Source organism: Vibrio sinensis (genome assembly GCF_003605645.1).
In the GTDB taxonomy this organism is placed as follows: Bacteria; Pseudomonadota; Gammaproteobacteria; order Enterobacterales; family Vibrionaceae; genus Vibrio; species Vibrio sinensis.
This window is the reverse complement of the sequence record NZ_QVMU01000001.1, coordinates 288358-346028: the sequence shown is the minus strand read 5'-3', so window position 1 is coordinate 346028 and position 57671 is coordinate 288358. Positions and strand designations below refer to the sequence as shown.

Here is a 57671-nt window from a genome sequence, read left to right as displayed (position 1 = left end):
TAAGGTTTCACTATTTGAAACTCTGGTTAACGATCCCCATATGAAGTTTATTCCGGCGTCGATTGAGCTTTCAATCTGTCACCAGAACCTAGAGGTTTACTGACATAACCCTAACTAAGTTATTGTTGTGGGTTTTATAATACCTCGGTATCCCCATCCTACTGAGGTTGCAGCCTTGTTGGCGAGGTTATTCATCCCAATCACATAGTTCATCTATGCTCAGGGAATTTCCTACTTGTCACCGTTGCGCATCTTTAGGTGTCTTGGGGATCGTGCTTAATATTAGCCAATAAAGAAGTACAGCAGTGCAAAACTCAACATTGAGTGTTTTTTCGTCATATAGACTAAGAACCACCAATAATAATGAACTTTTTCACAGCTTTGCTCACTAAGAAAAAAACTAGGAGTAAGCGAATTATGAAGTCCGAAGCACTTCAACGCCTTCAAGCGTATTTGAATTCACAAATCATTGGTCAAGACGAACTGGTTAAGCAACTGCTTGTCGCATTGCTGGCTGATGGACATATTCTTGTCGAAGGACCTCCTGGTCTTGCTAAAACTCGAGCAGTTAAGAGCCTAGCTAACTGTATTGAGGGTGACTTTCATCGTATTCAATTCACACCAGACCTGTTACCAGCCGACTTAACTGGTACTGATATTTTCCGTGCTGAGAGTGGCGAATTCACGTTCCAACCAGGTCCGATTTTCAATTCGCTCATTTTGGCGGATGAAATCAACCGCGCACCAGCAAAAGTTCAAGCCGCTATGCTGGAAGCTATGGCTGAGAAACAAATAACCGCAGGCCGAAAAACCTACCCGTTACCTGAGTTATTTTTAGTTATGGCAACTCAAAACCCGATTGAGCAAGAAGGGACTTACCCACTGCCAGAAGCGCAACTTGACCGCTTCCTGTTGCATCTTGATGTGGATTACCCTGATGCTCAAAGCGAATTAGAGATCCTTAGACTTAACCGTGGTGAAGCAAAAGGTGAAGAACAAGCAACGCCTCCACGCCTTTCTCAAGCGGATATTTTTGCTGCACGACAAGATGTACTTAATATCCACATGGCAGAAAGTATCGAGCAATATATCATTCGACTCATTATGGCGACTCGTCAGCCTGAGCAATATGATCAAACCCTCGCTAATTGGATAGAGCTGGGCGTCAGCCCTCGTGCAACCATCGCACTTGACCGTTGTGCTCGTGCCCATGCATGGTTATCTGGTCGTGACTTTGTTTCACCTGAAGATGTACAAATTATGGCATTCCCTGTACTACGACACCGCATCTTAATGAGTTACCAAGCTCAAGCTGAGGGAATCAAGCCAAATCAAGTTGTCGAACATTTACTTTCGTTAGTCGGTAGCGCTTAAGGCAAGAGTTATGGATTTAAGCACCTCTAAACACTTTGATGGGGTTCATCTGTCACTAGATGAGCTGATTTATTACAAGCAACAAAGTGTCAGTTGGCTACCGCCAGCTAAGAGTTTGTGGTCACAAATGTTAGGGCAACATCAAAGCCGCCAGCTTGGCCGAGGAATGGACTTTACTGAAGTTCGTCAATACCAAGCTGGTGATGATGTGCGCAGCATAGACTGGCGCGTCACCGCGCGTACCGGTAAACCACATACTAAATTGTTTACTGAAGAACGGGAAAAACCCGTGATCCTATATCTCGATATGGGCAGAAGCATGTACTTTGGTTCAACTCTCATGTTGAAGTCCGTCTTAATGGCCCATATGGCAAGTCTTATTGCTTGGCTTTCTGTCGCCCAACAAGACCGCATTGGAGCCGTGATTGACACAGGGCATGAATTAATCGAACTCAAACCGACCAGTCGTAACAAAGGGCCTTTGAGCCTGATACAAACACTGGTACATCGGCATGAGATAAACATTTCACAGCCTCAGAATAGTCAGTTCCACACCGGTCAACCCTCGGACATCAGTACCGCTCTTTTGGCACTGAATCGTTTGTGCCCTAAAGGCAGTGAAATTGTAATGCTTAGTGACTTTGTTCGATTTACGCCAGAGCACCAAACATTACTAACACGGTTACGCCAGCACAATCGCGTAAGAATGATTCATATCTCAGACCCACTTGAACAAGGCCAGACTCACTATCGTGGCGTAGAACAAGTGTCTAACCATCACCAAACTCAGTGGCTAAACTTCGCATCGCGAAAAGCCCGTAATGAAATCGAACATGCGTTTGCAGTGAAGCAAAATGCGTTACAAGAGCTTGCCCATTCACTTGGCATTAGCTTTGCGTCACTCTCCAGTGGCCAACCATTATTACAACAATTACATGGATATAAGCATGACCACAACTTCTGATTCTTCGTTACTGCCTCTAAAAGCGATGCAACTACCTGATGCGCCATCTTGGTTACCTCTAGCATGGGGCTGGTGGGCTTCTGCGGGTGTCATTCTCGTCGTGATTCTTAGTGTGATACTGATTATCAAACTGCGTAAAAAGCGTATGGCTCCTAAAAAAGCCGCGCTTCGACTGATTCAAAACGAAAATCGTCCAGCCGCTGCCATCGAATTGGTTCGTCAAGCTGCTTTATGTTATTTCCCTCGAGAAGAAATTGCACAATTGACTGGCGCTGGATGGTATCAATTTTTAGATCAACAAATAGCGTCGCCATTATTTGTTAACAATGCCGACGAATGGCAAGCCGTCTTATATTCAAAAACACCCGTTTCAAATTCACAGCAGTTGATTGAACACTGTTATCAATGGGTTGACGAAGCATTGCCACCTAAAAAACGGAGCAAGAACATTGGCTAATATTGAGTTTGTTTGGTGGTGGATGTGGCTACTTAGCCCATTGCCACTTTTGGTGCGTTTTCTACTTCCACCAGCGAAACAATCCTCCCCTATTTATCTGCCTTATCTACCCAATACTGGCGTACAAAGTGCACCTAAAAACATCGTATCCAAAATATTGGCTACGTTACTTTGGCTTTCTCTTATTTGTGCTGCTGCTCGACCAGTCTGGTTTGGTGAACCGGTAACAACTCAGCCAAAACATCGTGATTTGATGTTGGTTGTCGATTTATCGTATTCAATGAGTAAAGAAGACATGGCGGTCAATGATGACTACACAGATCGCTTAACTGCAGTAAAAAAAGTATTAAGTGACTTTATAGAGCGTCGTGAGGGGGACCGTCTTGGTTTAGTTTTGTTTGCCGATCACGCTTACCTACAAACACCGCTCACACTGGATAGAAAAACTATTTCACAGCAGCTAAACCAAGCCGTATTGCGCTTAATTGGTACAAATACTGCCATTGGTGAGGGTATTGGCCTTGCGACAAAAACATTTGTCGATAGTGATGCGCCTCAGCGAGTCATGATTCTGTTGAGTGACGGCAGTAATACTTCCGGTGTGCTTGACCCGATTGAAGCAGCAAAAATAGCCAAAAAATACAATGCAACAATTTATACCGTTGGCGTTGGTGCTGGTGAAATGATGGTTAAAGAGTTCTTCATGACTCGTAAAGTTAATACCGCCCAAGACCTTGATGAGAAAACCCTCATGGAGATAGCCAAGATCACAGGTGGACAATATTTTCGAGCTCGCGATAGTAAAGAACTGGCTACCATCTACGATACGATCAATCAACTAGAACCCATTAGCACGGCAACGCAAACTTGGCGTCCTCAAATAGAATGGTTTGGTTATCCATTATCACTCATGTTAATCAGCGGCGTGTTACTTGTGATTATTCGGAGAAATTATGTCTGAATTTATGTTCCTAAAACCGCTATGGTTGCTTGCAATAGTCCCATTGTCTTTGATGCTACTGTGGCTTCAACGCCGCACACATCATCAAACACTCATTGCGCCTCATCTGGCCAAGATCATGGGCATGCAACAGAAGAAAAGTAGCAATATGCGTCTAGCCTTGATTGGAGTTTGTGCCACGATCGCGATTGTTGCATTAGCTGGGCCTAGTTTTGAAAAAAGTGAGCGTCCTGCTTTTAGCGAAGCGAGTGCAAGAGTGGTCGTGATGGATATGTCCCTCTCTATGTACGCGACTGATCTTTCACCAAACCGCTTAACTCAAGCGAAATACAAAGTCACTGATCTACTCAAAGGCTGGAAAGAGGGTGAAACGGGAATGGTGGCCTACGCTGGCGACGCTTACACCATTAGTCCGATGACTAGTGATACCAACACTATCCTTAACCTGTTACCAAGCTTATCTCCAGAGATAATGCCCTACCCCGGCGCAAATGCGGCAAAAGGGGTCGAGCTTGCAGTGAAAATGATGCAAAACACTGGACTCGCAAGTGGCAATATCATTTTAATCAGTGATGATATCGATCAACAAGAGATGGATGATATTGAACAGGCTCTAGCAGGTACGTCATGGCATCTTGATATCTTAGGTGTTGGGACGCGTGCTGGCGCGCCAATTCAGCTCAACGATGGCTCATTATTGAAAACCGCAAATGGACAAACCGTTGTCGCGAAAGCGAATTTCAATAACATGGAAACGTTGGCGAAAAAAGTTGATGGCTTTTTTACCCCAATCCAAATCAATAATAGTGATGTCGCCGCTCTACTAGCTCAAACTCAAAGCGAGCAGAAGACAACGAAAGGAACGTCAAAACAAACTCTTTCTGAGCCAGTTAATAACGGTTATTGGTTAGTGTTGCTATTAATTATTCCGGCTCTACTGATGTTTCGTAAAGGCATCTTATTTAGTCTGTTTTTTGCAACACTTCCGGTGCTCCACTCACCTGATGCACAGGCAAACCCTTGGCTGACTGACGATCAACAGGCTTACGAAAATTTTCAGGCTAAAAAGTTTTCTGAAGCAAGCGCTCAATTCAAAAATCCAGAATGGAAAGGGATAGCCCAGTACCAAAACGGACAATTTGAACAAGCTATCAGCAGCCTAAGTGGTATTGAAACTGCCAGTGGAAAATACAACCTTGCCAATGCTTATGCTCAAGCAGGTGAATTGGAAAAAGCTGTCGAGCTTTATAAGCAGTCTCTGAGCATGAACCCAAACAATACAGATGCTCAAACTAACTTAGATCTAGTCAATGAAGCGCTCAAGCAACAGCAACAGCAACAAAAGCCTGCTGCAAAGCAAAACTCACAACAATCAAATTCTGACTCGCAAAAAAATGACAGCGATTCGAATGATAAAAACGCGGATAACAAGCAACAAGGCTCTGGCGGTGAGCAAAATCAACAGAATTCTTCCAAATCTCAATCGCAGCAGCAAGCGCAAGACGGAGAGTCTAAAGGTTCTACATCTCAAGATGAGTCCTCTCCACCATCTCCTCAGCAGTCGCAAACTGACCAAGACAAAAATGGTGAGGTTAAACGAGGAGAAGAACAGCAAAATAATGAGCAGCAAACACAAGCTGATTTAGATAAGCAAGTATCAAAGGACTCAAAACCTCAAGATAGCCATACGCAATCCGGCCAAGAGGAGTCAGGCCAAACTGAATCAGTTCAAGCAAAGTCATCACAGCAGAAACAACGCGATGATAAAACAGAGAAAGGCATAAATGGGCATGAACAAGCTGACAATCAACAAACGATTGATCCACAGCTGCGTAAACTTGAGCAAGTTGAAAGTGCTCGCGATCCTAGCCGACTTCTCAGAGCCCAATTAGTATTGCAAGCTCAACAAAAGCAAGCGCCAGAAAACAATGGCAAGCAGTGGTAACGTGAATAGTCGTCAACAACAAAGTGTTCGTTTGAGCCAGACGTCATCATAAGACAATCACCATAAACAGACCATCATAAAACAGTGTAGAAATAGGCATTAAAATGGTAACGAAAATGCGCCGAATGATTAATTTATACAGTGTACTCACGCTGACGTTAGCCCTCATTAGCCCTGCGGTGATGGCAACGACGATTTTAGCCAGTGTAAGTAAAAACAAAGTCGCAAAAAATGAAGTTTTCCAACTACGAATTGTCGCGGATGAAAAAGCATCATCTGATGATATTGATTTTAGCGTATTACAAAAAGACTTCTATCTCGGTAGACCGAGCTTTGGTAGTTCTATCAATATCATCAATGGTGATCGCTCTGTGCGCAGTGAATGGAATATTTCGCTTGCGGCGCAGTCTCTTGGGCAAGTCACGATCCCTGCATTTAAGCTAAATGGTGCGAGTTCTCAGCCGATATCAATACAAGTTACAGCAGATAAGAACCAGCCGAAATCGGATGACTTAGTACAAGTGTACAACGAGCTCAGCCGCACGAACCTTTATCCGAACGAAAGCGCCTATCTGAAGACTCGACTTATCATTAAAGCCGATCCTCGCCGCCTACAAGATCCAAAAGTGATCCCGCCACATGTTGAGGGGATATCCATTGCTCAACAAGGTGAACCTAAACAATATCAAAGTGTTCTTGATGGTATGGAAGTCACTGTTTTAGACCAAACATACTTAATCACTGCTGATGCTCCAGGGAATTACACATTAACGGGATCGGCTTTCAAAGGCAGCGTTGTCTATGCCGACAACCAAACTGGTGTAACCAGCCTCATTCCTGTCAATACGACACCTGAAAAATTCACGATTACTGTAAACAAAAAACCAGAGGACTATCAAGGAGCTTGGCTTCCAACTGACAAACTGACACTAACCCAAGAATGGCGTGATAGTAGCGGTCATATCGTTGAAACGAAGAGCTTAAAAACTAAGGTCGGCGACTCATTAACACGTGAGTTGAGCTTAGAAATTAATGGCCTAAATGCTGAACGTTATCCAAATATCACCATCAACTACCCCGATAGTGTGCGTGTCTACGCTGAAAAACCTCAGTTTACACAATTGGAGAACGGCAACACCCTGATGAAAGTGAAACAGGTGCTGATCCCTCAAAAAGAGGGAACATTCGAGTTAAACTCCGTCAAGCTAAATTGGTGGAACAGTAAACTGAAGAAACAGCAAAGCTCACAACTCACTGGGCTCACGATTGAGGTTGGCCCAGGTGATGTCATTAATGCGCCAAGCAATATTGCACCTCCAGCACCAACAGAAACCGTCGTAGTTAAAGATGCGGGGTATTGGCCTTATTTGACTGGCGGTTTTGCCCTATTATGGGTACTTACGCTCATTTATGCAGTGCGCAAACCGAATGTGAATCAAGCTAGTACACCGACTTCAAATACAAAATTGAGTTCACACGCACAGCAACTTCACCAAGCGATCACGCATGGGGATATCATTCAGACTCAGTATTGCGCTGCACAATGGTTACGTAATCGCCAAATTAGCGAAGAAATGCGAACTGAAATCGAATCAGAACTGAACAAAATGCAAGAAAATCACTATTCTATAAAAGAAAGTGAGTGGAGTTCGACAAAACTGCTTAAACTTATTAAAAAAGCGGATAGAATATCGCGTTCGAAAATGAGTGATACACCAACACTACCCAAATTGTAGTTGGTAAGCACAATGGCCTTTCACCTTCGGTAGTTTTGACCGTGATAACCAGCGTTGGAGGTATGATGTCTGCCATAAAAAAAATTGAACAGAGCGCACTGTATGTCATTCTCTACTTTAATGGTGAACGGATTGTTCCATTAGAGGTATGGGCTGATAGTCGCCAAGAAGCGATTGAAGCTCTTCGTGAGATCGGATTTAACTCTCGAGATATTTTTTCAATTACGCCATAACATAAAAAAAGTAGCCTAAGGCTACTTTTTTTGTATCGTCACGTTGTCAATATGAGTTCCGGATCGGTGTTGACGCAGTAACTCATTACCTGATTGCGACCTTGATGTTTAGCTTTATACAATGCCTTATCTGCATAGTTATAAAGTAAGTCGAAGTTAAAATCTGTCGGCAGCAATTCTAATAACGTATAACCGACAGATACGGTAACAACCGATGCTGTATCACTTTCAGCATGCTCTATCGCTTCATCTTCAATGCTGGTGCGAATACGTTCTGAGAGGGTCAACATTTGTTCCGACGAATGATTGATGATTAATAACGCAAATTCTTCGCCACCAATTCGACAGAAAGCATCATTTACGCTTTTTGCATGAAAACTTAAGAGCTTTCCAATACGCTTTAAGACCTGATCCCCTTGCATATGGCCGTAGTGGTTATTGTAAAAACCAAAATGATCAATATCGACGAGAATCAAACCGTAATTCGTGGCTATCGGCTTAGGGTTCATTTGGATATCAGCCAATAACGATTCAAGCATACGTCGGTTCCCTAGCCGGGTTAATGGATCAATTTTAGACATCACTTCAAGTTGTTCATTGGCTTTTTGTAGATCGCGTGTACGAGCTTTAACGTCTTCCTCTAAAGTTTCATTCATTGTGAGAACGGCCTCTTGCGCTCGTGTGCGAAGCAACACTTCAGTTAGGTTTGACGCAAACATTTTTATCACTTCACGCAATTGCTGCGTTAAGGGAGAACGGCGAATCAGGTTATCTGCTGCAATAAATGCTATGGGATTACCACGACTGCTCGTTAGCATGGTCATTGCTGTCCAGCCAAACCCGACAATATGACAATCATGATAGATCGGCACTGATTCTTCAAAGACCACTTCATTTGGGTTAGCACGAGCCGCATTTACAATAGGACGGTCATGGGTTTCAGAACGATAATAAGATTCATCCACAACATTACCTTGTATATCCGTCCCCCACGAACCTTGCATATATGAACACTCTTCGTCGGTTAAAAAGACCGCTAATCTGTCAATACCGAGATGATTGATAGCAAAGGTAACCGCTGATTTACAGACATCTCGTACGGTTATACAGCGTGATAATTCAACCATGCTAGCATGCAGCATTCTCACGTTTTGTTCCTGACGTTTGCGGATATAAATTTGAGAAAGTAATGACCCAAATGACTCCAGCATCTGTTGTTCATAAAAAGTGATTTTTGCGCGATTAATGTAATTATCTATTGCTATCCAACCTATGATTTCATCACCATCACGCAAAATGAGCATGCCATTCCAACCTTGACCGATCACTTTTCCGGCAGTATAGAGTGGCGCATCTTCAACAATGATTAATCCCTCTTTACCATCAAAAAGTGCATCAATGTAAGTTTCTTCTAGCTGGTGTAAATCATACTGTGTGTGATGTTCACTGATCGTGGTCCCCTTTTCATCTGTCCCATATGTCCCACTAAAACAACGTTTTTTAAGATCAAGTAACATAAAAACAGCGCGATCAAATCTGAGCCGATCTCGAATCGCTTCTACCGCCATTTTGTGTAACTCATCTAGGTTGCTAGGGTTTGATATTTCAATCGCCACTTTATGGACTAACTTCATGTTATCTATAAAACGTTCACGCTGTTGAATAACGTCTAAGTACTTTGCTTCTTTAATATCTCTTTGCTTAAACTCTTTGGACGCATCACTTTCAGCCCGAACGCACTGCCAACGCGCTGCAAATATTTGCAAGATATCTAATGTTTTATCCTGACTCACTGTTTGTAGCCGCTCAGAATTCACATTTTCAAACACGATGTAGGTTCGTTTTTCAGGATGATTATCGATCATAAATACGTAGGTATTGGTATCAATGACCAAATCATAGTCCCATTGAAAATTGTTCATTGCGAGAGGAATTAGGCCGTCAGAAGTATCAAACTGGGCAACCCACGTCCAGAACGTTTGAGGATAATGGGCTAACTCTGTTGGCACTCCGCTATGGAACAAAGCAGTTTGACCTTGATGGCGAGACTGCGAAAAAAACACCATAGCCTCAGGTTCAATTAATTCGTAAGCGCATTTAAATAGCAAGTCCGCAAGAAAACCATGATTTCTCGCAGCCATGATATTTTTAAGTAATTCACGCGAAAACATTCAACCTAGACCTTATATTATAATTTTGCGTTATAAAATTATCAGCTCACCTCAGGCAATCAAACAAAAGATAGATGGCACGTTAACCCACTCGCATATCAGGTTAAATAACACTCAATTACATGAAACAAACAGCATTTTATTGATCCCATTTCCAAAATGACTTTAAGCGTATTGGCATTTACCCCACAAAAGTCTTCAAGATTATGAAACTTAGGCCATACTTAAATTCACACTGTAGTTGTATTAGAATCCACAAAAAAAAGAACAGAGAACACCGTGATAAGAATACTTGTTTTGGCTATGGGCGTTATATTTACCAATCAGTGTGTGGCTGATATTGATATTATTAAGGTAGATAAATCTAAACGTCGAATGTATCTAATGGATGATAATCGAGTGGTTCGCGAGTTTCGCATTGCCTTAGGTAAGCAACCTCGTGGGCACAAAGTTCGAGAAGGGGATCAGCGAACTCCTGAAGGACGTTACTATCTCGATTTTATTATGGATGATTCTGAATTTTACCGATCAATACATATCAGTTACCCAAATGAATTAGATAAAAGCTATGCTCAGCGTCTCAATGTTAGCCCAGGCGGCAATATAAAGATCCATGGGATTCGTTTAGACGAAAAACTATCGCAATCCTATATTCAGAGTTTTGATTGGACGGATGGGTGTATCGCGATCACCAATGCTGAAATGGATGAACTACTTCAACTGGTTAAAGTAGGCACTCCCATTGACATCCATTGGTGATTTTCTACCTAATGACTTTAGGTATTAACTTTTGAGACTTTCTGTTGAAAATCATCGTTCGCTTTGTTGAATAGCATCATCATTTTGAGTGGGGCCTTTCTCTCGAGTGACCCACCAACAAAGCAATGATCCAATGGTGACAAGTACCACTCCTTGAATAAAGCTTTGAGTTAACACAACCCCCAAAATCAACGAAGAGATAAACGTTGAGAGAATAGGTGTAAAATAAGACAGAGTGGCTAATAACATCATGTTTCCACCGATAATTGCGTAGTTCCACAGTGCGTAACCACTGCCCATAAAAATACCCGCAATCAGTAACATTCCGCTCGCTTGCCAAGTTAACGTCATCGGTGGCTCATGGCTCAATGCATACTTAATCCATAGAGAAATAGCGGTCATAATAAAAAACAAGGTTATTGCATTTTGTCCACCAGACATGCGCTTGGTTAAATTGCAATATATTGCCCATAATATTGCGCCAAACGCCGCCATAAAATAAGTCACGGGGTTGGTGGCGACATTCGCAGAGATCTGCTCAATCGAAAGCCCTGAATCACCAGTGATGCTCCATGTCACGCCAAAAAATGCGATAGCGATACTTGGATAGACCAATAAATTGGTTTTTTTCTTACTCAAAAGTACGGCAAACAGAACCGTCAACGCTGGCCATAAATAGTTGATAACCAGCATTTCTAACATTTGTTGACGATCATTCGCCATAGCTAGCGCCAAGGCAAAACACATTTCATAAGCCACAAACAACCCACCACCAATAACAACATAACGTAATGAGTAATTTTTTAGCTTAGGTACCCCCATGACCAACACAAGAAACAGTGCCGCTACACTATAGATTGCAGCAACACCACCAACCGGCCCTAACATTTCAGCCACGCTGCGAGTAAATCCAGCGACACAACTCCAAAGCAAGATAGCCGCAACACCAGCAATGGTAAAACGATGACTTATAAACACGCGAGTCTCTCTCGAAAATAATTTAAAATGAGTTAACACCAAAAGAAGTTATAAAAAAACCGGGCCATAGCCCGGTTACATCACATTCAGTTAGTGTCCAGACTAAACAATTGCCCAACTGTGCGTCATTTCAACGCCTTTACCCAGCATTAAGCACACTGAGCAATATTTTTCTAAAGAGTCTGCTGTCACTTTTTCAACCGCACTCTCATCAAGGTTGATCCCCGACACTTCAAAATGAATATTCACATGAGTGAAAATTCGAGGGGCGGTTTCACGACGCTCGGTTGTTAACTTCGCAACACAACCCGTGACTTGTTGGCCGGCTTCTTTTAATCCATCAACCACATCAACAGAGCTGCAACCACCAGCCGCCATCAATACCATCTCCATTGGGCTCGGAGCCGTCGCACCACCACTGCCATCCATCACAATAGAATGACCTGATTGGGACTGACCTAAAAACTTAAAACCATCGACCCATTTCACTTCAGCTTGCATTACTTTCTCTCTATCTTTCGTCGCTAGGGAAAATAACCCCTGTCTGACGACGTATTTCTGTTAATAACTCTGCAACGATTAACGAGCGTTGCATATACACACCATCAATTCGCTGCTGTTTAAACTGTTGTGCAAAAAACTCAGCTTCATAGAACATTGGGTTGGTATTCTGTGCAACGGTCAAATCAACACGCTTTCCGCTACGAGTGACTTTTGTCAGCGTTTTTCCCGTGGCGATCATATCCATGAGCAATGCGCCCTCTTCACCTTGAAATTCACTGGCAAGATACGAGTTGCTGGTTTTTGAATGCTGCAATACGACATCAAACCCATCATAACCCAGTAGTACACTACCACAACCATCCACACCTGAATCAAGCAGCTGAGCTTGCGCTCTCACAGTCTGCGGCTTGCCAAATAACTCGACCGCAGCACCTAGACAATAAAAACCTATGTCCATAATAGATCCATTGGCAAACTCAGGATTAAACGTATTCGGATTCTCCCCCGCTAAATATTTAGGATAGCGTGAAGAATATTGGCAGTAAGAGATAAATGCTGCTCGCATTGGCCCTATTTGTTCCATCTGCGATTTGAGCATTCGAAAATTTGGCGAATGTGGTGACATAAATGCTTCAAACAAGATGACATTGTTTTGCTCAGCGACGGCAAACATTTGTTTTGCCAGCGCGTAATTAGCCGCCATCGGTTTTTCACAAATGACATGTTTCCCTGCCTGCATCATTTGAATCGCTTGTGGTGCATGTAAAGAGTTCGGGCTGGCGATATACACAACGTCAACATCTTCACATTTGGCCAGCGCTTCTAAATCATCAAATAGTTGTGGTGAGTCATATTTGTCAGCAAAGACTCTCGCACTTTCAATATGTCGAGAGTACACCGCCACTAACTGATATTCTTCACTTTGCAAAGCTGCATCAATGAACTGATCGGTAATCCAGTTGGTACCAATTACTGCTAATCTAATCATTCTTTACACCGTCATCACTACACGTAAAGCCAACAGGATCAATACAGCTCCAGATAGCCTATCTATAAGCTGAGCTCGGCTGCGTATTTTATCAATCAACCGAGGACTCGATAATAAAAACGTAATTAATGAGTACCATAACCCATCCACCACTAAAGGAGTAAGGACTATAATAGATTTACTGGCAAATGTATCACCTACGGCAACAAACTGGCTAAATAGAGCAATAAAAAACAGAGAGATTTTTGGACTCAATAACGAGATAAACAAGCCTTCTTTCGCTGATTGCCAAATGCTGGTTTCTTCGCCGGATTCTAATTTAGCTGCCACCCCTCCTTTTGAACGCAATGCGTTGTAACCAAGGTAGGCGAGATAAGCAGCACCTGCATAACTAATGCTTTTAAATAGCAGTGGTGATTGTTGTAAAACTACCGCTAATCCTATTAGGGTAATAAAAGCATAGACCCCAATACCAAATGCGTGCGCCCATGCGGTCGCTAGGCCATGTTTTCGCCCACTAGCAAGACTATGTTTCGCGATTATCGCGAGGCTTGGCCCCGGTGACATGGCACCGAGTAAGCATACAGCAAAAAGAGAGAGCCAAATTGTGAACGTCATTATTTAGGGATCCATTACTTAAATTTTGAGAGTATCAAAATAAACTGCTATAGCCATGAAATGAAATTGAAGTTTATCATACCCATTATGATTTCAAATCATACCAATTGAATAACTCGAGGTCTGCAGTGCATAGAGGAGTTGAGAACGCATCCATTGATGAGCTTTATCGTTGTCGTATTTCGGATGCCAGAGCAGCCAATACTGTTGGAATGGCGTATCAAACGGCAGCGAATAATGAATCAAATCAGCGTTTTTTGCTAAGTTAATTGCGATATGTTCAGGAACGACCATTAAGTAATCGCCGGACAATAATGCATTCACTGCGGCAGAAAAAAACGGCACTTTTAGTCCAATCCGACGGGTAAACCCCTCAGATCGCAACGCGAGGTCAACATTAGTGTCTTTATCACCTCCGCCAGTCACTTTCACGTGAGGATATCGCACCAAATCTTCGCAGCTTAACGAACGCTTTTGATTAAGTGGATGATCCTTGCGCATCAAGCAAAATGACTTATCTTGTCCAATCTTAATACTCGTTACATTGGCGGGCTTATCGGCCAGCATAGTCGATGCTAGATGAATTCCAGATTCATGAAATTGATCTAAAAACTCAGGCTGCCAGAGCCGATATGCGAGGTTCACTAAAGGAGCCTGCTGGGTAATCACACACGCAACATCTGGAATAATATACTGCGCAACATAGTCGCTTGATGAAATGACAAACTCCTGCTGCCAAGTTTGAGGATCGAACGGTTTTTCATTCAATATCTGATCAAATTCGCCTAAAAGAATATTGAGTTTCGTTTGAATAGCGATGGCTCTAGGCGTTGGCACCAGTCGGTTTCCCGCCCTAACTAACAAAGGGTCTGCACATAGTTCTCGTAATTGAGCAAGTTGACGGCTGACCGCAGACTGTGTCAGATGTAGACGCTCCGCCGCACGACTAACATGGCATTCTTCAAGCAATACATGCAATGAACGTAATAGGTTTAAATTAAGATTATTTAACATCATTAAGCGTATTAAAAAACTCCGTCAAAACAGTGTGCGTCATTAACTGGTGCAACTCAGGAATCAATTGCAGTTCATCTCGAATCTGGTTTAGCCGATTCATACTAGGAGCTTCAACATACAGCATCATATCCGTTTCGCCACTGATGGCGTGGCACCATTTTACTCCATCGATCTTATATATAGCCTGTGCGTAAGACTCACAATGTTGTGTTGAACTAGATGTATCAAATTTCAGTGCCAAATACGCTTTAATCGGATCTTTATTCTCCGGTTTAGCCAAACTCGCGTGATAACCCAAAATGATACGTTCCTGCTCAAGTTTTTGAATTCTTGCTGTCACGGCTGAGCGTGATAAATTGACTTGGCGTGCGATCTCGCTTACCGAGGATCGCGCATTATGTTTGAGTATTTCGACAATTTCACAATCAAACTTATCCATGTAACTTCCCTCTATCTCTGGATAATCCGTTATTTATGTAACTTGTTTCTACAACTATTCTTTCTGCGCCACTTGTTTTTTACGTAAAGTCGTCCATTGAAAACCATCTAAATCGCTGCAGACGCTTGAGGATAACTCAATGAACATATTATTAAGTAAATTGAATAGTAATCCATGTTACCTCAATTTTTGCGTATATACCCATGTCACGTAATTAGTTGTTACTTAAGCCTTATTTATTTTTCCCGTAGTAAATACGATGTCACTTTGCCGGGAAATTAATGAGATTACCGTCATAGTGTCGTCAAACTTAGACGAATTACGGGCTGATTGCTGCAGCTCATTTCTGTAAGCTATCAAAACGGTCCGGTCAATCAATTGGCTGTATTCATTATGGAGCTTAAGGAATGAGCCAGTTAAAACAAGAAATCACTTTGCAGTCCGGAATAGGTCAACTTTCAACGACATTATTAGGAACTGGATTGTTCATGGTACCCGCTATTGTTGCAGGTATTGCCGGCCAATATTCTCTTTGGGCGTGGTTGCTACTTTTCGTCGCTATTTGTCCCATCGCACTCACCTTTGCCAAATTGGGTAAGTCCTATCCCAATGCCGGCGGAACCGCATTCTTTGTTCGCCAAGCTTTTAATCAAAAGCTCGAAAAAAGTGTCGCATGGCTATTTATGAGTATTATTCCTGTCGGTGTACCCGCTGCGATTGCGCTTACCGGCGGTTTTTTACAGCAATTATTACCCTCAGGGCTCGACTCACCACTGATAGCGCAGGTATTAACTATCGCATTGCTCATGCTTGTCAGCTTAGCCGGAAGCAAATCCTCAGGTCGATTACAAATGGGGATCGCTCTGAGTATTTTTGCTTTGGTCATCAGTTTTTGGATTCGTGGAGATATCACGCCTCAAGATATCACTATGCCCACTTTAAGCTTTGATGAGGGGGCAAAAATTGGTGCAGCCCTTGCTGTCATGTTTTGGTGCTTTGTCGGCATTGAAGCATTTGCCCACATGGGAGAAGAGTTTAAAAACCCACAACGAGATTTTCCTATCGCAATCATTATTGGAAGCTTCGTCGCAGGAGCTGTGTATTGGGCATGCTCTGTTGTCATTTTAAAATTTGGTGCTTATGGGACACCGGAATTCGATACGGCATCCATTCCCTGGCTTTCAGAGCAATTATTTGGTCCTGAGTTTAAGCTACTCATTAGCGTCTTAGGCTTCTCTGCTTGCTTTGCTAGCATCAACTTATACACACAAAGCCTTGCTCGTATGCTTTGGGCACAAGCACGAGACTACCGTCCCGGTAGTGGTATGGCGCGATTATCATCTCGAGGGGTACCAGCAAACGCCACTTTTGCAATCGGAGCTGTATTAACCTTTTCCTGTGTAGCAGGCGCACTTTCAAATTTAGATCTCGAATTTTTTGTCAAACTCGCCAACAGCGTTTTCGTATTGATTTATCTACTCGCAATGGTTGCCGCGGTGAAACTACTCACAGGCTTAAGTCGAGCACTCGCTGTCATCGCCTTGATATTATGTACGATCGTCTTTTTATGTCTTGGTTGGTCGATGCTCTATGCACTCAGTATTTTCGGTATTCTGTTACTCCCATGGGGAAAATGGCGCTCAACTTACATGACTCCAACCACTGATTCTTAATGCGAAAATAATCGAGCCAATGTTTTAATTATTGGCTCGATTTGTTCAAGTGCGACATTTCCAAAGCCTAATATGACTGCCTGCCAAGTTCGTTTTTCTGGCGCTGCACTCTCATAATAACTCAGCGGTCTTATCGTTATCCCCTGCGCTAATGCGCTTTCAACAAAATCCTGTTCCCTTGGCCCCTGAGTCCAGCGAAAAGTGATATGAAGCCCCGCTGGTTGGCTAATAATTTCAACCTGATCCGCAAAATGTTTTGTGATCGCCCTTTCCATTGCGAGATACTTTTCTTTGTACACACGACGCATTTTTCGCACATGCCTAATTAACTCCCCACTTGCAATGAAATCAGCCAAGGCTGCTTGTGTATGTGTCGGTGAATCTCCAGTTAATGCATCTTTTATCTCGATACAAGGCTCCACTAAATGCTCAGGAACAATCATGTACCCTAACCGTAACCCATTGAACATAACCTTGCTCAAAGACCCAATGTAGATAACACGGTCATTTGCACTGACCTGAGCTGCGAGTCCTTGTAGACTCGGATAAGGTCGATGAGAAAACTGAAATTCACTGTCATAATCATCCTCGATAATCCAGCCGTTACGCGCTTTTGCCCACTCAATCAACTGTAATCTCTGGGGCAAATCTAAATGCGTTCCCATTGGATATTGATTGCTCGGGGTAATGTATAGCGCCGACGCGGATGATTGACTTAACATATCAATATCAAGTCCATGGCGAGGATGAACCGCAATGGTTTCAAACGAATGTCCAAACAAAGAGAGCACCTTAACCATTTGCGTATAACCAGGTTGTTCCATAGCAAAATGACGCTGGGTAGCCCCTATCGCCAATGTTGTTATAGTCAGTGCCTGTTGCGCACCTGAGGTAATAATGATTTGTTGCGGGCTGCATTGGACTGAACGGCTTGTAGAAAGGTATTCGCAAAGAGCAACCCTCAATTCTTCAAGACCTTGTATCGACTGATTTCCTAACAATAAACGTCGTGAATGATGCCTTGCGACCAAACGTTGCCATTTTTGAATCGGAAATTGTGCTAAGTCCGGAACACCCGGTGAAAACGGTTGATTAAAACTCAACGTTTCATCGTTCGGTGTCGGACTAGGCGGCGTATTTTTCGCGGGGAGGAATGTCTCAGGCAGCTCTACTGCAACAAAAAAACCAGAGCCTTTTTGGCTATTTATGTACCCCTCAGCACACAGTTGCTCGTAAGCAAAAATTACCGTATTTCGACTAATCCCCAGCTCTGTCGCAAGCCTTCTTGTGGCAGGAAGACGGGCCCCTTTAGGCCACAACTGCGCCACGATCTTTTGCCGAATAGCATCAAACAAAGCCTGCTGCTTATTTTTTCCTGAATCTGAAAGAGTTAAATCACTGGCATCAATTAACGACAAAATTGGATCCACGTATTATTTGAAATTGGCACTTATTTTGATACCAAAATATCGATATTTTACCGCCATAGCAAACAAATAAAAGGGAACCTACGATGCTTTCAAATACAAAACGAACTGAAATTAAAAAAGGGGCACATAAGGCCATTTATGAACAAGAAGCTCTTTATAGCATCATAGATGAATCACTCATTGCTCATATTGGGGTTATGACGAATAACACCCCTACTGTCATTCCTATGCTTGCGTGGCGCGTTGATAACCATGTTTATGTTCATGGCGCTAATAACAGTCGCCTAATGCGATTATTAAAAAATGAAGCATCTTGCTGTCTTACATTTACCCTATTTGATGGCTGGGTACTTGCTCGTTCGGCGTTTCATCATAGTGCGCACTTTCGTTCTGCCGTTATTTATGGCCAATTTGCCACGATTGATGACAATAAAGAGAAAGATCGGCTGCTCAATATATTTTTAGAACAGATCGCCCCAGGTCGAATTGAACACGTTCGTTTAGGAAATAAAAAAGAGCTCAGCGCAACGACGCTATTAGCCATTCAACTTAACGAGGCGTCAGTAAAAATTGGCGCCTCTGGAGTGAATGATGAAGCAAAAGATCTAGACATTCCGGTATGGGCCGGCATTTTGCCCTATCGAACAGTTGTGGGGCCACTAGAACCTGTATCTGATCTTGCTGATGGTATTGAGACCCCAGACTACAGCACAGCCTATCCTGAACGTTGGTTCGAATAACAATTTACGGGACATAAAATCTTTGTAAAAACTGTTGAGGGGTTACTCCTCTTTGCTTTTTAAACATCCGGTTGAAACTAGCAAGTGAGTGGTAGCCCAACCGCCGAGCAATCTCTTCTATCGGCACTGCTTTCGCCATTAAGGCAACGGCTGCATTGCTCAGCACATAGGCGGAAACTTGGGTAAAACTCATGCCTAAGCTGTGCAATCGGCGTTGAAACTGCTGATTAGACATTCCAAGTAGACTCGATGCTCGTTCCACGGTTGGTAGCCCATAGTGACAACTATAATTAACAATCTCGTAGATCGTTTTTATCTCATCTTCCGGCTCTGGCATATTAAATAAATCATCAAGATCAGCGAAGTTAAGCGATAGCCTACGCTGATCTTGAGTCTTCGTCAGACGAGTCGTTAATCGCAAATCAGAATGAAACCAAACTTCGGTATTGGTATGGTTCCATTCAACATCACAGCCAAAAAATTGCGTGTATTTTTCTCTGTTTTGGCGAATACCCGGTAGCATAATTCGCATAGGTGAGAAGCTATCCCCTACGTACTCTCGCAATACTTTAGTTAAAAACACCGCTAAGCGAACGCCATCATGTACTTTGCAGTGGGGTTCTATAAATGGATTATGGTAGGTCCATTTTATGATATTGCCACTTTGCGAACCGGATAAAAAGGCACCGGATTGCAGTACATTTAACCCATAATTTACGCGCCGAATGGTCGATGCGAGATCGACACTCGACATCATCCAACGTGATAAAGATCCAAATTGGTTCGGGTTGATGCTCTGAGTCGAATCCAAAATTATATCTGGATTATTCGTATGCTGTTCAAGTGCGTTAAGCCAAACATTAATTTCCGATAAGGGTATTAATGTCATGGGTTGTTCAAAGATAGAGTCAGGCACACCCAAGCTATTCGGTTCTAGTTGGTAACGTCGTTTCGTGTATAGGTGAGTATCCCTTACTCCCAACGCACGAATAAATCGAATCTTTTGCATAACAGATTAAATCGTTTAATAGCAGTATTTGACTAAATCTGTCACATAAAACGACATCGAGCAAATTTTATCGACAATAGTCAGTTCCTATTTTATAAACAGGTTTTTTTCTTAATGAGTCTATTGAGTGTCCCCTTTGTTGGAACGGGTGTAGATACCACACTACACGTGATTGCTGCGGTTGTTATGATCGCGACCATCGCAGCCGTCATCATCGGTTTCTGGAAGTTTCACGAATTACCCATCCATAAAGCACACAGCAAAAATCATCATCAGCTTAGTTTAATAACCGCACTCACTTGGATTGGTTTTCTCTGGCATTGGGTTTGGGTTCTGGCGGTCATTGTAGCATTTGTTGACCTTGATAAAGCCATCATCCATTTGCGTGACACATGGCGACAAGATAGTCCCCCTCCTCAAAAAAACCAACCGCAAGTGGAGGAACAATAATGTTAGAAGGTTTAGCTGTATGGGCTCTATTCATATATTTATTGCGTTTAGTAGGCATGCCGTGGAATAAATTTTCTCAATTATTTGCTTATTTGGGGGGCGTATCATGGCTAATGTTTGTCTGGGTTGGGTTAATAAATTACACACCAATGGACCTTTCTGGAGGCTCCGTGGTCCAATCGCCGCATATTCAACTTAGACCCGATTCCCCTAACGTTACTGGGAAAGTGGACAAAATCCATATTTCGCCTAATCAGGATGTCAAAGCTGGTCAGCTAATCTATGAGATCGATGATACTCAATATCAAATTGCGTTAAATCAGGCTGCTGCTGCGGAACAATCTGCTCACGTTGCTCTAGATGTCTCATATCAAGATGTTGAAATTGCAACCGCAAATTATCAATCTCTCTTGCAAGACATCAACACAACCCGAAGTCAACTTAAGACAGCCAAAGCAGACTATGAGCTACAGCATAAAATGCTACAGCGCTATGAAGAGCAAAATCGCGTTGTTGATAACACCATCACAGCCAGCGATATCGATCGCCAAAAAACAACCGTCATTAAGGCGATGCACAATATCGATACGATTGAATCACAACTAGAAACTAAGCGTGTTGATGCGACTAAAGCAAACCTTGCTATCAACAAAGCAAAGCTATCGATTAAAACAAGAGAGAGCGAACTGCAAACCGCGCAGGAAAAGCGAGCGAAAGCCCAATGGGATCTCACCAGCACTAAGGTTTATGCACCCACCGACGGTTTTGTCACCAACTTTATTTTAAGAGAAGGTCAGCGTGTCTCTTACGTGCCACGTATACAGATGTATACCAATGAAAAATATGTGCTTATGCGGGTAAATCACCAAGCAATACGCAACATTAAGCCTGGGCAAACTGCGGAGTTTTCCTCTTCTGTCTATCCTGGGAAAATATTCTCAGCGCAGGTAGAGGGAATCGTTGAGGCGACGGGAGAATCACAAGGTAACTTATTAGGTATCGATCCCTCTGTACGCACGACAACTGGTAAAAACTTACAAAACAAACACCACTTTGTCCGTTTGAAAATAGAAGAGACCGACAATTATGATATTCCTGTGGGCTCGGTTGGACTGGCGTGGGTAAGTGGTGAAAAGCCAATCAGTTTCCTTAACTTCTTGGATGTGATCCGCGGCATCATTATCCGAATGAAGTCACAACTCTATTACTTCTATTCAATTTAAGGGGAATGATTGGGGCTTAGGGGACTTTCATTACATAACGTCTACTTATATTTTCAAGTTCACTGAGGATGAGAAATGAGCCCTTACTGTCTTATATATCATTAGCAAATATATTAATTTCGCATTTTGCATTTGTAATTTGCAAATCATTGTACAAAAAAACGACAAAATTTCGACGTTTAGCCCATTTTTCTGACTATAAAATTTGGCACATAACATGCTAGTATAAATACGACCCTTATTAAGCCGAGGGTCACCTAGCCAACTGACGTTGTTAGTGAACCTATCTTGTTCACGAATAAATAAGCCAATCGCAAACATTGTGGTTGGCTCTTTTTTTATCTATTCATTTCTACCTGGCAATAACACTGTTCATCGATATCCGTTCAACAGCATCAACATATCTATCTATCTAATAGCCTGATGTAGTGGAAACCTTTATGCCCATCTTGTAGGATCTCGTATTTGGCAAATGGTGCCAATGACTTAACATTGCAGCAATGCTAGCTACGTCAGAGCACTCAAGGCCATAGCAATATTTTGCACATGAGATTCTGCTTGTCGTTAAGGCCCCCACTTTGGTTCACCTCGTGATATTGAAATCCAATTTATCTATTAATTTCGAGGTGTAACCCATCGACTTAACACAGAATTATGCGCGCTTAACATCAAACTCCATATAAAACCAACAAAAACCACAACAAACCCGTAGACAACCACCGTAGCTCTCTATTTAACTTAACCAATATCTTTTAAGCTCGAACGACAACGTTTGCCAAAAAGATCAAACACGACAATCTCGCTATCAACGTTCTATTATTGGCACTTCATAACAAAACGCACCCTTAGGAACATTTACACCAAGATTTGTTATCGAATTAGCTAGAGCAAACGAATGCGCATTGAAAAAATATAACTAGCACAATAAACCTAACCAACTGTTTTTAAATGATTAGTTTTTATAAAGCAAAAATTAACCATTTTACTGACAAAAAACTCATTGACTATGAGATTTACATCACCATAATACGCGCCGTTTACCCATAATTTGCGAACTATATTCAATTTTCTTTGTGGAGGTATAAATGGCGTCGGACAATAACTACAGCCTTGGCCCAGTTCCAATGGCAGCCAGAAAAGGTGTCACTTCTCTAACCATGGTTATGTTGGGGCTCACTTTTTTCTCTGCAAGTATGTGGACAGGTGGTTCACTTGGTACCGGACTTTCTTATAACGATTTCTTCCTCGCGGTTCTCATTGGTAACCTCATTCTCGGTATTTACACTTCTTTCCTCGGCTACATCGGCGCTTCAACTGGTCTCTCTACTCATCTTCTTGCTCGTTTCTCTTTTGGCTCTAAAGGCTCATGGCTTCCCTCTGCATTACTTGGTGGTACCCAAGTTGGTTGGTTCGGTGTTGGCGTCGCTATGTTCGCCATCCCTGTTCATAAGGCAACTGGCATCGACACCAATATTCTGATTGTACTATCTGGTCTTTTGATGACGGCGACCGTTTACTTTGGTATTTCTGCGTTGATGATTCTTTCCGCGATCGCCGTCCCAGCGATTGCTATTCTAGGTGGCTATTCTGTTGTCGAAGCCATCAATAGCATTGGTGGCGTTGAACAGCTAAAAACCATTGAACCAGAACAACCTATTGATTTTTCAGTCGCCCTTGCCATGGTAGTCGGCTCATTTGTGAGTGCAGGTACATTAACCGCTGATTTCGTCCGATTTGGCAAAAAACCTATGAACGCTGTAATGATTACTATGGTCGCGTTCTTTATCGGTAACTCTCTCATGTTTATTTTTGGTGCTGCTGGCGCATCGGTAACAGGCCAATCAGACATTTCAGAAGTGATGATTGCACAAGGTCTACTTATTCCCGCCATCATCGTTTTAGGTTTGAACATCTGGACAACTAACGACAATGCTCTTTATGCGTCAGGCCTAGGCTTTTCGAACATCACAGGGCTTCCAAGTAAGCATTTGTCGATGGCGAATGGCGTTATTGGTACACTTTGCGCACTTTGGTTGTACAATAACTTTGTTGGCTGGTTGACTTTCCTTTCTGTCGCTATTCCGCCAATTGGTGGTGTCATCATCGCCGACTTCTTAATGAACCGTAAACGTTACAAAGATTTTGCCAATGCACAGTTTCAAACCGTAAACTGGGCAGGTATCGCTGCGGTCGCGATTGGCGTCGCTGCGGGACATTTTATTCCTGGCATCGTACCTCTCAATGCCGTCCTAGGTGGCGCTATTAGCTACTTAGCTCTCAACCCAATTATTAATAAAAAAACTCTGGCTCAGCAACCAGCGTAAGGAACCATCATGACAACATTACTCATCAAAAACGCAACGCTTCAAGGCCAAGAGGGCCTCAAGCAAATTTTGATTGAAGATGGTCAATTCAAACGTATTGAAGAAAACCATGTCGAATTGAGCTACACCGGCAACGTATTGGATGCTGAAGGTGGATTAGCTGTCGCTCCATTTTGTGAACCACACATTCACCTCGATACCACTCAAACAGCTGGTGAGCCTAGTTGGAACATCTCTGGTACACTTTTCGAGGGTATTGAACGTTGGGCTGAACGTAAACAAACACTTTCTATTGAAGATGTTAAGTCTCGAGCGAAACAAACACTAAAATGGCAAATCGCTAACGGCGTTCAGCATGTTCGTACTCACGTTGATGTGTCTGACCCAACGTTGATTGCACTAAAAGCGATGGTTGAAGTCCGTGAAGAGATGAAGGAGTGGGTAGATATTCAGATCGTAGCATTCCCACAAGAAGGTATTCTTTCTTACCCGAACGGCAAGGAACTACTTGAAGAAGCGGTGAAAATTGGCGCAGACGTTATCGGCGCTATCCCACACTTTGAATTTACTCGTGAATATGGCATCGAATCTCTACATTATGTATTTGAGCTTGCACAAAAATATGACTGTTTGATCGACGTTCACTGTGATGAAATTGATGATGAACAATCACGTTTTGTCGAAACACTAGCGGCTTTGGCGCACAAGTTTGAGATGGGCCATAAAGTAACAGCAAGCCATACAACAGCGATGGGCTCTTACAATGGTGCTTACGCATCACGTCTATTCCGCCTATTGCGTATGTCCGGCATCAACTTTGTCGCTAACCCTTTGGTCAACATTCACTTACAAGGACGCTTTGATGATTATCCTAAGCGTCGTGGTGTGACTCGAGTGAAAGAGATGCTCAATGCTAACATTAACGTCTGCTTTGGCCATGACGATGTGTTCGACCCTTGGTACCCGCTAGGCACTGCGAACATGTTGCAAGTATTACACATGGGTCTGCATGTTTGTCAGGTGATGGGTTACGACCAAATCAATAACGGTCTAGATTTGATCAGTACTAATTCAGCACGCACACTTAACATCCAAGACAAACATGGTGTTGAGGAAGGTAAACCGGGTAGCTTGCTAATTTTGCCTGCTGAAAATGGTTTTGATGCTGTTCGTCGCCAGGTCCCTGTTCGTTACTCAATCCGACACGGTAAAGTGATTGTTGAAACGCAACCTGCAACAACTCAAATTCATTTAGCTCAAACTGAACAGGTCACTTTTCAGCGATAGTCTAGACAATAGAAGCTAAATCGAAACACTAACACCGCTCTCCATTGAGCGGTGTTTTTTCATCCCTAAGTATAACTTTGCTCTGGGTATAACTTTGCTCTGGGCATAACTTTGCTCTGGGCATAACTAGGTTCTTGTAAAAGACTGCTCTATGTATAAAGACCAGTCTATGTATAAACACTGGCTTAAGGCGTAGCTATACACGTTCAAATTACCACTCAATAATAAGCCTATCGCTGACCTACAATTTCAAGCATGACGGGTATACTAACCCGGTATAAAGTGCGATATTATGACCAAATACTAAATTTAAATTCGCTTTGAGGAAGCACCAATGATTTCAAAATGGGCACAACGTTTTTACCAAATGGCTGAACTAGTTGGTTCTTGGAGCAAAGACCCGTCAACGCAAGTTGGCGCAGTCATAACGAAACAGAACCGTATTGTCTCCGTTGGTTTCAATGGTTACCCTCATGGTATTTCTGACAGCGCTTCAACCGATGAACGAGAAATGAAGTATCTAAAAACACTTCATGCAGAAGAAAATGCCATTTTATTTGCCAAAAGAGATCTTGATGGTTGTGAAATTTGGGTAACACACTTCCCTTGCCCAAACTGTGCTGCGAAAATTATTCAAACCGGTATATCTGCGGTTAACTGCCCGGAGCAGACTCCAGACTTTCTTTCTCGCTGGGGAGACAAAATCAAAGTTAGCCAAGAGATGTTTATGCAAGCGAATGTCGCGATCAACTGGCTTCCACTCGATCAATTAGACAATCAAGACTAAGCGTTCAGCGGTGTTATAGACATAAGAGAATGGCAGTGTTGCAAATAAATTGGACCTGCCATTCATCAGCAATTCATGCCTTTATCATCTGTAACTATCTCAAACAGAGCGTTAGCTTTAAAAGTAAATCATCAATATTCCCATTAAAACAATGAGACGTTAAGCGCAGTTTTATAATGCTGTAACGCTGCAATGTTTGTAGAAAAGCGCATTAAAACGCTGATTTAGTACCATTAGAAGAGTTCCATCCCAAAATACTCATTTCTCTATCAGAAACTTAAGTAACCTCACCTTTCAAGGCCAAATAATACACATAACATGTGATCTCAGTATTTTCTAGCGAAAAAAAAGTCGCTTAGTTTTCATTTGTCAATAATCAAAACGAACCTAATATAACCCCGTATATCCCCACAATTCAGCAAGTTAAGCGCTAAACTGCACTGCATTATTTTTACTAGCAGAATAATGCATGACACATTACACTTCTGCCACATAAAAATTACAATAAATTCACCACCAAACCTCTCACAACCTAATTGTGATGAGTCAGCCTAAAACACGTGAAAGGTCAAATGACAATGAGTCCTGAGAAACACCGCCTTGAATGGCAAGAAAGCCAAACGATTGCAGAAACAATTTCCCCCCTACTCGGTCAGCTTTATCGTCAAAAAGGCGTCGAAGTACTACTCTTTGGTAAAACGCTAATCAATGCTGCCACTATCGACATCATTAAAACCCATCGTCTAGCTCGTCATTATACGGGTCAACCGCTAACACTTAGTCAAACGCTACCGCTAATCGAAGCTCTATCAGAAATGACTATTTCCCCATGTCGTGTGGATATCGGTCAACTTGCAGCACAATTCTGGCAGAACCATAGTGATGCTCACGGCGTTAAAGATTTCCTACATACGTCATTAATTGGCGCAATGGATGGCAACACAGTTTCAACTCCAAAAGACGTTGTACTGTATGGCTTCGGTCGTATTGGACGTTTGTTGACTCGTTTATTGGTTGAGAAAAGTGGCGCCGGCTACCCGTTACGTTTGCGTGCTATTGTCGTTCGTGGCGGTCGCAAAGGTGACCTTGAAAAACGTGCAAGTTTACTGCGTCGCGATTCAGTTCATGGTCAATTCGATGGCAGCATTATTGTCGATGAAGAGCGCAAGGCTTTAATTGCAAATGGTAACTTTATTCAAATTATCTATGCGAACAAACCTGAAGAAGTTGATTACACAGCCTACGGCATTAATGATGCGCTTATCGTTGACAATACTGGTGTATGGCGTGACAGTGAGGGCTTAAGCCAACACTTAGCGTGTAACGGTACTTCAAAGGTACTACTCACTGCACCAGGTAAAGGCGACATCAAAAATATCGTGTTCGGTGTAAACGATAATGTGATTTTAGAAGATGATAAAATCATTTCAGCAGCAAGCTGTACAACAAATGCAATTACACCAGCACTAAAAGCCATCAATGACAAGTACGGTATCATATCTGGTCACATTGAAACCGTGCACTCATTCACCAACGATCAGAATTTGATTGATAACTTCCACTCAGGTGAACGTCGTGGTCGCAGCGCATCACTCAATATGGTTCTGACTTCTACAGGCGCAGCAAAAGCGGTATCGAAAGCACTGCCTGAATTAGCTGGCAAACTTACCGGAAATGCTATCCGCGTCCCAACGCCGAACGTATCAATGGCAGTAGCGAATCTGAACCTAAATTCATCAGTAGAACGTGATGAACTAAATCAATACCTACGCGACATTGCAATGAACTCACCACTTGCAGGTCAGATTGATTACACTGAGTCAACAGAAGTCGTTTCAACTGATCTAGTCGGTTCTCGCTTTGCCGGTGTGGTTGATGGCGCAGCAACGATTGCACAAGATAACCGCTGTGTTCTTTATATCTGGTACGACAATGAATTTGGTTATAGCTGCCAAGTCGTTCACTGTATGGAACACATGATGGGCGTCCGCTACAAAACGTTCCCTCAATAAACAGATTTAAACTCCACAACATAATAATTATATCTCATTTATTTTCGCTCCCATCTGGGAGCGTTTTTTTATGCCAAAGATAGTTGAACGTTTTGATGACTATGATGTTCATCTTTCGTTCATCATCACTCGCTTAAGATGAATCCGTTGTTTAGAAAAACATGAGAGACACTCAATGAACAAAGTTATTACCAGCGTTTTTGCACTATTTATTGGCATTTTCACTCTAGTGATGGGCTTATTACTGGCGATTCCGCTTACGATTGTTGCCCTCATCACCGGAAAAAAGATTCAAAAATCATTAAAAGAGCAACAAACAACATTTATGCAACGCGATATCAATCAGACTCCTTTTGGCGATAAAAGTGGCCAGGTGATTGAAGGCGAATACGACGAAGTTAAAAAATAAGCTCGATAATGAGCCCTGATTAGAGAGAGTATTCGTGCTCACGTATCCTCTTTAAAATTTTATTGTGCTCCAAGACCAATTCGCTTGGTTTACTGATTGCGTAATAAGCGTTCTCTTGTCACTCTATCGAAGAAAATAAACGGTTTTGATACACTCGCTTAACATACGAGGTTAATACCAATAAACCACACAGTTTTCTTCAAAATAACGAGAACAAGGGAAAATAATGAGTACTAAAATACGCGATGTGACATTACGTTTTTTAGCTGAGCCTAGCGATGTAAACTTTGGTGGGAAAGTGCACGGCGGAGCCGTTATGAAATGGGTGGATTTAGCGGCTTATGCCTGTGCCGCAGGTTGGAGTGGGAAATACTGTATCACAGCCTATGCTGGTGGTATTCGTTTCGTCCAACCTATCCATGTTGGAAACCTCGTCGAAGTCAGCGCCAAAATTATCTACACAGGAAAAAGCTCAATGCATATTGCCATCGATGTGCAAGCCAGTGATCCTAAAGAAAGACAAAACCGCCTGACTACCCACTGTATCGTTATCATGGTCGCTGTAGATGAAGATGGTAAACCAACCTCCGTACCTGAATGGACTCCTACCACAGCTGAAGATATCCACCTGCAAGAGTCTGCTATCAAACTGATGGAAATGCGTAAAACGATAGGAGAACAGATGGAGACTCACGTCAAACATCTAAAATAACGTTCTACGCTCTATTACATTGATAACCCACTAGTAATTTTAAGTACGGTGAATAATTAACGTCATCATCCTGTAATTAATCTTTCATTTAGATATGTTTTAATCCAAATCTCGATGGAACACATTACAGGATGCTCGCGTGAATTCGATAAAGATTACGCTGTGCGAAGCGACGCTAACGAATTTAAAATCGGTTGAATACCAATGGGTCAGATCGATGTATGTCGAGGGGTATCGTAACCACGAAATTAATCACTATATTAATCAATGCTTTGGCGGAGATGCTGTATTTGCGGATCTGTTTAGAAAAGTGGCCCTTTCTCAAGGAAGTCTATATGTTTTACTGCGCTATGTGGGTAAAGCTCCCTCAAACAAAGAGCTATAAACGCACGAACACGACAATCCCCAGCATCAACCATCAGTTAAGCTAGAGGCACTAGATAGGCGAGCCCCTGTCCTATATTAAAATCATATGTGTATCTTTAAAGATAAACTCGGAGCAGAAAAAAACCCAAGCCAAGCTCGGGTTCTGGTTACAAAAACTGTTAGATCATACAAAGTAAGGAATTAAAGCTAACAGCCAGCTATGCGTAACGCCAGTTTGTACTCTCCTTAACTGATCAGCGGCCAAACCAAATGTGTTAAGTCGAAATACGAGGTCAGCAACATATCGTTGCTTTATTATTATTGTTCACAGCCCAAATCGAAATTTCTCCGATCAATTTGCGCTCTGTTCGTGAATCGTTCCGTGCTTTAATTTACACGACACAATCTATTAACGTTTGAAATTGTACAATAAAAATCAGCAAAGATGCTACCTATAGTTGACTCATATTCCCTTTAGTCTGTCCAACATCACGTGTAACACGCCCGATACGTAATATTTTATGAATGGGACGCTCGTATTTTTACAAGCTTTAAAAACAATAACTTGGATAAACTACATTGATACATACGTTACTATCATCTGATTCACTTCTCATTTACTGAGAAGCGATCTAACAAAGAGCTGCACTCTTATGAATGACTCTATTATTATGCAAAAAACTGGGAATTTGACTGCGTAAAGCACCAACTAACTATCCGCTTTCATTCCTCTACATGACACTGAAGATATGGACATTATGCATCCCCTATACAACACATTTATCGAAAGTACACTGACAGAAAAAGAGAAAATGCTCTCTGGAAAAATCTACAGAACTTGGGATCCCGAGCTTGCTAAGGATAGAGATAATGCAAAGCGACATTGCCATAAATTGAACAACATATGCCCCACTGAACGCGATGCGAGACAAAAAATTATTGCTCAACTAATGCAGGTGACACAAACAGATGCTCACATTGAATCACCGTTCAACTGCGACTTTGGTTACAACATTAAAGTTGGACACTCATTTTACGCCAATCATGGCTGCGTCATTTTAGACTGTGCAACGGTTACTATTGGCAATGGGGTATTGCTTGCTCCGGGCGTCGTGATTGCGACAGCAAGTCACCCTCTCTCTGCAACCAAAAGGGCTGCAGGGGAAGAGTTTGCCTTACCAATCACAATAGGTAATAACGTATGGTTAGGGGCTAACTCGACAGTATGTCCAGGCGTCACAATTGGTGATAACGTTGTTATTGGGGCTGGAAGCGTTGTGTCAAAAGATTTACCAGCCAACACACTTTGCGTTGGGGTACCTGCGAAAGTGATTCGAACATTAACAGATGAAGAACTAGAGAAGAGTGCCTAATTCATCGTCTCTATTTAGTTGGCGGTGCTGTTAAATAGAGACGATCCATAGTGACAATTGTAACTATGCGACTGAGGATGTTTTCACTTGTAAATTATTGCGGTTATCGCGACTGTTCATGATAAGTTCGTCGCCTTGAATCACATTGCTCGATTTTGCTAACCGGTCATATAACAGAACATTGACTGATGCTGCTAAATTCATACAACCTATCGTAGGTACATAAACAACGTGATGAGCTTTATCTGCAACATCTTGCGGGATAGAGCCATCTTCAGGCCCAAAAATATAAATTGCTTTTTCTGGGTGCTCAAAAACAGGTAATGGCGTTGCACCTAACGCAAGCTCAACACAAACAATTTGTGTATCAGGGTCAAGGCCGTCCAATAACGATTCTACCCCTGTCAAAGGAATAGATCGCGTCATGCTCTTAGTGTCGGTCTGAAATTTTGCCGCTTTTTCGTAACGTTGCCCTGTATAGACGACGGCATCTGCTTGATAACAACCCGCTGCACGCATAACGGCACCAACGTTTTCAGGGCTTTTCGGATTCGTTAATCCAATCGTTACATGGCTCTTTTTCATATACCTTTATTACCTTATGTCGAGACAACTCAATACACTGGTTTTGTCTCAAAATCAAAAGGCGGCATTCTAACAGAACCCTTATGATTACTGTACTCTGTTACAACATGTTTATTTACACTGCACCCAGTTCCCTCGAGATACTAGATAATCAATCTCACAGATAAGTCACTACGCCCATAAAAATGGCAGACAACAATTGAATCAGTGACTGATGATCTCCAAGATAAATACCCTAACAATAATCTTATTCATTAGGTTTTACCGCAATCAAAAGGCCGACTCTCTGGTTCTCGATCTGCAAGATTCGTTTTTTGAGGGGACTTAGGTTTCCAAAATCATAACAGTGTGAAGACGCCATTTGCTTGAACCCCGCCATGAGGCATAATTTTCGCCAATAAAGTTCTGAGTGAAAACAAACACCTATACCGGCTGTATTTGCCCCCATTTTTTTGGTCAACGGCGCTAAAACCTTAGAAGCCGTCAAGTTAAACAGGAGTTGTCCTGGACGATCTGATGATGCGGCACCCTCATAGAAATTTTCAAAAATCACAACCATCCCACCCGGTTTTAACATCTTATACGCCTGTATTAATGCGTTTTCTTGTAGATGACAACTGGCCTCATAGGTATCGCTGACAAAATGATGTAACACCCAGTTGAACTGAATTAAATCAAATTCTTGTTCAACTGTGACATTCTGAAATAAATCATGCTTAAGGTGCTTATTCTCATGTGGTACGTTTTTGTTCAGCAAACATGCTTCGGGTTCAACGACGGTAACGTGACAGCCAGAGTAGTGCTTGAGCAATTTGTCCGCATATATACCATTGCCTCCACCCACATCCAAAAAATGAGCCTCTTCTGGAGTATCAAGGTATGCTGACAAAGTTCGTGTAACAAAACCAAACAGCTCCTCATCGATATACTCAGTATCAAAAGCGATGGCTTGCTCTGGCGTCAGCAGCTTAATTGAATCATCCATAAATACCTCCATAGAAAGCAAAGATGATGCATTATTCAGACCACCTAAACAAAGATAAATACTTATTAATAATCAATGAATTAAAAATCAATTCCCTTTTATTTAAATATTTTCTCAATTTGATTCTCTTTAAGAAATGCGAATTACATAGCCATTTCAACCTTGGTGAACAAAGGTTTGTAAGGCAAGAGTTGATTACGAAGCCTAAACAAAACTGTGTCATAATTAGGCAACTTTTGACATTGATATGCTACAGGCCTAGACTACGCTCCTTCCTCACACTAGGCGCTTTGTTATGGCTAAAAAACCAGATCGCATTACTGCGATGAAATTAATCATCGACCAAGTTAAAGATGAGTTCCCTTTGTATAGCCCCGAGACATTTCGTTGTGGCCCCGAAAATAGTTGCATTGGTTGTCCGAAAAAACTAATGGAACTTGTCGACTCTGAGCTGAGTTATTGGGAGCACGCAATTACACGCGAAATTTCGCCAACGTTTGAGGAATTAAATCGATTTGGCAAACTGTGCAAAAACGTAAGGCGTGGCCTAGTACGAAACAATCTTATCGCACCCTAACGATGTTTAATGCGATACTCATTTATTCAATGACTATCGCATTAATATAACCTTGCTTTGTTGGTACCGCGAACCAGTAAGCTAGTTGTATCAATGATAAAGCAGGTTGCACGTGTAATATGCACTATCAATTTGAGATATGTATTGAGCTTGCGACCACGTGACTAAATCTGTAGAACGTTTCGTTGCTACACTCCCATCACCGTTTACCCAACATGCAATCCAACGGTCATCGGGTCCACTAATAATGGCTGCGTACTCTTGAGTTGTTGTATCAGGGTTGACGTTAATGATTTCTTCAGAAGACCAGCTGTTACCATAATCAAAGCTCGAGCTATAAAATAAATCTTCCCCCCCACCAAACGCGGCATTTTTTCCATGCCAACTAATAACAGCGGTATTATTCTCATTAATAGCGACATGACGTGGATAGTCGTGATCTGAACTTGCGTCACGATTCCCGTAATCGTTAATTTTCGTCGCTGTTGACCATGTTTCACCAAAATCTGACGACATAGCCGCATATATATCATAATCTGCTTCACCATTATGGCCAGACCAAGCCACAACCATCGAACCATTAGAATTCAAGTCGATAAGAGGAAACGAATCATCATCTGAATTTGTATCTGACTGGGCCCATGAATTGACGTACTTAGGATCACTCCATGTCGCGCCTTGATCTTGAGAGTAACTAATAACAATGTCTCGATCGGTTCCACCACTACCACTAAAATCGTGTTGAGTCATCCATACTACGATCCAACGATCATCAACAATTTTGACTGTCGGGTACCAATCGTGGGCGCGATCACTGAGAGAGAATGAGTGAAGAACTTGCGCCTCAGTCCATGTTTTACCGTTATCTTGAGAGCGAACAAATACGATATCACCGTCAGTGCCACTCCCATCAATATTCTCTCCTGAAGACCATACTGCTACCCAATTCCCATTCTTATCTGTCGCAATTGTTGGGTCTTCATCCCCTTCCGAATCCGCAACATCGCTTGGATTAAGAAGAGCTTTATCACTAAAAGTTAACCCATTATCATTTGAATAAGAAAAGACGGGATCGTATTCTCCTCCGTAGGCATCAACATATTCAGATGTCCATACCGCGACGATATTTCCCTTACCATCACTGGCAACATTAGGATAGTAACCAGCAGCGTCAGGGTCGGTTTCATCTTGATCAATTTTGAATTCAGATGACCATGACTGACCAAAATCTGTCGATTTCACTTGTGATATTTTATAATTGCTCGCTGAATAAAAAAGAGCCAACTCGTGCTTTGGCTCAACAGTATAAGTTTGACTCGTTAATGTCTCTTCATTACCCATATCATCGGTAAATGTCACTTCAAGATGGATATTTTTACCGACGTCTTTAGGTTCTAACACAAGCTGTTCTGTCACCGATATAACGCCCATATCGTCATACCAACGATAACCTAGTTCCATTTGATCGATACCATCTTGATCTTCTATCGTTAACGATGCCATCACTGTTTCTTGTTCAATGAAGTCGCCAGTAAACGAAAATACTCCACTCGATAGTGAGTTTGCCGATATTGCCTCTGATTCGCCACCACACCCTGTAACAACCGCAACGCTGAGCATAATGGGCATATACTGTTTATTCATTTGGCCTTCCTTGTCCAAACTAAAGAATGAATAAACAATATAATAAAGCCGACTATCAATTAAAACCCTTGAACATTAGGGGTATTTTCACCAACCACGTCATATACCAACGGCTAAATCTCGTAATTCTAATATTCTTGAGCAGACGAAATTATCGTTTTCGTGACCATTTTTCTCATCTAACGCCCATACCTAAGTTGCAGTCACTAGATAAATAATCTTAAGTCTTACGCATAAAAAAAGCTCCATACTAGGTATGGAGCTAAGAGCATATAGTCTAGGGGACTATTTGTTACTTAAGAATTCGGTATAACTATCGGTGTGACAACAACAATCCACTTGCGTTGTGCATAGCATCTTTTGTTGTGACATCGATGATTTTAATGTTAATAAAACGTTCAGGTTGTTTAATAGCGACATCATGAGCAAATATCACAAACCTCGCATTGGCGACGTCTGTCGCTGTAATACGATTATTAATACCATTCGCACCCTGTGTTTCCACTTTAATTTTCAAACCCATTGAATAAGCTGCTTTTTCAAGCGATTTTGCTGCTAAGAATGTATGAGCAACTCCTGATGGACATGAAGTCACAGCGAGAATATCTGCTTCTCCCTCGCCCTCAACAGATGTGGCAACCGATAAAGAGTGAGATTCATCCTCTTCTTCCATCACGGTTTTTTTCAACAAAATAACAATGATAGCTGTCGTCAATGCACCAAGTAGGGTACCAATCACATAGCCAATTTTTCCATCGACAACCGGTAATACTATCCAGCCACCCCAAGGAGCATGGTTCAATACTTGGAACAAAAATCCTGTCACATTACCGACAATACCACCAGCAACTATCGCGGGGATAACACGTGCAGGATCAGAAACAGCAAAAGGAATGGCACCTTCAGTGATGCCGATCATTCCCATAATACCTGCGGCTTTGCCCGCTTCACGTTCATCACGTTTAAATTTTTGTGGGGATAAAAGAGTAGCAAGAGCCATACCTAATGGAGGAGTACAAATTGCAATGCCTACCCCGCCCATCAGCCAAGGCTGTGTATCAACTTGAGTTTGAGCAAACAGCGTCGCCACTTTGTTAATAGGTCCCCCCATATCAAATGCAGTCATACCACCTAGAATGGTACCGAGCATCACCTTGCCGGAACCGGCCATACTATCAAGCCATGCGTTCATCGAAGCCATGAAATCCGCAATAGGACCACCGATTATCCACATCACAGCACCGCAAGTGATAAACGTACCGACTAGAGGATAAATAAAGATGCTCCCGAGTGAACTCATGCTATCAGGGAGTTTTATTTTCTTTAATTGCTGCACAGTGAAGCCAGCTAAAAAGCCAACCACTATTGCACCTAAAAACCCGGTATTGTAATGCTCTACCGCGATCCAAGCACCTATCATGCCTGGAGCTAAGCCCGGTTTATCTGCGATGGAATACGCAATATAACCACCCAATACCGCAGTAAACAATGTTAAGCCTGCGATACCCATCTGAGCAACATCAGCCAAAATGCCACTCTCTGGTACAGCACCTTTCCCTGAGATCATCACAGAAAGCGACAAAAGCACTCCTCCAGCCACAATGAAAGGAATCATGTGAGAGGTACCAAACAAAAGATGCTCTTTTAAACGACCTAATGTTTGTTTTGCTGGGCTTTGTGACTTAACAGCAAATTCAGTGGTAGCCTCCACTTTGTCTGCCGATTCGTTAGACTTAATATCAGTCAACAATTCCCACGCTTGTGTGACGTTTTCCGTCGCTTTGAGTTTTTTTATAAAACCATCTTCCACTAACTTACTGGAGACTTGCGCCAATACTTCAATGTGATGATGATCGTCACCGTCTGGAGAAGCGAGCATAAAGAAGACATCCGACAGTTTCCCATCTTCTGCACCGTAATCAATACCAGTTTGACTGATACCCACTGCCACTGCTGGAACGGCTACCGCATAGCTTTTTGCATGCGGAATAGCAATTCCATCTTCAAAACCGGTATTACCGATTGCTTCACGTTTCCAAATATCTGCCAAATACTGATCTTTGTTAGCGAGTTTTCCCGCGCTATCGAGGATATCCACCAGCTCGAGAAGAACTTCTTCTTTAGTACGAGCTTGTAAATTCAAACAAATTGTATGGGGCTCAATAAGGTGGGTTATATCCATTATTATGTACCTTTGTTGTTCGTCTTCGAACCAGACCGACCAGCCTCAATCTCAAGCCATCACTCACTACTGCAACATGAAACTTTATTGAGTTTGGTTGTCATACCCCATTTTGTTCGAAACCACGATAGCGTGTGGTATTCGTCTTGTGGGATAAGATTAATCAGCTTGGTCAATCTGGGAAATAGGAAGAAAAAAGCATTAACTGGAGTAATGTAACACAGAATGAAAAATGTGATTAGTATCAGTATTTTCCTAAAGCTAATCATTCTCGCGGAACCAAGCAGTTCGAGGTTACTTGGGTATATGGTTATGATATTATCTGCCAAAATAAATAACGAGAACAACCATGAAAATTGTCGCTGTCACCGCTTGCCCTACAGGCATCGCACACACTTATATGGCTGCTGATGCCCTTGTCAAAGCTGCACCAAAATTTAATGTCCAAATCAAAGTTGAAACTCAAGGAGCAATGGGTGTCGAAAACCCACTATCACTACACGATATCGCCCAAGCAGATAAAGTGTTAATCGTATCCGATATTGAAATTGAACAAGCCGCACGCTTCGAGGGCATGAACAAAGTGACGATTTCTATTGAAGAAGTGTTACTTAACGTTGATAAAGTTTTTATTAATCATTGCCGAAACTGAGTGTACGTTGAAGCAAGCCGTCACGACAGATATTGAGATAAACACTCCAAATGAATCGTAGCCAAATCACTTTCTTTGTTGATGATGTTAATAGCAGCGCCGTTGTCGCATCGGCGCTATCTACACTTGCTAAAAAATTCAAAAGCCTTATTACCATCATTAATATCACTCAAAATAGACGAGCGAGCCTTTCTACAACGATGGGTGTTTTTCAAGCGGGTTTACTTAAGGATGATTTGTGCCAAATTGAGGCGATTGGTTTAGATTCTGAATTAGCCTGCTTTGTACTCAAAGGCATCATTGCTGAGCACTATTCGCTGGTCGGTTCAAACATTAGTAGCACCTTTTCCGACCAACTTTCAGAGCGCATTCCGCAACTCAATTTACCCTGTGATGTACATTGGCATTACGCCAAGGCATGTACACAACTCAGTAAATTTGAGTGTTTAAAAGGATTAGCTCATCTAATCCATCCACAAGAGCCTGATGAGTTAATCTTAGCCTTTATAAAGCGAGAAGAACGCTCTTCCACCTGTGTAACTCCAGGGATAGCTCTACCCCATGTCATGTTTGCCGACATCGATCATCTTGCTATTGCGGTCATCGCTAGCAAAGAACCCATTTCTTGGGCCTCGGTCATTGGTGATGTCAATCTTGCCATTGCTTTGGTTCTTCCGGCTAAACCCAATAGAGAGCAGATTGTGACAGTCACCAATCTTACTCGCAACTTGTTATGTGACCAGATGACTGAACGGCTTGTTGCCACACGTAATAGCATCGATTTACAAGCTTTACTCATGTACTCAATGACTCGACTTCTCTAATTTTTTTCGTCTCATCATTAAATAACGCTGCATACCAACACTCGCTTTACACCGAACCTCGGTATTCTGTCGGCGTACGCCCCGTTTTATTTTTAAATACCCGACAAAAATAGTTCACATCCTTAAATCCACAGCGAATAGACACCTCAGACAACTTAAAGTTGTATTTTTTAAGCATGAATTTTGCGCGATCAATGCGAACCCAAGTTATGTAATCTGCCAAGGTCATGTGTCCTTGCTGGCGAAACAGTCGAGATAGATGATTTGATGAAATGCTAAAGCGCTCTGCTATGCTGTCACGAGTAATTTGACGATGAAAGTTCTCTTGAATATAGATGCAGATCCCCTGATATAAGTCTTTTACTCGATTTTGCGTTTGTTCCACTGGTGCTTCTAACATCGTATTACAATATTGCAGCAGTGCTTGAAGTAAAAGCTCATCCATTGGTTTCTTATGGCTTTCACGAGCTAAAGAACTGAGCGCTTCCAATATATTATCAATAGCAAAGCCAGAACGAGTTTGAATACTGTGTTTTTGGATATCAAAAAACTGGGCCTCGCCTTTGCGCTTACTGACTAAACTCAACCCTAACTGACGTCGCCCAAATAGTATGCTCAAAACTGAACAGTCTGTGTCCCAGTCCGGTTTATTCCAGCAGTTTGGCGGAATAAAAATCGCGTCCCCCGTACGAGCAACAATAGATGTTAGCTGGCGATCATGACTCTCCATCTCATTCACATATTCACCATCGAGAACCAGTTCAAGGCGAGGAAAGTTCACCTGATAACTAAATGGCGGCGGTGTATGAAAATCCCCTGCAAACCAAATATTATGTAGCGGCTCACGCTCACTCAGCACTGACGAAATTAAATTGTGAAACACCATAGCTCACTCTCCGCAAACTTTAACTGGACGAAAATAAATCCAGTTAGATATATACATCCAACTCAAGCTCTAAACCAATGCAATATGTCACAATTTTAAATACATGCTACAAATATCCAGTAAATGCCACTATTTTACGTAATCAACAAATTGCACATTCCAGCATTAAAACATATAAATACAATAAGTTAAAAACAAATCATCAACCACAACCCTAAGATACATATTTACTTAACCACGCCAAATGCGTGCTTAATACCGATCTATATCACACTACTCAATGCGTGATACAAAAATCCAGTAAATGCGAGTTTTCTTCACTTGGGTATTTTGCTGTACCTCGCCAGAATAACGCTATGCCCGAGCTGCTTCTATCATGCTCCTGAAGTGGTTTGGGCACCAAATCATAATAATGACAACACCTAGGGGTGGATAATGATCACTAAACTGATTAACGAAAATTTAATTAAGCTTGAACTTCAAGCTCAGACCAAAGAAGAGGTCTTTAAAGAACTGATTGCTGTATTACACGCTCAAGGGCGTATCAGTGATCAAGAGCAATTCCTTATCGATATCAAAGCTCGCGAAGAGCTCGGTAATACTGGATTTGAAGAAGGTATCGCACTCCCTCATGCAAAAAGCGCTGCCGTTATTGAGCCAGCAGTCGCGATTGGTGTAAGCAAGTCAGGTATCGAATACGGCGCTGAAGATGGTGAACTGTCTAAGCTATTTTTCATGATCGCTTCACCTGACGGTGGTGATAATCACCACATTGAAGTACTTGCCGAGCTTTCTTCTAAGTTGATCGAAGATGGTTTCATTGAAAAATTCCTAAGTGCGACGAATTCTGCGCAAGCTCTTGAGTTACTTCTAGCCAAAGAAGCCCCTGTTCAAGCGACATCAGCTATTGAAAACCAAGGTTTTGTTATCGGAGTAACAGGTTGCCCGGCCGGTGTTGCCCATACTTATCTAGCGGCAGAAGCCCTTGAAAAAGGTGCAGCTGCATTGGGTTATGACATCAAAGTGGAAACTAACGGCTCTATTGGCGTTAAAAATAGCCCAACGGCTGAAGAAATCGCGAAAGCCGATGCCATCATCGTGGCTTGTGATAAACAAGTCGACATGGCTCGATTTGCTGGCAAGCGTGTAGTAAAAACGAATGTGAAAGCACCAATTCGTGATGCTCAAGGGTTAATCAAGGAAGCACTAAATGCGCCTCTTTACCAAGCGGAGGCTGGTTCAGAAACACAATCTGCAGGTAGCAAAGTTGCTCAAACGCGCTCAAACCTATACCGCTACCTAATGAATGGCGTATCTCACATGATTCCATTCGTAGTAACTGGTGGTCTTTTGATTGCGTTAGCGCTAGCGGTTGGCGGTGAACCCACTGAAGCTGGTATGGCCATTCCTGATGGAAGCATGTGGAACCAAATTCTACAAGTTGGCGTCGTTGCCTTTACCTTAATGATTCCAATTCTGGCTGGTTACATTGCATACGCAATTGCTGACCGTCCGGGCCTTGCTCCTGGCTTAATTGGTGGTTGGATTGCCAATAACGGTTCTTTCTACGGTGCTGAAGCCGGTACAGGTTTCATTGGCGCTATTATTGCTGGTCTATTGGTTGGTTACTTCGTTAAATGGATCACATCCCTTAACTACCACAAGTTTATCCAACCACTTGTGCCTATTATGATCGCACCAATTACTGGTTCTCTGTTCATCGCTGGTATGTTCATCTTCATCATTGGCGCACCGATAGCTGGATTAATGGATGGCCTAAATGCAATGCTAACCAGCATGAGTACTGGTAACGTTGTATTACTTGGTATTGTGCTAGGTGGTATGGCTGGCTTCGATATGGGCGGTCCTTTTAACAAAGTGGCATTCCTATTCTCTGTCGGCATGATCGCAAGTGGTCAGACTCAATTTATGGGTGCTATGGCTTGTGCGATTCCAGTTGCACCTTTAGGTATGGCTCTAGCGACAGTACTTGGTCGTAAGCTTGATTTGTTTGAAGAATCTGAAATTGAAGCTGGTAAAGCTTCTGGCGCAATGGGTCTAGTCGGTATTTCTGAGGGTGCGATTCCATTTGCAGCGCAGGATCCTATGTCTGTAATTCCTGCTAACGTACTTGGTTCAATGGTTGCCGCTGTAATGGCGTTCTCATTCGGCATCACCAATAGCGTAGCGCATGGTGGCCCAGTTGTTGCTCTTCTTGGCGCAATGAACTTACCACTACTTGCTTTACTTTCAATGGCAACGGGTGCGGTAGTAACAGCACTAACTTGTGTGACACTAAAAAAATTGCGCAAGGCCAAAATTCAAGCTGCGGCAGCGTGATATAGTACGCACCGTTTATACAGTTTCGGCTTGAGCCCCTAGCTCAAGCCTTTTTCGCTTTCTGATGGATCTAAGAACAATGCCTGAGACTATAACGACAAAACCTGTATTTTTCCCAATGAGCAATGTTATTCAAAACTATGCATGGGGAAGCACTACTTCTATTACACAGCTTTTCGGTATCGAGAACCCGCATGGTGAACCACAAGCGGAAATTTGGATGGGCGCTCATCCAAATGGTTGCTCAACTGTCGTTAATCAAGCTGAAAATATGTTGCTCTCTTCTTTGATTAACACCGATTTACCTGCTTATCTTGGTGATAAAACTGCTGACACATTTGGTGAACTTCCGTATCTATTCAAAGTATTGTGTGCAGAAAAAGCCCTTTCTATCCAAGTTCATCCTAATAAACAGCAAGCAGAAATTGGATTTGCTCGTGAAGAGCGTCAAGGCATTGCACACAATAGTGCTGAGCGTAACTACAAAGATCCTAATCACAAGCCTGAATTGGTTTATGCGTTAACACCTTACCAAGCAATGAATGGTTTTCGTTCTATTGCGGCCATCATTGATAACTTTACTCAACTTGAAATCAACACGCTTTCAACCTTGATTGAAGCACTAAAAGCTGATCAATCCGAGCAAGGGTTAACTCAATTCTTCACTGCTATCTTATCTTTGGACGGTGAAGCTAAACAAACGGCCCTTGAGGGATTAATGGCGTTTGCGAAACAATCATCTGATCCACTATTTGGCTTATTAATTGATCTAGAGTCACAATATCCAGGTGACATTGGCTTATTTGCACCATTAATGTTGAACGTATTAACGCTTCAGCCAGGTGAAGCTATGTTCCTTGATGCGGAAACACCTCACGCTTACATCAAAGGGTCTGGCCTTGAAATCATGGCAAACTCAGACAATGTTCTACGTGCTGGTCTAACGCCAAAATACATGGATATTCCAGAGTTGGTCTCTTGCACTCGCTTTGTTGAAATGCCATTTGAGTCGTTATTGTTAGCACCAAGTGAGCATGACGGTGTTCTTGAGTACGCGATCCCAGTCGCTGACTTTAAATTTGCCGTTATTCTAAGTTCCACACAGCGCACAATTTCATCAAATTCGGCTGAAATTTTATTGCCTCTCGATAGCAAAATGGTGCTCAACCACGCTGATGGTAGCCACTGTGAAGTAGAGAAAGGCCAATCTGTATTCATTCCTGCCTATGCAAGGGAATACACCATCGATTGTGAAGGTCGTGTGGCACGAGCATACTGCTAACTGCTAACTGCTAACTGCTAACAATAAAGAAACGCTTCATGATAATGGAGCGTTTTTTGCGCATTATTTGCGCAACTTTACACTCATTCATATAGTCAAAAGCAACAATAACCAAGATAATGCGCTACATAACCCTAACAAAAATAAGGTCTATGTATGCTCAACCCACTCCCTCTTTCTCGTTCAACCATCTTTTGGCATTGGTTAACAGCTCTGAGCTTTATCGCAATTTTCGCACTCGGATATTATCTCGTTGATTTGCCTCGTAGTCCTGAAAAAGGCGAGCTTATTGGCATTCATAAATCATTTGGTGCCCTATTTCTGTTACTTGCGATAGCCAGAATTATTTGGCGTCTCAAAGAAGGAGCGATATCACCCGCTTCTGAAACGCCAGCGTGGCAAGAAAAAGCTGCTAAATCCGTTCATGGTCTATTAATGCTCGCCACATTAGTCATGCCTATTTCCGGTATAGCGATGAGCATTGGTGGAGGTCGTAGTATTGATATTTTTGGTTGGACGCTAATCAGTGCCGGAGAGAAAGTAGAGTGGCTACAGCAGGTAGGTGGCAATATACATGGTTTTTTCGTCAACATTATTATTGCCGTGTTCGCTTTGCACATATTAGGTGCGATAAAGCACCATGTTCTCGATAAAGATCAAACTCTTAATCGCATGTTCGGTCGTTAACACCAATAGAATAAACAAGTACAAAAGCCCCATATTGATTTGATGCTCTTGTACTTGTTTATCCAATTTGGCCGCCACTTACCCAATGGTCAAATTCGCAGTTTCTAAAGTAGCACTTTTGTGAGTGCTAGCTTGCCATTTGTCTACGACCAAAGAGGCAATGATATCCCCCTCCACATTAACGGCCGTGCGGAAAGTGTCTAACGGGCGCTCAATGATTAGTAAAATCGCTATCGCTTCCAAAGGTATCCCTGCGGCAAGAAGTACTAATTGCATACCAGACATAGAACCCGACGGCATACCCGGAGCACCAACCGATGAAACCATCGCCATGATAAAGATCATCACTAAACCAGAGGTTGATAAGTCAACGCCAAACAACTGAGCAAGGAAAATTGCAGCGACACCTTCAAACAAAGCTGTACCATCCATATTCATTACAGCACCGAGCGGTAAGACCATGCTGGTAACTGATGGTGACACACCTAACTCTTCTTCCGCACTTTGCATTGCAAGTGGCAATGTAGCCGCACTTGATGACGTGGCCAACGCCATGGCCATCGGTGCTGATATCGCCTTAAATAAAGTCAGTGGCGATATTCCAGTTGCCAGTTTTGCGATCAGTGGTAGAACAATACCGCCATGGATCATGGTCAATACAAAAACCAACAATGCAAACAGTGCCAATTGACCGAACAACTGGCTATTTGACGTCAACGAAATTTCAAAAATAATCGCAAAAATGGCCAAAGGTGATAGTTTCACAATGCCAGAAACTAAAGTATTGATCACTTTGTTGATTGCAGAAATTACCTCATGCAACGCATTCTCTTTAGGTAAGGCGATTAGAATCGCGGTGCCAAACATCAAAGCAAAAACGACAATAGCTAGCAGGTTACCTTGAGCAATCGCCGCTACAGGGTTAACCAGAGCCATTGTTATCATCTTGGTTAAAATCGCCCCACCCGTTGCATCATTACTATCAATAAGCGTAACGTTGTCAGCTAATGCGACATGCCCAGCAAGGGGTTGCCATTGAGGCATTAACAGTGAAGCACCCAAACCAAGAGAGATGGCGATCGTGGTAGTAAATGTATAAAAAATGAGAGTTTTGCTACCTAAGTTTTTAAGGCGAACCATTGAACCTATGTTGCTTATTCCCTCTATCAAAGAAAACAACACCATGATCCCTACGACCATTTTTAGTAAGCCTAAATAGATCGTTTTAGCGAGAAAAATAGTATCAAAATCACCATTAGCTAATGCGGACTGTAACCTCGGCTCTGATAAAAAAGACGTTAATAAAAAGGCAGTTAGCCAGGCAAGTAAAGCCGCCAATACCATTTGTATTGGCAAAGATGTACGTAGTCTATTCCACATAAAGAATTCCAAACGATGTTGTTTTACTTATTTGTCACTAAATGAGCTTCGTTGCTAAACGAGCATCGTAACTAAAAGATTTTTGTAGCCAAATTAGCTGTCATACTAATCATCAGGACGTATTCGTTTCGAAACATGAAACGAGTACGTCCTGATGATCTTATTTTTCAGCATTATGCGGCTTAAGAAAGGCTGCCTTTGTAGTAAGGATTAAGTAGGCATTTGACTCGTTTGAGTATCATCAATGCAGAAACTCGTCCCCAACCAAATAGCACTTGCTGATGAAGACGGAAAATCGTGTCATAAATATTTCGAACCCAACGCCCACGCAATACGAGTTTATTACCCATAACAGAACCCACTGCGTAATCGTGACCAAGGGCGATCATCATACCGCCATCTTTGAAGATGAATGGTTGCAATGGTTTATCTTTAATCAGTCTTTTAAATTGCTTCGCCAAATGTGTCGCTTCTTGATTCGCCGCTTGAGCTCTTGGTGGAACCATTGAACCATCAGGTTGTGGACATTCAGCGTTATCACCAATGACAAAAACACTATCATCTAGTGTCGTTTGTAGCGTCGGCTTCACACGAATTTGGTTAATACGATTGGTCTCTAAACCATCTAAGTTTGCCAGCCAATCAGCACATTTAACACCTGCAGCCCAAACCTGCAATTGTGCTTCGATCGCGGTATCATTAACGATTAATTGATGATGACTCGCACTTTGAACTTTTGCATTCAGCTGAACCGTTACGCCTTGCTGCTCTAGTTTGCGCTGCACTTTTTCAGACATGCATTTAGGGCTAGCCGGTAGAACCCGATCCGCGGCTTCAATCAAGGTCACCGCTAAGCTACCACCCATTTTATAACGGCTTAACTGCTGATTAAGCTTCGCTAATTCAGAGGCTAGCTCAACACCGGTTGCACCCGCACCAACAATCGAAATTCGTTGCTGAGTGCTTGATTGCAACATCTTTTTAATCTGCTCCCACGCTAGAAGCGCTTGTTCAGAGGAGTCAAGAAACAAGCAATGCTCGCGTACACCATTGATTTTAAAATCATTGCTTACTGCGCCGACTGCCATCACTAAATAGTCATAACTTAAGGTATTGTTTCCATCCACATCGCGATCTAGAACAATCGTCTTTGACTCTCGATCCAAACCAGACATGCCCGCTTGAACAAACTGATAGCCATTGCATACTGAGTGTTGAACATAACTAACAGCATCAAGCTCGTTATCAAAGCTGCCTACCGCTATTTCATGCAGACGTGGCTTCCATAAGTGATGACCAGATGGTTCAACTAACGTTACTGTATGCTGTTTGTTGCCAGCAAAACTTTTACCCAGTCGAGTCACTAACTCTAAACCGGCAGCACCACCGCCAACTACGACAAAATTCGCCATTATTCTTTCCTCAACTTCTACTTAGAAGTAGTACCATTTATGTGATAGAAGTCACATCAAACTTGAATTGCGGCTATTATATCGATTACTTGGAAATTGATAATTAGGCAATAAAGCAAATAACTATTACAAATACGTAATAATAAGGATGGAATGAGATGAGATGCCGTAACCATTAGGTATGGTAGGTACCTGACACAACGAGGATAGATACGATTCAAAACAAAAAAAGCCGCCTACTGGCAGCTTTGAGACATATTTACTTTTCATTAGTTAGATAATTTGGCGTTCTGATCGGCTATAAGTTCCAAATAGACCCAATATCATCAAACTAAAACAGCACTGGAGTTTATTATTGGAATTTTTCGCCCGCAGCGGCAACAAACGCCATCTCTACAAGGTACTCAGGGTTAGCCAACTCTGCTTTCACACAAGCACGGCTAGGAGCGCAGCCTTCTGGGAACCAGTTATCCCATACGTCATTTAGTGCGCTAAACAAAGCGAAGTCAGTAACATATATAGTAACCGAAAGAATACGTGATTTATCGCTATCTACTTTCGCTAGAGAAACTTCTGCTTGAGCAAGAATTTGCTCCACTTGGCCTTTCATATCTGCTGAAGTATCAGTGTCTGCCACTTCAACAAAGTGAGCGATACCATTAAATACCGTTACATCTGACCAACGCTTACACGGATTAATACGGTTAATTGTCATAATCTAATCTCTATTTCTCTCAGTTTAAAATCTGAATGCTAGTGGTTTCAAGGATGCATCTAGGCTGTTAATTACTGCTATAGAACCGTTTGAGTTCCTATCAGATTACTACAGTCAACATTCAACCACAGAATGAATGTTTTGCATCGAAACCTAATTTTATTTTGTTATTGGGAATAGACATACAACTATTTGCAATCAGTGCCCTTTTTGCTTCAAAAATTCAATCATCGACTCATCACGTGATGAATAGTTGTTCATTGGGTAGACTGATATTTAAGTAGACGGCTCTTTAGGTGAAGTGTTCTTTAGGTGATTGTTCTTTGGATAAATAGCTTTACTAAACGAAAGGATGAATCAGGAGAGGAAAATTCAGGTGTAAAATCAGTAAGTGCTAAAAATTATAAACAAACTGATGGAAAAAAGTGGGACGCTTGAAAGCTAGGTATTCTGATGTAGATTTTTCGACAACGAACCAAAATAAGATAACTCAATCTGGCTACCGAAAATCTTGTGTTCTATAGAACATCAAGACGAACCCACAACATCAGCAAGCAAAGGTTTCAGCATTCAAGCGCCCTCAAACTTTATTATGTATATCGTCACACAACCATCATTAGAGTTGTTTATGCTGCATTTTTATACACACAACTTATCCTACTAAAGTATAGGGAAAACATTTTTCAATCAATATAATAATCAAAAAATTTGAACAAAAATCAACCAATCTGGGCAAAGCACGATCTGCAACCCCAAAGATTAACACGCACAGCAGTCAATCTAAGCCAAACCAAAACTCTCGATACCTAACAATAAAGTACTACTACCGTCGTACAACCTACTTTTTATCTAATTACCTACTACTCACTTATGGGCTAATACTTAAGTTTATAAGCACATAAATAGATTCCCCCCAAATCCTATTCATTGCAAACAGTGACCGAGTTATTAAAATGTAAAGAAAAATCATAACAATAGCCAATACAGTTAACTCGATCGCTCACGATTTGTTTACATAATATAAACTTAGCGAATAAATAATATGCCGTTCGCTAGGAGGATACATGGACAAATTGATACAACGATTTTCGTTGTACACTCTCATTTTATTGCTTGCTGGAATACCAATCATTATCTCACTGATACTCTCTTTTCAAATCATGACGAATTATCAAACAACGGTCGAAAAAGCGAACCGTGATCAAGCGACTGCACAGCTTATTCTCTTATACGATAATGTAGCTCATAACTTGGCTGTAGAACGTGGTTTAACGGCTGGTGTATTAGGAAGCAATGGGAGTGGTCCACAAGTTGAAGCATTACAAAAACAACGTTCAATTTCAGATCAGCACATTAGACAACTAAACCGTTATACATCTGACTATTTGCCTGCAGACACTATTGCCCTACTACAAAAAGACATCACACAAGAACTAAGCCAATTGCACAATGTCCGTCAACAAGTTGATCGTTTACAAATAAAGCAATCACCTTTTGTCTATTATTCAAATCTAAATCAACTTAGCATTCACAATGCATCATTACTAACAGCAAATATCTCCAGTATCGACGTGGCCAGCTTAAGTAAAGCATTACTTGCAGTTGTAGAAATGAAAGAACGAGCAGGCCAAGTTCGTGGAGCACTAAATGGCGCTTACGCTCGCCAGTTTTCGGATTTAGGGCAATATACTGCCGTTGAGGGTTATATAAAATCCGCAGATTATGCAGAGAGGTTAGCTATTCTCTCTTTTCCACCACAGTTCATTGAACAATTAAACTCAATTAAGAGTCAGCCGACTTGGAAGCAAGTTGAACAGATTCAACACTCATTTCTTGCCCAAGAAAAAACACTTGCTCAGTTGCAAGGGCCAAAACCTACTGAATGGTTTAAAGCTGCAACGGAGCGAATCGCCCTCATAAATCAGTTACGTAATGAGTTGCAAAATCAAATGGTAGCGATATCGGTTACTCAAGCTCAGCAAGCATCTACGAAAGCGACGCTTGCAATTGCAGTTACCATCAGCTTAGGCCTCATCCTCGTTATTGCTACTTTTGTTTGTACCAATAACATTAAACGTCGCGTAAACACGTTAACCAACAATCTTGCTGTCATGTCAGATAACCGTGATTTAAGCCACTCACTCAGTGAAGCTGGCAAAGATGAAATTTCACGAATATCAACTAGCGTCAATGCTCTCATTACCAGTATTCGCAAACTGTTAAATAACGTGACAGAAACGAATACACGTAGTAACCAGCACCTCGACAATATCATTCAAAATGCCAATGACTTAACATCGAGTAGTCAAGCTACCACGGATAAATGCAGTAATATCGCGACAGCAATGACCGAGTTGGCTCAATCAAGTTTTGAAATTGCCTCCTCTTCCGAGCGTGCGTTGACAGAAACAGAGCAAATGACTCTCAAAGTCGAAGATTGCCAGCGAAGAAGCAGACACTCATATGACAACGTGAAAGCTTTAGTGGCACAAATAGAGCAAACCCAGCAATGCATGCAACAGCTCGAAGTTGATACACAAAGTGTCAGTAAAATTGTGGAAACAATTAACGGAATTTCAGAGCAAACCAACTTATTAGCACTCAATGCCGCCATTGAAGCTGCGCGCGCAGGTGAACACGGACGTGGATTTGCAGTGGTATCTTCAGAAGTTCGAGATCTTGCTCAACGTAGTAAGGAAGCGACAGAGCACATTTCTCAATTGCTGGGCAGTATTCGAGTGAATACCAATACAGCTGTCACCAACATGGATAAAAGTCGAGCTGCTACAGACGTGACATTCGATACCGTATCAGAGGTGAACAATAGTGTATCTCAATTAGAAACACTGATTGATGTCGTAAACCAGCACATCACCAGTATTGCAAACTCGACAACAGAGCAATCTAAAGCAAGTGAAATGGTCAACCAAGATGTCGATGTCCTTACTGAAATCGCAGTTCAGACAGGGGATCTCGCCAATAACTTAGACAATATTGTGGCGAGTTACCAGGGGGAAGTGGCTCAAGTTCGTAAACAACTTCAAGAATTTAAACTAAGCTAAAACGACAGCGCCAAGCTCAGGGGACCGCCTTGAGCTTGGCTCACACATAAAAGGTTAGTAAACATCATATTTTTCAGCACTCACATTCCACAGAGCATCGATTAGATAGCAAGTCATTCCTTGCGAACACTCTTCCATAACAAACATTAGAGTTAAATCCAAATACACAAAAACAAACCAACATCTTGATGATGATTTAACCAAGTTAATCTTTCATTGTAGAGTGTAAAATCGATGTTCAAGGCTTCAAGTATCACTCATTAGCAACAGTTTTGCAGCTCAACGCAACATCAACTCAACCGTATAACTATCACTTGCCGATCTAGCTAAACTTCTGATTTATCGCTAACTAATGTTTACAGCTCTAACAATCTTTTTTGCAAAACCCCATACGGGTTTGCTATGGTTTGAGTTGAGATCCCATCCATTCATTTAATTCCAAAGGATATTTTATGCGCTTGATTACCGCTTTCCTTTCACTTTTCCTCTGTTCATTAACGGTACAAGCTGAAGAAGTGTCCTATTCAGAATCAGAGATGCTCGATCGCCCATTGATGGAACGATACATCTTGGATGAACTAAAGTCGTTGCGTCAAAACCAACAAGACTTAGAGCGAAGAATGATCGTGGAAATCACTGATCGCGAACTTGCAGTGGCAGACAAATCTCTCAACTATGCCAATGTAACGGTCACTTACTTCTTTTACATCATTGCAGGTGTCGCATCATTAATTGCTTTCGTTGGTTGGCAATCACTACGTGAGATTAAGCAAAATACAAAAGAAATGGCGGACAAACGACTCGACAAGATTGCTCATGAGTATGAAGACAAGTTCGTGGAACTCGAGCGAGATCTTAAACGTAAAACCCGCATCATCAGTGAAAATAACCGCGAAATTGAAATCATCAACGAAGTACATAACCTGTGGTTACGAGCACAAAGCATGCAAACGCCAGAGCAACGTATCGATATTTATGATGAAATCCTCGTTATCCGTCCGGGAGATCTTGAAGCTCTCACTTATAAAGCCGACGCAGCGATGGAGATTCGTGAATACAATTGGGCATTAAGTATCTGCAATAGAGTACTTGAAGTTGACGATACCAACGGTCCCGCTCTTTATCAACGCGCCTGTGCCTATTCCCGTTTAGGCATTGAGGAGCAAGCCATAGAGGACCTCGAACGAGCCATCGATGCTAGCCCATCAGTTCGAGATTTGATCAATGATGAACCCGATCTTGAACTGCTGCATGGAAACAAGCGTTTTGACCAACTACTGCAAACGACAAGCGAACACTGATTTCTTTAAGACCTAGAAAAACATCATCGCCAGTCTTTCAAACTCAACATACAACTTAACGAAAAAAACAAAGACGAGGAATTATCCTCGTCTTTATGATAGCAACCAGAAAGAGTAACGAACCACGCTTTGAATAATTAAAAATATTTATGATAGTAAAGAATGAATTCAATATTTATTTCCCTAGTAATAAACATATGAGTAATAAAGAGAATAAAAGACAAAAACAATTAGATACAAATTTATGTGCAATTCATTTTACCGAAACGACAAAAAAGACTAATCGCCAGTGTCGAAATATATAGCCATTTAATTTCTCATCTATTCAAGGAAAGAAGATTAACTAGGAAGTTCTTCGATCATCGTCCATAGCCATAAAATTTCTCTCTTCCTACCTATGTAGGGGCTCATCCTAATGGGTTAGCCCTCAAACAAAATCTATGCGACCTGAATTTTTAACGTCTTGCTTCTTGGCTGACAGAGTAAAGACAATGAAGAGTATATTACAAAGCGTATGATTTCATGCTACTTTTACCGACATAGCTTGCTAATCAGCCCCCCTCTTAAAAATACACTTAAGTATGTTTTAACTAATTAATGCTTTTTGATGAATTATAATTCGTTGACATCAGAGCAAAACTCGTGACAGCCGAACATCAACCATACCAATCAACAATAGAAGCACCATTGATAAACCATATGATTGAGCGCTATTTGAACGACCGATTGCTATGAATATTTAATTAAAGTAAACATAAACTTCTTCTCAATTTAAATAAACTTAGAACAGACGATTTTGTCTAATAAAATGCTATTCGGAATGTAATTTTGAGGTTATATTTCGCGATGGAATTTTGTGTTTTCAATGTTCTTAGTTTGACGAACGCTTACTAAATGAATTTCTTTCGCTAAGGTTGTTTCGACATATCGAGTTGTCGGGTCACTCTGCGCAAGTCGCTTCGTTCTACATAAAACACAGTTGATGATTTTTTCGGATTAGTTATCTATGGAGTCCAAATGAACAACAAACTTAGGCTTGCTACCGCGATTGCAGCCACTTTGTGGCTATCTGGCTGCGATATGTCTTCTCATGCAGCGCAAAATGAGCAACCTTCAGCGGCTGTACCCGTCAATATTATTGAGTTGGCGAGCCAGTCTCAGGCAATTACCATGGAGTTGCCTGGCCGCAGCCGCGCTTATATGGAAGCAGAAGTTCGCCCACAGGTGAACGGTATTGTATTGGCTCGTAGCTTTGTCGAAGGTGGTATCGTCGAACAAGGTCAATCTCTATACCAAATTGACGATTCAACATACAAAGCACTACTAATCAGCTCAAAAGCTGAGTTAAAACGCGCTGAAGCTGCGCTTGCATCAACAAGTGCGACGGCAAAACGTTTCAGAGAACTGTTGAAAACTAAAGCGATCAGTCAACAAGACTTTGATCAAGCAGAAGCTGCTTACCTTGAAGCACAAGCAAGTGTAGCTGTAGCGAAAGCGGCCATCAACAGTGCTGAAATCAATTTAGAATACACCAAGGTTCAAGCTCCAATTTCAGGTCGTATTGGTAAATCGACAGTGACACCTGGTGCGCTTGTAACAGCTAACCAACCACAAGCTCTAGCAAAAATCTCTCAACTTGATCCAATTAATATTGATATCGCACAGTCGAGCACTCAAATGTTACGTTTAAAGCAACGTATCGCGAGTGGACAACTAAACCAACCTGAATCAACTCAAGTAAAATTGATTCTAGAAGATGGTTCTGTTTACCAGCACGATGGCGTGCTGCAATTTGCTGAAGTAACCGTTGATGAAAGTACTGGAGCCGTAAGTCTGCGAGCTGAGTTCCCTAACCCAGATGGCATTCTTCTTCCAGGAATGTTCGTTCGTACCATCGTCACTGTAGGTACCGATCCAACAGCGATTCTTGTTCCACAAAAGGCAGTCACTCGTAATCCTCGTGGTGAAGGTGTCGCTATGGTTGTGAACGCAGAAAACAAAGTGGAATCTCGCATTGTTGAAACAGCTGAAGCTATCAACAACCAATGGTTAGTCACTAAAGGTCTTCAGTCTGGCGACAAAGTTGTTGTAGAAGGCCTACAAAAGATTCGTCCAGGTGCAATGGTTGCTCCAACCGTGCTCAGCGAAACACCAGCAAGCTAGTAGGACATTAACATGGCTCGTTTTTTTATTGATCGACCGATCTTCGCTTGGGTAATTGCAATTATTGTGATGCTAGCAGGATTACTTTCGATTCGTACTCTTGCAGTATCTCAGTATCCGACAATTGCACCACCAACTGTGGTGATTGCGGCAAACTACCCTGGCGCATCTGCAAAAACCGTTGAAGACTCGGTAACTCAGGTTATCGAACAACGTATGACAGGTCTTGACCACCTTCGCTATATCACTTCAGAAAGTGATAGCTTTGGTAATGCATCAATCAAGTTGACGTTTAACGCAGAAGCGGACGTCGATATTGCGCAGGTTCAAGTACAGAATAAGCTACAACTAGCGATGCCGCTACTACCACAAGTAGTGCAAGCTCAAGGTGTTAGCGTAAACAAAGCAAGTTCTGGTTTCTTGATGGTTCTCGGCTTCATATCTGAAGATGGCAGCATGGATGACGCGGATATCGCTGACTATGTAGCAGCTAACATCCAAGAGCCACTGAGTCGCGTTTCCGGTGTTGGTGATATTCAGATGTTTGGTGCGCAATACGCAATGCGCATTTGGCTCGATCCACTTAAACTTAACCAATACCATTTAACGACGAACGATATTGTCTTGGCACTGCGTGAGCAAAATGCTCAGGTTTCAGCCGGCCAGCTTGGTGGTACCCCATCGGTTACTGGACAAGAGCTAAACGCAACCATCACGTCTCAATCTTTATTACAAACCGTAGGTGAATTCCGCGATATCGTATTGAAGTCAGACGCAACCGGTGCAAAAGTTCTGTTATCCGACGTAGCGAAAGTCGAAGTTGGTGCTGAAAACTACATGGTAACGGCTTATTACAATGGTAAAGCGGCTTCCGGTGTAGCAATTCAGTTGGCAACTGGCGCAAACGCGCTTGATACAAAAGATGCCGTATTAGAACGAATGAATGAATTACAATCTTTCTTCCCTCAAGGGTTTGAGATGGTTATTCCATTCGATACAACACCATTTGTAAGTAGTTCTATTGAGAACGTAGTAAAGACATTGCTTGAAGCTATCGTATTGGTGTTTGTCATCATGTACCTATTCTTGCAAAACTTCCGCGCTACATTGATTCCGATGATTGCGGTACCTGTGGTACTACTTGGTACTTTTGCGGTTTTAGCCGCAACGGGTTTCTCTATCAACATGCTCACCATGTTCGCGATGGTTCTCGCCATCGGCCTACTCGTGGATGATGCCATCGTTGTTGTAGAAAACGTTGAACGTGTAATGTCTGAAGAGGGCTGCTCGCCTCTTGAAGCAACACGTAAGTCAATGGACCAAATTACGGGTGCATTGGTCGGTATCGGTCTGACACTTTCTGCGGTATTCGTACCAATGGCCTTTATGTCAGGTTCTACGGGTGTTATTTACCGTCAGTTCTCGATCACTATCGTATCGGCAATGGGCCTATCTGTATTGGTAGCAATCATTCTAACGCCGGCACTTTGTGCCACGATGCTAAAACCAGTTGAAAAAGGTCACGCCTACACAAACAAAGGTTTCTTTGGCGCATTTAACCGTTGGTTCGATCGCTTTACCAATCGCTATGAGTCAGGCGTAGCAAGCATCATTAAACGTACTGGTCGTATGTTTATGATCTTCTTAGCACTAACAGTAGCAACCGGTTGGATGTTCCTAAGAATGCCAACTGCATTCCTACCAGACGAAGACCAAGGTGTAATGTTCGCTCAAGCTATCTTGCCTGCTAATGCAACGCAAGAAAGCACCATCAAAGTACTCGACCAAATTGAAGAATATCTACTGGTTCAAGAAGCAGAGTCGATCGAATCTGTCTTTACCGTAGCGGGCTTCAGTTTCGCTGGTATGGGTCAAAACATGGGTGTGGCTTTCGTAAACCTAAAACCATGGGATGAGCGTACTGCACCAGGTACTGATGTAGAATCTGTTGCAGGCCGTGCGATGGGTGCGTTCATGCAAATCAAAGAGGCATTTGTGTTTGCATTTGTTCCACCAGCGATCATGGAGCTGGGGACAGCAAATGGCTACGACTTCTATTTGCAAGACCGTAGTGGCCAAGGTCACGATGCCTTGATTGCTGCCCGTAACCAACTATTGGGTATGGCAGGTCAAGATACTAACTTGGTTGGCGTTCGTCCAAATGGCCAAGAAGATGCACCAATTTACCGTTTACACATTGACCACGCTAAACTTCGTGCGTTGAGCTTGAACATCTCAGAAGTAAACTCTGTTCTCGCTACTGCTTGGGGTGGTGCTTACGTGAATGACTATATCGACCGTGGTCGTATCAAGAAAGTCATGTTGCAAGGTGAAGATCAATACCGCATGCAACCAGAAGACCTTGATAAATGGTTCGTTCGCAACAGCCAAGGTGAAATGGTACCTTTCTCTGCATTTGCAACGGGTTCTTGGGAATATGGCGCGCCACGACTAGAGCGCTTTAACGGTCTACCAGCGGTGAATATTCAAGGTGGTACGGCTCCTGGTTACAGTACGGGTGCTGCGATGGACTCTATTGAAGCGATGGCTGACAAATTGCCGCTTGGCTTTGGTGTGGAGTGGAACGGTCTTTCCTATGAAGAACGTCTATCAGGCAACCAAGCCCCTGCCCTATATACACTGTCGATCATCGTCGTGTTCTTAGTGCTTGCAGCGCTTTATGAAAGTTGGTCTGTACCATTTGCGGTTGTTTTGGTTATCCCACTAGGCGTTATCGGTGCACTTATTGCGATGACGGCGCGTGGTCTACCTAATGATGTATTCTTCCAAGTAGGATTGCTAACCACGGTAGGTTTGGCGACGAAGAACGCCATCCTTATCGTAGAGTTTGCAAAAGAATACTACGAGAACGGCGCATCGTTAAAAGACGCAACCCTACACGCGGTTCGCGTTCGTTTACGTCCAATTCTAATGACTTCGTTAGCATTTGGTTTAGGTGTTGTTCCACTTGCAATCAGTACTGGTGTAGGTTCTGGCGCTCAAAATGCAATCGGTACTGGCGTACTGGGTGGCATGGTTGGCTCAACATTCTTAGGTATCTTCTTCATTCCACTCTTCTTTGTGGTTGTAGAGCGCTTATTCAGTAAACGTGAACGTGAAGATTACCGCCAGCAAAAGATGGCAAAAAAATTAGCTAAGCAATAAAGGTTAATTCCTCTACCAGGTTGACCGACCAATAGCTGGCTTGGGAAGAGCACTAAAAAACCCCAAATTCATCCGAGTTTGGGGTTTTTCTATCTGCGTGACTCTAATAAAAATGATGCTTCACTAAAGATACGTTTCACGTTTCTGTGTTTATTCATCCAATGTGCTTTCAAGTAATTCTGTCGCTTGACGTTGTTTATTTTGTAATTGATTGACTAACGAAATCGCTTCTTTACGACAACGTACATTTATCTTCTTATAGAGTTTATAAACATGTGTTTTTACGGTGCTTTCTGCCACATACAACCCATCGGCAATTTGTTGATTGGACTGCCCATTGGCTAATCTGTCTAATATTTGCCGTTCCCGCCGTGTCAGTAGTCCCATATTAGTGCCTATTGGTACAGAATGATCAAAAAATCGTTGTAACATTGCCACCATTAATTTTCTTGGCAACCACATATCCCCTCGCAGAACATGTTCAACACTTTTTACAAGGTGTTCAATTGGCGAGTCATTAAACAAAATACCTTTAAGATTAGATATTTGCATTAATATCTGTTCGCTAGTATCTTGAGGAATATTGTACAAAATCAAATCAAATTGAATAGACCTACCATTTAATACATCGCGAAATGCAGAATCATTAATACAATGGAAATCTAACAAAATAATATCAACATCAGTAATTTGTGACGTTAATATCACATCTTTTGGCGATTGAAAAAACAACTCAATCTCTTCAATCTCACGTAACTGATCTACTACCAAGCGATTATGTATATTCTGTTCACCGAAAAACACCACTACTTTTTCTATTATCTTCATTTTCTACCCCCTAGCACCAACCTAGTAAGAGTAGAATCATCATTTTTATATTCAATGTCCAT

The 57671-nt window shown here is 42.2% G+C and carries 48 protein-coding genes; 30 read left to right on the top strand and 18 right to left on the bottom strand.

What is annotated here, in order from left to right; all coding sequences use genetic code 11:
* Nucleotides 1-417 precede the first annotated feature (417 nt).
* The 7 genes from DZ860_RS01340 (at nucleotide 418) to DZ860_RS24350 (ending at nucleotide 7670) form a co-directional block, all read left to right on the top strand.
* The gene (locus tag DZ860_RS01340; protein ID WP_120029111.1) at nucleotides 418-1374 is read left to right on the top strand and encodes an AAA family ATPase; all 957 of its coding nucleotides are present in this window, start codon (nucleotides 418-420) and stop codon (nucleotides 1372-1374) included.
* Nucleotides 1375-1384: 10 nt separating this feature from the next.
* Nucleotides 1385-2338 (top strand): DUF58 domain-containing protein, encoded by a 954-nt coding sequence (locus tag DZ860_RS01335; RefSeq protein ID WP_120029110.1) that lies wholly within the window; start codon nucleotides 1385-1387, stop codon nucleotides 2336-2338.
* Nucleotides 2322-2795 (top strand): DUF4381 domain-containing protein, encoded by a 474-nt coding sequence (locus DZ860_RS01330; protein WP_120029109.1) that lies wholly within the window; start codon nucleotides 2322-2324, stop codon nucleotides 2793-2795. Before DZ860_RS01335 ends, DZ860_RS01330 begins: the two co-directional genes overlap by 17 nt.
* Nucleotides 2788-3756, top strand: coding sequence for a vWA domain-containing protein (locus DZ860_RS01325; RefSeq protein WP_120029108.1), 969 nt, complete (start codon nucleotides 2788-2790; stop codon nucleotides 3754-3756). Before DZ860_RS01330 ends, DZ860_RS01325 begins: the two co-directional genes overlap by 8 nt.
* Nucleotides 3749-5701: a VWA domain-containing protein gene (locus DZ860_RS01320; RefSeq protein ID WP_120029107.1), complete on the top strand. Its 1953-nt coding sequence runs from the start codon at nucleotides 3749-3751 to the stop codon at nucleotides 5699-5701. Before DZ860_RS01325 ends, DZ860_RS01320 begins: the two co-directional genes overlap by 8 nt.
* 116 nt (nucleotides 5702-5817) lie before the next feature.
* Nucleotides 5818-7437, top strand: a complete 1620-nt coding sequence (locus tag DZ860_RS01315) for a BatD family protein (RefSeq protein WP_207890577.1) — start codon at nucleotides 5818-5820, stop codon at nucleotides 7435-7437.
* A gap of 65 nt (nucleotides 7438-7502) precedes the next feature.
* Entirely contained in the window at nucleotides 7503-7670 is a 168-nt protein-coding gene (locus tag DZ860_RS24350) for a hypothetical protein (RefSeq protein ID WP_165862825.1), read from the top strand.
* A gap of 38 nt (nucleotides 7671-7708) precedes the next feature.
* Here DZ860_RS24350 and DZ860_RS01310 read toward each other — a convergent pair whose 3' ends face one another.
* A complete protein-coding gene (locus DZ860_RS01310; protein WP_120029106.1) occupies nucleotides 7709-9841 on the bottom strand; it encodes a GGDEF domain-containing protein in 2133 nt (710 codons plus the stop codon).
* A 303-nt stretch (nucleotides 9842-10144) separates the two neighbouring features.
* Here DZ860_RS01310 and DZ860_RS01305 point away from each other — a divergent pair, with 303 nt between their 5' ends.
* Nucleotides 10145-10600 (top strand): L,D-transpeptidase family protein, encoded by a 456-nt coding sequence (locus DZ860_RS01305; RefSeq protein ID WP_120029105.1) that lies wholly within the window; start codon nucleotides 10145-10147, stop codon nucleotides 10598-10600.
* A 51-nt stretch (nucleotides 10601-10651) separates the two neighbouring features.
* On the opposite strand, the gene yddG is transcribed toward DZ860_RS01305, so the two are convergent.
* From yddG to DZ860_RS01275, 6 genes are all read right to left on the bottom strand, one after another.
* Nucleotides 10652-11572, bottom strand: coding sequence for an aromatic amino acid DMT transporter YddG (gene yddG, locus DZ860_RS01300; RefSeq protein ID WP_439333092.1), 921 nt, complete (start codon nucleotides 11570-11572; stop codon nucleotides 10652-10654).
* Between the two features lie 108 nt (nucleotides 11573-11680).
* Complete coding sequence (locus DZ860_RS01295) at nucleotides 11681-12079, bottom strand: OsmC family protein (RefSeq protein ID WP_120029103.1); 399 nt, start codon at nucleotides 12077-12079, stop codon at nucleotides 11681-11683.
* Between the two features lie 10 nt (nucleotides 12080-12089).
* On the bottom strand, nucleotides 12090-13070 hold the full coding sequence (locus DZ860_RS01290; RefSeq protein ID WP_120029102.1) for a Gfo/Idh/MocA family protein: 981 nt from the start codon (nucleotides 13068-13070) through the stop codon (nucleotides 12090-12092).
* 3 nt (nucleotides 13071-13073) lie between these two features.
* Nucleotides 13074-13688, bottom strand: coding sequence for a LysE family translocator (locus tag DZ860_RS01285; protein WP_120029101.1), 615 nt, complete (start codon nucleotides 13686-13688; stop codon nucleotides 13074-13076).
* A gap of 93 nt (nucleotides 13689-13781) precedes the next feature.
* The gene (locus DZ860_RS01280; RefSeq protein WP_207890590.1) at nucleotides 13782-14702 is read right to left on the bottom strand and encodes a LysR family transcriptional regulator; all 921 of its coding nucleotides are present in this window, start codon (nucleotides 14700-14702) and stop codon (nucleotides 13782-13784) included.
* Complete coding sequence (locus DZ860_RS01275) at nucleotides 14692-15144, bottom strand: Lrp/AsnC family transcriptional regulator (RefSeq protein ID WP_120029099.1); 453 nt, start codon at nucleotides 15142-15144, stop codon at nucleotides 14692-14694. The genes DZ860_RS01280 and DZ860_RS01275 overlap by 11 nt, the downstream gene beginning before the upstream one ends.
* 407 nt (nucleotides 15145-15551) lie before the next feature.
* Between DZ860_RS01275 and yjeH the strand changes: the two genes are divergently transcribed.
* Nucleotides 15552-16817: an L-methionine/branched-chain amino acid transporter gene (gene yjeH / locus DZ860_RS01270; protein WP_120029098.1), complete on the top strand. Its 1266-nt coding sequence runs from the start codon at nucleotides 15552-15554 to the stop codon at nucleotides 16815-16817.
* Here the strand turns inward: yjeH and pdxR are convergent.
* Entirely contained in the window at nucleotides 16814-18235 is a 1422-nt protein-coding gene (gene pdxR, locus DZ860_RS01265) for a MocR-like pyridoxine biosynthesis transcription factor PdxR (RefSeq protein WP_120029097.1), read from the bottom strand. The genes yjeH and pdxR overlap by 4 nt on opposite strands.
* 95 nt (nucleotides 18236-18330) lie before the next feature.
* Here pdxR and DZ860_RS01260 point away from each other — a divergent pair, with 95 nt between their 5' ends.
* Nucleotides 18331-18987, top strand: a complete 657-nt coding sequence (locus tag DZ860_RS01260) for a pyridoxamine 5'-phosphate oxidase family protein (protein ID WP_120029096.1) — start codon at nucleotides 18331-18333, stop codon at nucleotides 18985-18987.
* A 4-nt stretch (nucleotides 18988-18991) separates the two neighbouring features.
* Here the strand turns inward: DZ860_RS01260 and DZ860_RS01255 are convergent, their stop codons facing one another.
* Complete coding sequence (locus DZ860_RS01255) at nucleotides 18992-19996, bottom strand: AraC family transcriptional regulator (protein WP_120029095.1); 1005 nt, start codon at nucleotides 19994-19996, stop codon at nucleotides 18992-18994.
* A 114-nt stretch (nucleotides 19997-20110) separates the two neighbouring features.
* Between DZ860_RS01255 and DZ860_RS01250 the strand changes: the two genes are divergently transcribed.
* From DZ860_RS01250 to DZ860_RS01205, 10 genes are all read left to right on the top strand, one after another.
* Entirely contained in the window at nucleotides 20111-20446 is a 336-nt protein-coding gene (locus DZ860_RS01250; protein ID WP_120029094.1) for an MFS transporter, read from the top strand.
* Nucleotides 20446-21669, top strand: a complete 1224-nt coding sequence (locus DZ860_RS01245; RefSeq protein ID WP_120029093.1) for an HlyD family secretion protein — start codon at nucleotides 20446-20448, stop codon at nucleotides 21667-21669. The genes DZ860_RS01250 and DZ860_RS01245 overlap by 1 nt, the downstream gene beginning before the upstream one ends.
* Before the next feature lie 1085 nt (nucleotides 21670-22754).
* Nucleotides 22755-23993 carry a cytosine permease gene (codB, locus tag DZ860_RS01240; protein WP_120029092.1) on the top strand — a complete coding sequence of 413 codons (1239 nt, stop codon included), beginning with the start codon at nucleotides 22755-22757 and terminating at the stop codon, nucleotides 23991-23993.
* A 9-nt stretch (nucleotides 23994-24002) separates the two neighbouring features.
* Nucleotides 24003-25280 carry a cytosine deaminase gene (locus DZ860_RS01235; RefSeq protein WP_120029091.1) on the top strand — a complete coding sequence of 426 codons (1278 nt, stop codon included), beginning with the start codon at nucleotides 24003-24005 and terminating at the stop codon, nucleotides 25278-25280.
* A 334-nt stretch (nucleotides 25281-25614) separates the two neighbouring features.
* Complete coding sequence (locus tag DZ860_RS01230; RefSeq protein ID WP_120029090.1) at nucleotides 25615-26067, top strand: dCMP deaminase family protein; 453 nt, start codon at nucleotides 25615-25617, stop codon at nucleotides 26065-26067.
* Between the two features lie 578 nt (nucleotides 26068-26645).
* Complete coding sequence (locus DZ860_RS01225) at nucleotides 26646-28079, top strand: glyceraldehyde-3-phosphate dehydrogenase (RefSeq protein ID WP_120029089.1); 1434 nt, start codon at nucleotides 26646-26648, stop codon at nucleotides 28077-28079.
* A gap of 175 nt (nucleotides 28080-28254) precedes the next feature.
* Entirely contained in the window at nucleotides 28255-28488 is a 234-nt protein-coding gene (locus tag DZ860_RS01220; RefSeq protein WP_120029088.1) for a hypothetical protein, read from the top strand.
* A gap of 226 nt (nucleotides 28489-28714) precedes the next feature.
* Nucleotides 28715-29200: an acyl-CoA thioesterase gene (locus DZ860_RS01215; RefSeq protein ID WP_120029087.1), complete on the top strand. Its 486-nt coding sequence runs from the start codon at nucleotides 28715-28717 to the stop codon at nucleotides 29198-29200.
* Between the two features lie 139 nt (nucleotides 29201-29339).
* Complete coding sequence (locus DZ860_RS01210; RefSeq protein WP_120029086.1) at nucleotides 29340-29585, top strand: hypothetical protein; 246 nt, start codon at nucleotides 29340-29342, stop codon at nucleotides 29583-29585.
* 730 nt (nucleotides 29586-30315) lie between these two features.
* Nucleotides 30316-30939 carry a sugar O-acetyltransferase gene (locus DZ860_RS01205; RefSeq protein ID WP_243641784.1) on the top strand — a complete coding sequence of 208 codons (624 nt, stop codon included), beginning with the start codon at nucleotides 30316-30318 and terminating at the stop codon, nucleotides 30937-30939.
* A gap of 63 nt (nucleotides 30940-31002) precedes the next feature.
* Here DZ860_RS01205 and DZ860_RS01200 read toward each other — a convergent pair whose 3' ends face one another.
* Nucleotides 31003-31524, bottom strand: coding sequence for an RNA methyltransferase (locus DZ860_RS01200; RefSeq protein WP_120029084.1), 522 nt, complete (start codon nucleotides 31522-31524; stop codon nucleotides 31003-31005).
* A gap of 247 nt (nucleotides 31525-31771) precedes the next feature.
* The gene (locus DZ860_RS01195) at nucleotides 31772-32509 is read right to left on the bottom strand and encodes a class I SAM-dependent methyltransferase (RefSeq protein WP_120029083.1); all 738 of its coding nucleotides are present in this window, start codon (nucleotides 32507-32509) and stop codon (nucleotides 31772-31774) included.
* 295 nt (nucleotides 32510-32804) lie between these two features.
* On the opposite strand from DZ860_RS01195, the gene DZ860_RS01190 reads away from it, so the two are divergent.
* A complete protein-coding gene (locus tag DZ860_RS01190; RefSeq protein ID WP_120029082.1) occupies nucleotides 32805-33086 on the top strand; it encodes a hypothetical protein in 282 nt (93 codons plus the stop codon).
* Nucleotides 33087-33176: 90 nt separating this feature from the next.
* Here DZ860_RS01190 and DZ860_RS01185 read toward each other — a convergent pair whose 3' ends face one another.
* On the bottom strand, nucleotides 33177-34730 hold the full coding sequence (locus DZ860_RS01185) for an exo-alpha-sialidase (protein ID WP_120029081.1): 1554 nt from the start codon (nucleotides 34728-34730) through the stop codon (nucleotides 33177-33179).
* Between the two features lie 313 nt (nucleotides 34731-35043).
* A complete protein-coding gene (locus tag DZ860_RS01180) occupies nucleotides 35044-36912 on the bottom strand; it encodes a PTS fructose transporter subunit EIIC (RefSeq protein WP_120029080.1) in 1869 nt (622 codons plus the stop codon).
* 349 nt (nucleotides 36913-37261) lie between these two features.
* On the opposite strand from DZ860_RS01180, the gene DZ860_RS01175 reads away from it, so the two are divergent.
* Nucleotides 37262-37564: a PTS fructose transporter subunit IIB gene (locus DZ860_RS01175; RefSeq protein WP_120029079.1), complete on the top strand. Its 303-nt coding sequence runs from the start codon at nucleotides 37262-37264 to the stop codon at nucleotides 37562-37564.
* 50 nt (nucleotides 37565-37614) lie between these two features.
* Nucleotides 37615-38388, top strand: a complete 774-nt coding sequence (locus DZ860_RS01170; protein ID WP_120029078.1) for a PTS sugar transporter subunit IIA — start codon at nucleotides 37615-37617, stop codon at nucleotides 38386-38388.
* Between the two features lie 46 nt (nucleotides 38389-38434).
* On the opposite strand, the gene DZ860_RS01165 is transcribed toward DZ860_RS01170, so the two are convergent.
* Nucleotides 38435-39274, bottom strand: coding sequence for a helix-turn-helix transcriptional regulator (locus tag DZ860_RS01165; protein WP_120029077.1), 840 nt, complete (start codon nucleotides 39272-39274; stop codon nucleotides 38435-38437).
* Between the two features lie 435 nt (nucleotides 39275-39709).
* On the opposite strand from DZ860_RS01165, the gene DZ860_RS01160 reads away from it, so the two are divergent.
* The 3 genes from DZ860_RS01160 to DZ860_RS01150 all read left to right on the top strand — a co-directional run bounded on the left by DZ860_RS01160 (nucleotide 39710) and on the right by DZ860_RS01150 (nucleotide 43583).
* On the top strand, nucleotides 39710-41614 hold the full coding sequence (locus tag DZ860_RS01160) for a PTS fructose transporter subunit IIABC (RefSeq protein WP_120029076.1): 1905 nt from the start codon (nucleotides 39710-39712) through the stop codon (nucleotides 41612-41614).
* Between the two features lie 79 nt (nucleotides 41615-41693).
* The gene (gene manA, locus DZ860_RS01155; RefSeq protein ID WP_243641783.1) at nucleotides 41694-42896 is read left to right on the top strand and encodes a mannose-6-phosphate isomerase, class I; all 1203 of its coding nucleotides are present in this window, start codon (nucleotides 41694-41696) and stop codon (nucleotides 42894-42896) included.
* A gap of 156 nt (nucleotides 42897-43052) precedes the next feature.
* On the top strand, nucleotides 43053-43583 hold the full coding sequence (locus tag DZ860_RS01150) for a cytochrome b (RefSeq protein WP_120029074.1): 531 nt from the start codon (nucleotides 43053-43055) through the stop codon (nucleotides 43581-43583).
* Between the two features lie 78 nt (nucleotides 43584-43661).
* Here DZ860_RS01150 and DZ860_RS01145 read toward each other — a convergent pair whose 3' ends face one another.
* The 3 genes from DZ860_RS01145 to DZ860_RS01135 all read right to left on the bottom strand — a co-directional run bounded on the left by DZ860_RS01145 (nucleotide 43662) and on the right by DZ860_RS01135 (nucleotide 47090).
* Entirely contained in the window at nucleotides 43662-44963 is a 1302-nt protein-coding gene (locus DZ860_RS01145) for a dicarboxylate/amino acid:cation symporter (protein WP_120029073.1), read from the bottom strand.
* Nucleotides 44964-45145: 182 nt separating this feature from the next.
* Complete coding sequence (locus DZ860_RS01140; protein ID WP_120029072.1) at nucleotides 45146-46375, bottom strand: NAD(P)/FAD-dependent oxidoreductase; 1230 nt, start codon at nucleotides 46373-46375, stop codon at nucleotides 45146-45148.
* A gap of 352 nt (nucleotides 46376-46727) precedes the next feature.
* Nucleotides 46728-47090 carry a RidA family protein gene (locus DZ860_RS01135; protein WP_120029071.1) on the bottom strand — a complete coding sequence of 121 codons (363 nt, stop codon included), beginning with the start codon at nucleotides 47088-47090 and terminating at the stop codon, nucleotides 46728-46730.
* Between the two features lie 1064 nt (nucleotides 47091-48154).
* Between DZ860_RS01135 and DZ860_RS01130 the strand changes: the two genes are divergently transcribed.
* The 4 genes from DZ860_RS01130 to DZ860_RS01115 all read left to right on the top strand — a co-directional run bounded on the left by DZ860_RS01130 (nucleotide 48155) and on the right by DZ860_RS01115 (nucleotide 56781).
* Complete coding sequence (locus DZ860_RS01130; protein WP_120029070.1) at nucleotides 48155-50152, top strand: methyl-accepting chemotaxis protein; 1998 nt, start codon at nucleotides 48155-48157, stop codon at nucleotides 50150-50152.
* A 452-nt stretch (nucleotides 50153-50604) separates the two neighbouring features.
* The gene (locus DZ860_RS01125; protein ID WP_120029069.1) at nucleotides 50605-51453 is read left to right on the top strand and encodes a tetratricopeptide repeat protein; all 849 of its coding nucleotides are present in this window, start codon (nucleotides 50605-50607) and stop codon (nucleotides 51451-51453) included.
* A gap of 1017 nt (nucleotides 51454-52470) precedes the next feature.
* Nucleotides 52471-53616: an efflux RND transporter periplasmic adaptor subunit gene (locus tag DZ860_RS01120; RefSeq protein WP_120029068.1), complete on the top strand. Its 1146-nt coding sequence runs from the start codon at nucleotides 52471-52473 to the stop codon at nucleotides 53614-53616.
* Nucleotides 53617-53628: 12 nt separating this feature from the next.
* Entirely contained in the window at nucleotides 53629-56781 is a 3153-nt protein-coding gene (locus tag DZ860_RS01115) for an efflux RND transporter permease subunit (RefSeq protein WP_120029067.1), read from the top strand.
* A 150-nt stretch (nucleotides 56782-56931) separates the two neighbouring features.
* Here DZ860_RS01115 and DZ860_RS01110 read toward each other — a convergent pair whose 3' ends face one another.
* The gene (locus tag DZ860_RS01110) at nucleotides 56932-57609 is read right to left on the bottom strand and encodes a response regulator transcription factor (RefSeq protein WP_120029066.1); all 678 of its coding nucleotides are present in this window, start codon (nucleotides 57607-57609) and stop codon (nucleotides 56932-56934) included.
* Nucleotides 57610-57671: the final 62 nt, after the last annotated feature.

Excerpts from the sequence above, each read along its gene's own strand:
- DZ860_RS01230 (WP_120029090.1), top strand. The coding sequence starts at position 25,615 with ATGATTTCAAAATGGGCACAACGTTTTTACCAAATGGCTGAACTAGTT.
- DZ860_RS01280 (WP_207890590.1), bottom strand. The coding sequence starts at position 14,702 with ATGTTAAATAATCTTAATTTAAACCTATTACGTTCATTGCATGTATTG.
- DZ860_RS01310 (WP_120029106.1), bottom strand. The coding sequence starts at position 9,841 with ATGTTTTCGCGTGAATTACTTAAAAATATCATGGCTGCGAGAAATCAT.
- DZ860_RS01120 (WP_120029068.1), top strand. The coding sequence starts at position 52,471 with ATGAACAACAAACTTAGGCTTGCTACCGCGATTGCAGCCACTTTGTGG.
- DZ860_RS01145 (WP_120029073.1), bottom strand. The coding sequence starts at position 44,963 with ATGTGGAATAGACTACGTACATCTTTGCCAATACAAATGGTATTGGCG.
- DZ860_RS01125 (WP_120029069.1), top strand. The coding sequence starts at position 50,605 with ATGCGCTTGATTACCGCTTTCCTTTCACTTTTCCTCTGTTCATTAACG.
- DZ860_RS01250 (WP_120029094.1), top strand. The coding sequence starts at position 20,111 with ATGAGTCTATTGAGTGTCCCCTTTGTTGGAACGGGTGTAGATACCACA.
- DZ860_RS01160 (WP_120029076.1), top strand. The coding sequence starts at position 39,710 with ATGATCACTAAACTGATTAACGAAAATTTAATTAAGCTTGAACTTCAA.
- DZ860_RS01165 (WP_120029077.1), bottom strand. The coding sequence starts at position 39,274 with ATGGTGTTTCACAATTTAATTTCGTCAGTGCTGAGTGAGCGTGAGCCG.
- DZ860_RS01220 (WP_120029088.1), top strand. The coding sequence starts at position 28,255 with ATGAACAAAGTTATTACCAGCGTTTTTGCACTATTTATTGGCATTTTC.
- DZ860_RS01180 (WP_120029080.1), bottom strand. The coding sequence starts at position 36,912 with ATGGATATAACCCACCTTATTGAGCCCCATACAATTTGTTTGAATTTA.
- DZ860_RS01315 (WP_207890577.1), top strand. The coding sequence starts at position 5,818 with ATGCGCCGAATGATTAATTTATACAGTGTACTCACGCTGACGTTAGCC.
- DZ860_RS01260 (WP_120029096.1), top strand. The coding sequence starts at position 18,331 with ATGCTTTCAAATACAAAACGAACTGAAATTAAAAAAGGGGCACATAAG.
- DZ860_RS01150 (WP_120029074.1), top strand. The coding sequence starts at position 43,053 with ATGCTCAACCCACTCCCTCTTTCTCGTTCAACCATCTTTTGGCATTGG.
- DZ860_RS01245 (WP_120029093.1), top strand. The coding sequence starts at position 20,446 with ATGTTAGAAGGTTTAGCTGTATGGGCTCTATTCATATATTTATTGCGT.
- DZ860_RS01290 (WP_120029102.1), bottom strand. The coding sequence starts at position 13,070 with ATGATTAGATTAGCAGTAATTGGTACCAACTGGATTACCGATCAGTTC.
- DZ860_RS01135 (WP_120029071.1), bottom strand. The coding sequence starts at position 47,090 with ATGACAATTAACCGTATTAATCCGTGTAAGCGTTGGTCAGATGTAACG.
- DZ860_RS01305 (WP_120029105.1), top strand. The coding sequence starts at position 10,145 with ATGGGCGTTATATTTACCAATCAGTGTGTGGCTGATATTGATATTATT.
- manA (WP_243641783.1), top strand. The coding sequence starts at position 41,694 with ATGCCTGAGACTATAACGACAAAACCTGTATTTTTCCCAATGAGCAAT.
- DZ860_RS01255 (WP_120029095.1), bottom strand. The coding sequence starts at position 19,996 with ATGCAAAAGATTCGATTTATTCGTGCGTTGGGAGTAAGGGATACTCAC.
- DZ860_RS01200 (WP_120029084.1), bottom strand. The coding sequence starts at position 31,524 with ATGAAAAAGAGCCATGTAACGATTGGATTAACGAATCCGAAAAGCCCT.
- DZ860_RS01235 (WP_120029091.1), top strand. The coding sequence starts at position 24,003 with ATGACAACATTACTCATCAAAAACGCAACGCTTCAAGGCCAAGAGGGC.
- DZ860_RS01205 (WP_243641784.1), top strand. The coding sequence starts at position 30,316 with ATGGACATTATGCATCCCCTATACAACACATTTATCGAAAGTACACTG.
- DZ860_RS01335 (WP_120029110.1), top strand. The coding sequence starts at position 1,385 with ATGGATTTAAGCACCTCTAAACACTTTGATGGGGTTCATCTGTCACTA.
- DZ860_RS01295 (WP_120029103.1), bottom strand. The coding sequence starts at position 12,079 with ATGCAAGCTGAAGTGAAATGGGTCGATGGTTTTAAGTTTTTAGGTCAG.
- DZ860_RS01275 (WP_120029099.1), bottom strand. The coding sequence starts at position 15,144 with ATGGATAAGTTTGATTGTGAAATTGTCGAAATACTCAAACATAATGCG.
- DZ860_RS01225 (WP_120029089.1), top strand. The coding sequence starts at position 26,646 with ATGAGTCCTGAGAAACACCGCCTTGAATGGCAAGAAAGCCAAACGATT.
- DZ860_RS01340 (WP_120029111.1), top strand. The coding sequence starts at position 418 with ATGAAGTCCGAAGCACTTCAACGCCTTCAAGCGTATTTGAATTCACAA.
- DZ860_RS01190 (WP_120029082.1), top strand. The coding sequence starts at position 32,805 with ATGGCTAAAAAACCAGATCGCATTACTGCGATGAAATTAATCATCGAC.
- DZ860_RS01320 (WP_120029107.1), top strand. The coding sequence starts at position 3,749 with ATGTCTGAATTTATGTTCCTAAAACCGCTATGGTTGCTTGCAATAGTC.
- DZ860_RS01110 (WP_120029066.1), bottom strand. The coding sequence starts at position 57,609 with ATGAAGATAATAGAAAAAGTAGTGGTGTTTTTCGGTGAACAGAATATA.
- DZ860_RS24350 (WP_165862825.1), top strand. The coding sequence starts at position 7,503 with ATGTCTGCCATAAAAAAAATTGAACAGAGCGCACTGTATGTCATTCTC.
- DZ860_RS01175 (WP_120029079.1), top strand. The coding sequence starts at position 37,262 with ATGAAAATTGTCGCTGTCACCGCTTGCCCTACAGGCATCGCACACACT.
- yjeH (WP_120029098.1), top strand. The coding sequence starts at position 15,552 with ATGAGCCAGTTAAAACAAGAAATCACTTTGCAGTCCGGAATAGGTCAA.
- DZ860_RS01185 (WP_120029081.1), bottom strand. The coding sequence starts at position 34,730 with ATGAATAAACAGTATATGCCCATTATGCTCAGCGTTGCGGTTGTTACA.
- DZ860_RS01285 (WP_120029101.1), bottom strand. The coding sequence starts at position 13,688 with ATGACGTTCACAATTTGGCTCTCTCTTTTTGCTGTATGCTTACTCGGT.
- DZ860_RS01215 (WP_120029087.1), top strand. The coding sequence starts at position 28,715 with ATGAGTACTAAAATACGCGATGTGACATTACGTTTTTTAGCTGAGCCT.
- DZ860_RS01195 (WP_120029083.1), bottom strand. The coding sequence starts at position 32,509 with ATGGATGATTCAATTAAGCTGCTGACGCCAGAGCAAGCCATCGCTTTT.
- DZ860_RS01130 (WP_120029070.1), top strand. The coding sequence starts at position 48,155 with ATGGACAAATTGATACAACGATTTTCGTTGTACACTCTCATTTTATTG.
- DZ860_RS01140 (WP_120029072.1), bottom strand. The coding sequence starts at position 46,375 with ATGGCGAATTTTGTCGTAGTTGGCGGTGGTGCTGCCGGTTTAGAGTTA.
- DZ860_RS01170 (WP_120029078.1), top strand. The coding sequence starts at position 37,615 with ATGAATCGTAGCCAAATCACTTTCTTTGTTGATGATGTTAATAGCAGC.
- DZ860_RS01330 (WP_120029109.1), top strand. The coding sequence starts at position 2,322 with ATGACCACAACTTCTGATTCTTCGTTACTGCCTCTAAAAGCGATGCAA.
- DZ860_RS01115 (WP_120029067.1), top strand. The coding sequence starts at position 53,629 with ATGGCTCGTTTTTTTATTGATCGACCGATCTTCGCTTGGGTAATTGCA.
- codB (WP_120029092.1), top strand. The coding sequence starts at position 22,755 with ATGGCGTCGGACAATAACTACAGCCTTGGCCCAGTTCCAATGGCAGCC.